55 protein-coding genes and 3 tRNA genes (1 of these 58 cut by a window edge) are annotated in these 56812 nt (G+C 67.9%); 41 read left to right on the top strand and 17 right to left on the bottom strand.

The genetic code is table 11. From position 1 onward, the window contains the following. A protein-coding gene (locus Q0653_RS12790) for a TrkA family potassium uptake protein (protein WP_298742228.1) crosses the window boundary here: on the bottom strand, positions 1-583 show its 5' portion. It extends 89 nt beyond the left edge of the window; the window shows 583 of its 672 coding nt (coding positions 1-583); its start codon is at positions 581-583; its stop codon lies beyond the left edge, outside the window. Beyond that, on the bottom strand, positions 576-2018 hold the full coding sequence (locus tag Q0653_RS12785) for a potassium transporter TrkG (protein WP_298742229.1): 1443 nt from the start codon (positions 2016-2018) through the stop codon (positions 576-578). Before Q0653_RS12785 ends, Q0653_RS12790 begins: the two co-directional genes overlap by 8 nt. A gap of 67 nt (positions 2019-2085) precedes the next feature. Here Q0653_RS12785 and Q0653_RS12780 point away from each other — a divergent pair, with 67 nt between their 5' ends. The 5 genes from Q0653_RS12780 (at position 2086) to Q0653_RS12760 (ending at position 3640) form a co-directional block, all read left to right on the top strand. After that, complete coding sequence (locus tag Q0653_RS12780) at positions 2086-2493, top strand: metalloregulator ArsR/SmtB family transcription factor (RefSeq protein WP_298944946.1); 408 nt, start codon at positions 2086-2088, stop codon at positions 2491-2493. 94 nt (positions 2494-2587) lie between these two features. Next, entirely contained in the window at positions 2588-2779 is a 192-nt protein-coding gene (locus Q0653_RS12775; RefSeq protein ID WP_298944944.1) for a helix-turn-helix domain-containing protein, read from the top strand. Between the two features lie 83 nt (positions 2780-2862). Next, entirely contained in the window at positions 2863-2961 is a 99-nt protein-coding gene (locus Q0653_RS12770; RefSeq protein WP_003792170.1) for an AURKAIP1/COX24 domain-containing protein, read from the top strand. Between the two features lie 95 nt (positions 2962-3056). Beyond that, positions 3057-3341: a glutaredoxin family protein gene (locus Q0653_RS12765; protein WP_298944942.1), complete on the top strand. Its 285-nt coding sequence runs from the start codon at positions 3057-3059 to the stop codon at positions 3339-3341. Beyond that, positions 3338-3640, top strand: coding sequence for a Dabb family protein (locus Q0653_RS12760; protein ID WP_298944940.1), 303 nt, complete (start codon positions 3338-3340; stop codon positions 3638-3640). Before Q0653_RS12765 ends, Q0653_RS12760 begins: the two co-directional genes overlap by 4 nt. Before the next feature lie 151 nt (positions 3641-3791). Here the strand turns inward: Q0653_RS12760 and Q0653_RS12755 are convergent, their stop codons facing one another. The 5 genes from Q0653_RS12755 to aspS all read right to left on the bottom strand — a co-directional run bounded on the left by Q0653_RS12755 (position 3792) and on the right by aspS (position 9228). After that, positions 3792-4895 (bottom strand): ABC transporter ATP-binding protein, encoded by a 1104-nt coding sequence (locus Q0653_RS12755; protein WP_298944938.1) that lies wholly within the window; start codon positions 4893-4895, stop codon positions 3792-3794. Further along, positions 4892-5698, bottom strand: a complete 807-nt coding sequence (locus tag Q0653_RS12750) for an ABC transporter permease subunit (RefSeq protein ID WP_298944936.1) — start codon at positions 5696-5698, stop codon at positions 4892-4894. The genes Q0653_RS12755 and Q0653_RS12750 overlap by 4 nt, the downstream gene beginning before the upstream one ends. Beyond that, entirely contained in the window at positions 5695-6570 is an 876-nt protein-coding gene (locus Q0653_RS12745; RefSeq protein WP_298742305.1) for an ABC transporter permease, read from the bottom strand. Before Q0653_RS12745 ends, Q0653_RS12750 begins: the two co-directional genes overlap by 4 nt. A gap of 32 nt (positions 6571-6602) precedes the next feature. Next, entirely contained in the window at positions 6603-7736 is a 1134-nt protein-coding gene (locus Q0653_RS12740; RefSeq protein WP_298944934.1) for an extracellular solute-binding protein, read from the bottom strand. A gap of 151 nt (positions 7737-7887) precedes the next feature. Continuing rightward, positions 7888-9228, bottom strand: a complete 1341-nt coding sequence (gene aspS / locus Q0653_RS12735) for an aspartate--tRNA(Asn) ligase (RefSeq protein ID WP_298944933.1) — start codon at positions 9226-9228, stop codon at positions 7888-7890. Between the two features lie 69 nt (positions 9229-9297). Between aspS and Q0653_RS12730 the strand changes: the two genes are divergently transcribed. The 6 genes from Q0653_RS12730 to ccsB are packed head-to-tail and all read left to right on the top strand — an operon-like array spanning position 9298 to position 14746. Beyond that, complete coding sequence (locus Q0653_RS12730) at positions 9298-9951, top strand: DedA family protein (protein ID WP_298944930.1); 654 nt, start codon at positions 9298-9300, stop codon at positions 9949-9951. A gap of 46 nt (positions 9952-9997) precedes the next feature. After that, complete coding sequence (locus Q0653_RS12725) at positions 9998-10627, top strand: histidine phosphatase family protein (protein WP_298742238.1); 630 nt, start codon at positions 9998-10000, stop codon at positions 10625-10627. Then, positions 10624-11211 carry a TlpA disulfide reductase family protein gene (locus Q0653_RS12720; protein ID WP_298742239.1) on the top strand — a complete coding sequence of 196 codons (588 nt, stop codon included), beginning with the start codon at positions 10624-10626 and terminating at the stop codon, positions 11209-11211. Before Q0653_RS12725 ends, Q0653_RS12720 begins: the two co-directional genes overlap by 4 nt. Next, a complete protein-coding gene (locus Q0653_RS12715; protein ID WP_298944927.1) occupies positions 11208-12008 on the top strand; it encodes a cytochrome c biogenesis protein CcdA in 801 nt (266 codons plus the stop codon). Before Q0653_RS12720 ends, Q0653_RS12715 begins: the two co-directional genes overlap by 4 nt. Then, positions 11989-13692: a cytochrome c biogenesis protein ResB gene (locus tag Q0653_RS12710; RefSeq protein WP_298944925.1), complete on the top strand. Its 1704-nt coding sequence runs from the start codon at positions 11989-11991 to the stop codon at positions 13690-13692. The genes Q0653_RS12715 and Q0653_RS12710 overlap by 20 nt, the downstream gene beginning before the upstream one ends. A gap of 10 nt (positions 13693-13702) precedes the next feature. Beyond that, complete coding sequence (gene ccsB, locus Q0653_RS12705; RefSeq protein WP_298944923.1) at positions 13703-14746, top strand: c-type cytochrome biogenesis protein CcsB; 1044 nt, start codon at positions 13703-13705, stop codon at positions 14744-14746. Between the two features lie 255 nt (positions 14747-15001). Here ccsB and Q0653_RS12700 read toward each other — a convergent pair whose 3' ends face one another. Both Q0653_RS12700 and Q0653_RS12695 read right to left on the bottom strand, forming a co-directional pair. Further along, entirely contained in the window at positions 15002-16978 is a 1977-nt protein-coding gene (locus Q0653_RS12700; protein WP_298944921.1) for a YhgE/Pip family protein, read from the bottom strand. Then, positions 16975-19866 (bottom strand): MMPL family transporter, encoded by a 2892-nt coding sequence (locus Q0653_RS12695; protein ID WP_298944919.1) that lies wholly within the window; start codon positions 19864-19866, stop codon positions 16975-16977. The genes Q0653_RS12700 and Q0653_RS12695 overlap by 4 nt, the downstream gene beginning before the upstream one ends. Positions 19867-20001: 135 nt before the next feature. Between Q0653_RS12695 and Q0653_RS12690 the strand changes: the two genes are divergently transcribed. Further along, positions 20002-20631 carry a TetR/AcrR family transcriptional regulator gene (locus Q0653_RS12690; RefSeq protein ID WP_298944917.1) on the top strand — a complete coding sequence of 210 codons (630 nt, stop codon included), beginning with the start codon at positions 20002-20004 and terminating at the stop codon, positions 20629-20631. Between the two features lie 43 nt (positions 20632-20674). Here Q0653_RS12690 and Q0653_RS12685 read toward each other — a convergent pair whose 3' ends face one another. Beyond that, entirely contained in the window at positions 20675-21661 is a 987-nt protein-coding gene (locus Q0653_RS12685; RefSeq protein WP_298944915.1) for an o-succinylbenzoate synthase, read from the bottom strand. Between the two features lie 87 nt (positions 21662-21748). Between Q0653_RS12685 and metH the strand changes: the two genes are divergently transcribed. After that, the gene (gene metH / locus Q0653_RS12680) at positions 21749-25441 is read left to right on the top strand and encodes a methionine synthase (RefSeq protein WP_298944912.1); all 3693 of its coding nucleotides are present in this window, start codon (positions 21749-21751) and stop codon (positions 25439-25441) included. A 4-nt stretch (positions 25442-25445) separates the two neighbouring features. Here the strand turns inward: metH and Q0653_RS12675 are convergent, their stop codons facing one another. The 3 genes from Q0653_RS12675 to Q0653_RS12665 are packed head-to-tail and all read right to left on the bottom strand — an operon-like array spanning position 25446 to position 29292. After that, positions 25446-25835 (bottom strand): glucose-6-phosphate dehydrogenase, encoded by a 390-nt coding sequence (locus tag Q0653_RS12675; RefSeq protein ID WP_298742248.1) that lies wholly within the window; start codon positions 25833-25835, stop codon positions 25446-25448. After that, entirely contained in the window at positions 25832-28726 is a 2895-nt protein-coding gene (locus Q0653_RS12670; RefSeq protein WP_298944909.1) for an ATP-binding cassette domain-containing protein, read from the bottom strand. Before Q0653_RS12670 ends, Q0653_RS12675 begins: the two co-directional genes overlap by 4 nt. A 5-nt stretch (positions 28727-28731) precedes the next feature. After that, positions 28732-29292, bottom strand: coding sequence for a hypothetical protein (locus tag Q0653_RS12665; RefSeq protein ID WP_298944907.1), 561 nt, complete (start codon positions 29290-29292; stop codon positions 28732-28734). Between the two features lie 66 nt (positions 29293-29358). On the opposite strand from Q0653_RS12665, the gene Q0653_RS12660 reads away from it, so the two are divergent. From Q0653_RS12660 to Q0653_RS12650, 3 genes are all read left to right on the top strand, one after another. Beyond that, on the top strand, positions 29359-30258 hold the full coding sequence (locus Q0653_RS12660) for a 1,4-dihydroxy-2-naphthoyl-CoA synthase (RefSeq protein WP_298742251.1): 900 nt from the start codon (positions 29359-29361) through the stop codon (positions 30256-30258). Between the two features lie 31 nt (positions 30259-30289). Further along, a complete protein-coding gene (locus Q0653_RS12655; protein WP_298944905.1) occupies positions 30290-31414 on the top strand; it encodes an AMP-binding protein in 1125 nt (374 codons plus the stop codon). A 96-nt stretch (positions 31415-31510) separates the two neighbouring features. Beyond that, entirely contained in the window at positions 31511-32482 is a 972-nt protein-coding gene (locus Q0653_RS12650; RefSeq protein ID WP_298944903.1) for a 1,4-dihydroxy-2-naphthoate polyprenyltransferase, read from the top strand. A 9-nt stretch (positions 32483-32491) separates the two neighbouring features. Here the strand turns inward: Q0653_RS12650 and Q0653_RS12645 are convergent, their stop codons facing one another. Continuing rightward, positions 32492-32755, bottom strand: coding sequence for a DUF4229 domain-containing protein (locus Q0653_RS12645; RefSeq protein WP_298742254.1), 264 nt, complete (start codon positions 32753-32755; stop codon positions 32492-32494). Between the two features lie 61 nt (positions 32756-32816). Here Q0653_RS12645 and Q0653_RS12640 point away from each other — a divergent pair, with 61 nt between their 5' ends. The 3 genes from Q0653_RS12640 to Q0653_RS12630 are packed head-to-tail and all read left to right on the top strand — an operon-like array spanning position 32817 to position 35869. Then, positions 32817-33185, top strand: coding sequence for a PLDc N-terminal domain-containing protein (locus Q0653_RS12640; protein ID WP_298944901.1), 369 nt, complete (start codon positions 32817-32819; stop codon positions 33183-33185). Between the two features lies 1 nt (position 33186). Beyond that, entirely contained in the window at positions 33187-34980 is a 1794-nt protein-coding gene (menD, locus tag Q0653_RS12635) for a 2-succinyl-5-enolpyruvyl-6-hydroxy-3-cyclohexene-1-carboxylic-acid synthase (protein WP_298944899.1), read from the top strand. A gap of 25 nt (positions 34981-35005) precedes the next feature. Continuing rightward, positions 35006-35869 carry a polyphosphate kinase 2 family protein gene (locus Q0653_RS12630; RefSeq protein ID WP_298944897.1) on the top strand — a complete coding sequence of 288 codons (864 nt, stop codon included), beginning with the start codon at positions 35006-35008 and terminating at the stop codon, positions 35867-35869. Here Q0653_RS12630 and Q0653_RS12625 read toward each other — a convergent pair whose 3' ends face one another. Continuing rightward, positions 35870-37132 (bottom strand): isochorismate synthase, encoded by a 1263-nt coding sequence (locus Q0653_RS12625; RefSeq protein WP_298944895.1) that lies wholly within the window; start codon positions 37130-37132, stop codon positions 35870-35872. A 154-nt stretch (positions 37133-37286) separates the two neighbouring features. On the opposite strand from Q0653_RS12625, the gene Q0653_RS12620 reads away from it, so the two are divergent. Genes Q0653_RS12620 through Q0653_RS12590 form a run of 7 tightly spaced genes read left to right on the top strand, consistent with a single transcriptional unit; the run spans position 37287 to position 42803 of the window. Further along, on the top strand, positions 37287-37829 hold the full coding sequence (locus Q0653_RS12620) for a DUF402 domain-containing protein (RefSeq protein WP_298742259.1): 543 nt from the start codon (positions 37287-37289) through the stop codon (positions 37827-37829). Then, positions 37822-38532 (top strand): demethylmenaquinone methyltransferase, encoded by a 711-nt coding sequence (locus Q0653_RS12615; RefSeq protein ID WP_298944893.1) that lies wholly within the window; start codon positions 37822-37824, stop codon positions 38530-38532. Before Q0653_RS12620 ends, Q0653_RS12615 begins: the two co-directional genes overlap by 8 nt. A 23-nt stretch (positions 38533-38555) precedes the next feature. After that, positions 38556-39617 (top strand): polyprenyl synthetase family protein, encoded by a 1062-nt coding sequence (locus tag Q0653_RS12610; RefSeq protein ID WP_298742261.1) that lies wholly within the window; start codon positions 38556-38558, stop codon positions 39615-39617. A 24-nt stretch (positions 39618-39641) separates the two neighbouring features. Beyond that, on the top strand, positions 39642-41015 hold the full coding sequence (locus Q0653_RS12605; RefSeq protein ID WP_298944890.1) for an FAD-dependent oxidoreductase: 1374 nt from the start codon (positions 39642-39644) through the stop codon (positions 41013-41015). Positions 41016-41054: 39 nt separating this feature from the next. After that, positions 41055-42023, top strand: coding sequence for an alpha/beta hydrolase (locus Q0653_RS12600; RefSeq protein ID WP_298742263.1), 969 nt, complete (start codon positions 41055-41057; stop codon positions 42021-42023). Continuing rightward, positions 42013-42348, top strand: a complete 336-nt coding sequence (locus Q0653_RS12595) for a hypothetical protein (protein WP_298944888.1) — start codon at positions 42013-42015, stop codon at positions 42346-42348. The genes Q0653_RS12600 and Q0653_RS12595 overlap by 11 nt, the downstream gene beginning before the upstream one ends. Beyond that, the gene (locus tag Q0653_RS12590) at positions 42345-42803 is read left to right on the top strand and encodes a DUF1295 domain-containing protein (protein ID WP_298944885.1); all 459 of its coding nucleotides are present in this window, start codon (positions 42345-42347) and stop codon (positions 42801-42803) included. The genes Q0653_RS12595 and Q0653_RS12590 overlap by 4 nt, the downstream gene beginning before the upstream one ends. Positions 42804-42807: 4 nt before the next feature. Here Q0653_RS12590 and Q0653_RS12585 read toward each other — a convergent pair whose 3' ends face one another. Then, on the bottom strand, positions 42808-44136 hold the full coding sequence (locus tag Q0653_RS12585) for an FAD-dependent oxidoreductase (RefSeq protein ID WP_298944884.1): 1329 nt from the start codon (positions 44134-44136) through the stop codon (positions 42808-42810). An 87-nt stretch (positions 44137-44223) separates the two neighbouring features. On the opposite strand from Q0653_RS12585, the gene Q0653_RS12580 reads away from it, so the two are divergent. Further along, entirely contained in the window at positions 44224-44574 is a 351-nt protein-coding gene (locus Q0653_RS12580; protein WP_298944882.1) for a metalloregulator ArsR/SmtB family transcription factor, read from the top strand. A 69-nt stretch (positions 44575-44643) separates the two neighbouring features. Here the strand turns inward: Q0653_RS12580 and Q0653_RS12575 are convergent, their stop codons facing one another. Continuing rightward, positions 44644-45132 carry a YajQ family cyclic di-GMP-binding protein gene (locus Q0653_RS12575; RefSeq protein WP_298742268.1) on the bottom strand — a complete coding sequence of 163 codons (489 nt, stop codon included), beginning with the start codon at positions 45130-45132 and terminating at the stop codon, positions 44644-44646. Between the two features lie 116 nt (positions 45133-45248). On the opposite strand from Q0653_RS12575, the gene Q0653_RS12570 reads away from it, so the two are divergent. The 14 genes from Q0653_RS12570 (at position 45249) to Q0653_RS12505 (ending at position 56353) form a co-directional block, all read left to right on the top strand. Next, positions 45249-45734 (top strand): FBP domain-containing protein, encoded by a 486-nt coding sequence (locus Q0653_RS12570; RefSeq protein ID WP_298944880.1) that lies wholly within the window; start codon positions 45249-45251, stop codon positions 45732-45734. An 88-nt stretch (positions 45735-45822) separates the two neighbouring features. Continuing rightward, positions 45823-45904: transfer RNA gene (locus Q0653_RS12565), tRNA-Tyr, on the top strand. A gap of 100 nt (positions 45905-46004) precedes the next feature. Beyond that, positions 46005-46859 (top strand): hypothetical protein, encoded by an 855-nt coding sequence (locus tag Q0653_RS12560; RefSeq protein WP_298742270.1) that lies wholly within the window; start codon positions 46005-46007, stop codon positions 46857-46859. A 188-nt stretch (positions 46860-47047) separates the two neighbouring features. After that, entirely contained in the window at positions 47048-47830 is a 783-nt protein-coding gene (locus tag Q0653_RS12555; RefSeq protein ID WP_298944878.1) for an inositol monophosphatase family protein, read from the top strand. Between the two features lie 137 nt (positions 47831-47967). After that, positions 47968-49068, top strand: a complete 1101-nt coding sequence (locus tag Q0653_RS12550) for a M23 family metallopeptidase (RefSeq protein ID WP_298944876.1) — start codon at positions 47968-47970, stop codon at positions 49066-49068. A gap of 62 nt (positions 49069-49130) precedes the next feature. After that, a tRNA-Thr gene (locus tag Q0653_RS12545) sits at positions 49131-49202 on the top strand. Positions 49203-49237: 35 nt separating this feature from the next. Continuing rightward, positions 49238-49311, top strand: a tRNA-Met gene (locus tag Q0653_RS12540). 137 nt (positions 49312-49448) lie between these two features. Further along, positions 49449-49685 carry a hypothetical protein gene (locus tag Q0653_RS12535; RefSeq protein WP_298944874.1) on the top strand — a complete coding sequence of 79 codons (237 nt, stop codon included), beginning with the start codon at positions 49449-49451 and terminating at the stop codon, positions 49683-49685. Positions 49686-49762: 77 nt separating this feature from the next. Continuing rightward, complete coding sequence (locus tag Q0653_RS12530) at positions 49763-51490, top strand: ABC transporter ATP-binding protein (protein WP_298944872.1); 1728 nt, start codon at positions 49763-49765, stop codon at positions 51488-51490. Beyond that, positions 51487-53541: an ABC transporter ATP-binding protein gene (locus tag Q0653_RS12525; protein WP_298944870.1), complete on the top strand. Its 2055-nt coding sequence runs from the start codon at positions 51487-51489 to the stop codon at positions 53539-53541. Before Q0653_RS12530 ends, Q0653_RS12525 begins: the two co-directional genes overlap by 4 nt. Then, on the top strand, positions 53538-54323 hold the full coding sequence (locus tag Q0653_RS12520; RefSeq protein ID WP_298745356.1) for a sulfite exporter TauE/SafE family protein: 786 nt from the start codon (positions 53538-53540) through the stop codon (positions 54321-54323). Before Q0653_RS12525 ends, Q0653_RS12520 begins: the two co-directional genes overlap by 4 nt. A 22-nt stretch (positions 54324-54345) precedes the next feature. Further along, entirely contained in the window at positions 54346-54795 is a 450-nt protein-coding gene (locus Q0653_RS12515; protein WP_298745358.1) for a MaoC family dehydratase N-terminal domain-containing protein, read from the top strand. After that, positions 54792-55199 (top strand): MaoC/PaaZ C-terminal domain-containing protein, encoded by a 408-nt coding sequence (locus Q0653_RS12510; protein WP_298745360.1) that lies wholly within the window; start codon positions 54792-54794, stop codon positions 55197-55199. Before Q0653_RS12515 ends, Q0653_RS12510 begins: the two co-directional genes overlap by 4 nt. A gap of 5 nt (positions 55200-55204) precedes the next feature. Beyond that, the gene (locus Q0653_RS12505; RefSeq protein WP_298745361.1) at positions 55205-56353 is read left to right on the top strand and encodes a UDP-N-acetylmuramate dehydrogenase; all 1149 of its coding nucleotides are present in this window, start codon (positions 55205-55207) and stop codon (positions 56351-56353) included. The last annotated feature ends 459 nt before the right edge of the window (positions 56354-56812 follow it).

Raw genomic sequence — 56812 nt, 5'->3', positions numbered from 1 at the left:
CCGCGTAGCGGAACGGCTTGCCTGGGCTTTTCACACCGACGACGGTCACGTGGTACTTCGAGCGCACGCCCGATTCGTTGAGCCCGACTCCGCGGATGAACTTCGGGGGGTACATCTTCGCGAGCACGAAGTCGTCATCGAAGCGGATGAAGTCCAGCATCCGCCCGCTGACGAGGTGTGCGACGCGCTCGCCGGCTTCGCGCTCGGGATAGATGACGTGGTTGGCGCCCACCCGCGCGAGGATCTTGCCGTGCGACTGTGAGACCGCCTTCGCCCAGATCTGCGGAACCTTGAGGTCGACGAGGTTCGCCGTGATCAGCACGGATGCCTCGATCGACGACCCGACGGCGACGACCGCCACCTGAAAATCTTGCGCGCCGATCTGCTTGAGCGCGTCGATGTTCTTCGCATCGGCCTGCACGGTGTGCGTGACGCGCTCCGACCACTTCTGCACGAGGTCGAGGCTCTCATCGATCGCGAGCACCTCCCGCTCGAGGCGGTCGAGTTCGCCCGCGCAGGCAGCACCGAACCGACCGAGGCCGATCACGAGGACGGGGGCGTCGCTTCGCAGTTGCTCAACCAACGATGGGCCTTTCCACGGGCAGCGAATAGTGCTGCGAACGGGATGTCGCAGCCACGGCCGCGGCGAGAGTCACTGTACCAACGCGACCCATGAAGATGGTGGCCGCCAAGACGTAGACGGCCGCATCGGGGAGCTCTGCGGTGAGCCCTGTCGACAATCCGACCGTGCCGAAACCGGAGATCACATCGAAGAGCACTTCGGCGATGTCGGCTTGGGTGATCTGGGCGATCGTGATGGTCGAGATCGCGACGATCGTCGATCCCCACGCAACGACCGACAGAGCCACACGCTGCACGTCGCTGGGGATGCGTCGACCGAACGCCTCGACGCTCTGTCGCCCTCTCGCCTCGGAGAAAACGGCGAGGGCGAGCACGGCGAGGGTCGTGACCTTGATGCCGCCGGCGGTGGATGCCGATCCGCCACCGACGAACATGAGCATCGAACCGACAACGAGCGAGGAGCCGTGCAACTCACCGACGTCGACGACGGCGAACCCGCCGGAGCGGGTCATCGCCGAGAGGAAGAATGCCTGGAAGGTCGTGTCCCAGGCCTCCATGGAACCGAAGGTCTTCGGGTTGTTGTACTCGAGGAGCAGGAACACCGCAGCGCCCGCGACGAAGAGGGTCGTGGTGGTGATCAGCGTCAGCTTGGCGTGGAGTGACCAACGCCGCACGTGGAAGTGGTGCTTCCAGAGTGTGTAGATCACCGGGAAGCCGATCGACCCGAGGAAGACGCCGGCCATCAGCACGGTCAGGAAGAAGTAGTTGTCGGCGAATGCGGCCACGCCGCCGACGTTGGGGGTGAATCCGGTGTTCGTGAACGACATCGCCGAGTAGTACAACGATTCCCAGACGGCGGTGAGCGGCTCGACGCCGCTGGCGAGCATGGCCGGGAACAGCAGCACAGCCAGCACGGCTTCGATCACGAGGGTCGACAGGGCGACGGTCGCCAGCAACTGGCCGACCTCGCCGAGGCGGACGGTCTGTCCCTCGTTGACGGGGCCGCCGTGCGCGCGCATCGGGTTACTGTCGCCCGCGGCGATGAGCTTGGCGCGCAACCCGAGACGCTTGGAGATCACGAGGCCCAGGATGGATGCCAGAGTCAGCACGCCCATGGCGCCGACGTTCACGCCCAGATAGATCACGGCGTTGCCGAAGGGCGACCACGAGGTCGCCATGTCGACGGTGCTGAGTCCAGTGACGCAGATCGTGGAGACGGCCGTGAAGAGTGCGTCGGCGAACGGCACCGGGCTTCCGCTCGCCGAGGCGATCGGCAGGGACAGCAATGCCGTGAAGATCAGGATCAAGCTGGAGAAGACGAGAATCGCGAATCGCGACGGCGATGCGGTGGCGAGTTCGCGTGCTTCGCGCCCCAGCCGACGCAGACCCACGGCTACGGCGTGACGGGTACGCACACTGACGGTGTCGCCCGTCATCTCACGCCCCTTTCAATCAGAACCGTTGTCATGGTACTCCGGGCGTCGCGCGGACTAACCTAATGTCATGGCGGACATCTTCGACGTGATCGCCGACGGTACCCGTCGGGACATTCTGCAACTTCTGCGCGAGCGAGGCAGCGGTGGCATGCGCGGGACGAGCGTGTCGCACATCGTCTCCGAGCTCGGCGTCAGCCAGCCCACTGTCTCGAAGCACCTGAAGGTCTTACGCGAAGCTGAACTCGTCTCGGTGCGCGAAGAGGGCCAGCACCGGTACTACAGCCTGTCGGTCGCGCCCCTGGATGAGGTCGACGATTGGCTCGTGCCCTTCTTCGACGACGCGTCGGGTTTCGACGATGACGGCACCTCGACGTTGCCGGACTCGGCAGCGCACGCGGCCGAACTCGTGGGCCGGGCCGCGGCATCCGCCAAGCACGCCTGGGACAGCGCGCTGAAGAAGCTTCCGGGTCGCTGAGCGCAGAAATCACATGCGTCTCATAGGTTTACACGCGTAGCACCGGCACCCTAGGCTGTGACCAGCATTTTTCTTTCACACCTGGGGGTCGTCGATGTCGGATCTGTCTGACGTGCGTTTTCTGACGGTCGCCGAAGTGGCGGAACTGATGCGCGTGTCGAAGATGACCGTGTACCGCCTCGTCCATGCCGGCGAGCTCCCCGCGGTGCGCTTCGGGCGCAGCTATCGAGTGCCCGAAACGGCGGTCACCGCCGCTCTGCAACGTCCTATCGCCGACGTCGGCTAGACTGTTCCGAGGGCAATTTTCGAATCGCCCGATCCCGGACGCGAACGATCCGCGTCCAGATCCCTGACATAGTGAGGTTTTCCGTGGGTTCTGTCATCAAGAAGCGCCGCAAGCGCATGGCGAAGAAGAAGCACCGCAAACTGCTTCGCAAGACTCGCCACCAGCGCCGCAACAAGAAGTAAACGCGGCACGCACACCGAACGCCCCCAGACCGGCTTCTCGCCCGTCGAAGGGCGTTTCGTGTCTCTGCGTGCGCCCGGCTGGCAGGATGGATGCTGTGGCCACCCTCACGATCATCACCAAGCCCGATTGTCACTTGTGCGATGTCGCACGCGAGATCGTCGAGCTGGTTGTCGCCGACCTGCCGGACGATGCCGTCGAGATCGAGGAGCTTTCGATCCTCGACGACAACGCCCTGTACGAGCAGTGGTGGGAAAAGATCCCGGTCGTGCTGATCGATGACCGCCTGCACGCGCACTGGCGGCTCTCGGCCGATCGCCTCCGCACTGCACTGACCGCCGCGACCGCCGTGACCGCCGTGACCGAAGAGGAGATCGCATGAGCATCAGACACATCGTGACCTGGGGGATGGCTGCCGCCGATGCCCCCACCCGTGCCGCGCACGCCGCGGAAGTCGCCGCGAGGCTGCAGGCGCTCGACGGGGTCGTCGAGTCGATCCGCTCACTCTCGGTCGGCGTCAACGTGCTCGACATCGCCGGCAACGCCGACGTGGCCCTCGTCGCCGACTTCGACGACGCCGCAGGGCTTGAGGCCTACCAAACCCACCCGGCGCACCAGGCCGTCGTGGGCTACATCCGCAGTGTCACCGGCATCCGCTCGGCTGTGGATGTCGAGATCTGAGCCCCCCGCCCCGCGAGAAACCACATTCAGCGTGAGAAACACGCGCTGCCGTGGTTTCTCACGCAGAAGTGGTTTCTCGCGGCAGGACAGGGCAGGGCAGGACAGCGCGCGGCAGGGCAGGGCGCGGCAGGCAGGGCAAGGCGCGGCAGGGTTAGGGGACCGGGCGCACGACGGCCGGAACGGGCGAGACCGCGAGGTGGACCACATCGTCGTAAGAGACGCGTTCCTGCGGGCCGTGCTGGACGCTGACGAGGCTCCCGTCGGACGTGCGGACGAGCGTGCGGCGGAAGCTCCCGAGGAACGTGCTCTCCTGCACGACAGCGGGAACGCCGCCATCCGCGGCACCGACGAGCCGGACGTTCTCCGGTCGCAGCAGCACCTGCACGGGCCCGTGCGCCGGCTCGCCGAGCACGGGGACGCTCGTGTCCCAGATCCGGACGGTCGCTCCCTCGGCGATGCCCGGCACGACGCTGGAGAGGCCGATGAAGGCCGCGACGGTGGCACTTTCCGGTCGCAGATACAGTTCCTCCGGCGCGCCGATCTGTTCGATGCGGCCCGCGTCGAGCACCGCGATCCGGTCAGAGACGGCGAGAGCCTCTTCCTGATCGTGCGTGACGAAAATCGTCGTGATTCCGAGGCGTAGCTGGATGCGGCGGATCTCATCGCGCAATTGCACGCGCACTTTGGCGTCGAGCGCCGACAGAGGTTCGTCGAGCAGCAGCACGCGCGGCTCGGTCACGAGTGCGCGGGCCAGCGCGACCCGCTGCTGCTGACCGCCGGAGAGCTGATGCGGGTAGCGGTCGGCGAGGTGACCGAGTCCGACGAGATCGAGCGCATCCGCTGCGCGCTTCGCGGCGGCTTTCGCGGCGATGCGCCGACGACGTAGGCCGAACGCCACGTTGTCGAGGACCCGCAAATGCGGAAACAGCGAGTAGGACTGGAAGACCATGCCGATGTCGCGGTGATTCGTGGGGATGCGTGAGACGTCGGCGCCGCCGAATGACACGGCGCCGTCGGAAGCCGACTCGAGTCCCGCGATGATGCGCAAGAGCGTCGTCTTGCCGCATCCGGAGGGTCCGAGCAGCGACACGAACTCGCCGGGGGCGATGTCCAGGTCGATGCCGTGGAGCACGCGGGTCGCGCCGAAGTCCTTCGTGATCCCCGTCAGGCGCACGCTCGTGCCTTCGCCGGCATCGTGCAGCAATATGTTGTCGGACGTGCGGGGCAGTGCCCGCGGCTCGGTCTCGGCGGTCATGAGCGGGTCCTTCCGGTGCGCGGGCGGCCCGCGACGGCGATCGTGATGAGGAGGAGGAAGACCAACGTCAGCGCCAGCAGCGTGAAGATCGCGGGCGCGTACGCGTCGCTCTTGCCGACGACGACCATGGCGGTCTGGAACACCTGGCGGTTCAGGAGTGACGCGATCGTGAACTCGCCGAGCACTACGGCGACCGAGATGAGGGCTGCCGCAAGCAGGCCCGGCCGCAGATTCGGGGCGAGGACTCGGACGATCACGGTCGGCCAGTTCGCTCCCAGGGAGCGGGCCGCTTCGGCGAGCGTGCGCATGTCGACGGCGTCGATGGATGCTTGGATCGCCCGATACGCGAACGGCAGCACCGTGATGCCGTAGGCGAACGCGAGGGTCCACGCCCCCGTGCCGAGGTTTCGGCCGATCTGCAGGTAGATCGGCGCGAGCCCGACGACCAGCACGATCGCCGGGATCGTGATCGGCAGGAGCACGATGAACTCGAACGCCGCGCGAAGCCGGGGGAACCGCAGATTCACGAGGATCATCGTCGGCGCAAGCACCAGCAAGACGATCAGGACGGTCACGACAGCCAGGGTCAGGGAGTTACCGAGGCCGACCCAGATCGGGCCATACAGGCGCGCTCCCGCGGGGGAGAGCGCCGTGATCCACCGGTCGAGCGTGAGCGTGCCGTCGTCGGCGCGCAGCGTGTAGAGCAGCGTCGAGACCAGGGGAATCGCGAACAGGGCGCCGACAATGATCCCGATCGTCAGGCGGGTGAAGCGCGAGGGGGCGATGCCGCGGTCGGTGCTCATGCGCGCCACCTCGCGGCGCGGCGCTGAACGAGCGAATAGGCCCACATGACGACTCCGACCACGACGATCATGCCGGCCGCGAGGGCGCCGGCGAGGTTTTCGCGACCCAGCACCGTCTCGCTCGTGAGAGCCGTGCGGATCTGCAGCGGAACGATCTGCGACCCCTGGCTGGCCAGCGCTGCCGCCGTCGCGTACGACGAGAACGCGTTCGCGAACAGCAGCAGGGTGCTGGCGAGGAAAGCGGGGGCGAGCACCGGGAGCCCGATGCGCAGCCAGAAGCTTGCCCGCGTGCCGCCGAGCGTCAGGTTCGCTTCGGCCCACTGCGGCTTCAGCGCAGAGAGCGCCGGCATGAAGGTGATGACCATGAGCGGCACCTGGAAGTAGATGTAGGGGAGGATGAGCCCGGGGATCTCGTACACCCATGGGCCGTCGGCGAAGATGTCGATGCCGAAGGTGTCTTTCAGCAAGAGCGTCATGACGCCGCGCAGTCCGATCGTCGCGACGAAGGCGAACGCGAGCATGACGCCGCCGAATTGGGCGAGCACGCCCGCGGCGGCATCGACCGCGGTGCGCACCGGGCCGCCCTCGGGAAGGCCGAGGAGGGCGTAGCAGACCAGGGCGCCCACGATCGCGCCGACCACGGCGGTCAGCAGGGAGAGCCAGATCGAGTTGAGAAACGTCCGCGCGATGACGGGATCACCCAGGGCGGCGAGATTGTCGAGCGTGAACGCGCCGTCGCTGTCGAAAAGCCCGCTGCCGATCGCGAGCACGGTCGGCAGTCCCAGGAAGAGCAGCACGTAGGCCGCGAACGGGACGAGGCCGAGCGCCGGCAGGATGCCGCGAACGCCGACCCGCCGGGCCGGAGCACGCAGCTCCGACCCGGCGGGAATGGGGGACGGCGAGGTCACTGGACCGCCGCGGCCCACTTCTCGCCCAGCAGCGTTCCGGCTGCCGCGCTCTGCTCCTCGGACGGGACGACCGTCGTCTCGGGAACAGCCGGCAGGGCGTCGGCCAGCGCCTGGTCGATCGTGCCGGCATCGGTCATCGCCTGCATGCGCGCCGGACGTGCGCCACCCTTCAGCCAGAGGTTCTGCACCTCGTCGCTGTAGAGGAACTCCTGCCACAGGCGGGCGGCCGCCGGGTGCGGGGCTTCCTTGTTGATGGCCTGGTTGTAGTAGCCGGCGTAGCCGGTGCCCGGCAGGACCACGACCTCCCAGTTCGGGTTCGCCTCGACGTGTGCGGCGTTGAGGTAGTCCCAGTCGAAGACGACGGGGGTCTCACCGCTGGAGACCGTCGCGCTCGTGACGTCGACCTTGAGCATGTTGCCCGCGGCGTTCAGCTCCGAGAAGAAGTCGATGCCCGGCGTGAAGTCGTCCAGCGTTCCGTCGGACTGCACCGTGGCAAGGCCGACGGCAGCGAAGGCCGCACCGGCCTGCGTGGGGTCGCCGTTGATCGCCACAGCGGCCTTGTAGTCCGAGCCGAGGAGGTCGTCGAGGCTCGCCGGAGCGGGGTACTTCGACGAGTCGTAACCGATCGACATGTATCCGCCGTAGTCGCCGACGAACAGGCCGGTCGGCTCCTTGAGAGCGTCGGGGATGTCGTCCCACGTCTGCACCTGGTACGGGGCGAACACGTCGGTGTTCTGCAGCGCGACCGTCAGGCCGAGGTCAAAGACGTCGGGCGCCGTGTCGAGGCCCGCGTTCGTCTCGGCGGCCTGGATCTCCTCGGCGGAGGAGATGTCGGGCGACTGCTCCTCGACCGTGATCTCGGGGTAGGTCTCGGTGAACAGATCGATGATCTCGCCGTAGTTCGCCCAGTCGCGGGGGAGCGCGATGACGTTCAGCTTGCCCTCGGCCTTGGCCGCAGCCTCCAGGTCAGCGAAAGAACCGAAGTCGGCGACGCTCGTCGCGGATGCGGCGTCAACGGCACCGGCATCCGACGGGTCGGTCGTCTCACCGGTGCTGCTGCACGCGGCCAGCGAGAGAACGGTGACGGCTGCCAGCGTGAAGACGCCGGCACGTCGAAGAGTACGGGACATGAGTTCCTCTCAAAATGCGAAGGCCGCCACGGTTCGGGCTGCGGGGCCTGGGATGTGAGGAACGTATGAGCCGAAACTGACCGGCAAGGTCACTGTCGGTGAACGGCAGGTGTGCGCACGGTAGCGCGCACGATCCGAACGGGCGGAGGCGTTAGGGAGCGAGGCGCGTCGGGCCGCGGAAGAGGTAGGTGACTTCGCGGATCGAGTCCTGTCCGAGCATCAGCATGAGCACACGGGCCAGGCCCATGCCGAAGCCCCCGTGCGGGGGCACGCCGTAGCGGAAGAAGTCGAGGTAGTGCTCGAGGCCCTCGAGCGAGAGACCCTTCTCCGTCGCCTGCGCCTCCAGCACGTCGATACGGTGTTCGCGTTGCGCGCCCGTCGTGATCTCGACGCCCTTGAACAGCAGATCGTAGCTGTTGGTGAGCCCGGTCTCGGCGTTGCGCATGTGGTAGAACGGCCGGATCTCGGGGTGGTAGTCCGTGATGAACACGAACTGGTGACCATAGGTCTCCGCCGCGTGAGCAGAGATCTGACGCTCTCCCTCGGGGTCGAGGTCACCGTCGGTGCGGGGGATGTCGTAGCCGCGTGCCTTGACGATCTCGCGGGCTTCAGCCAGAGGAATGCGCGGGAAGGGGATGGTGGGGACGACGACGTCGATGTCGAAGAGTTCCTTGATCTCGGCGCCGTGTTTGTCAGCGACCGCCTGGATCGCGGTCGCCAGGAGTTCCTCCTGCATGCGGGCGACATCTTCGTACGAGTCGATCCACGAGATCTCGGCATCCACCGACGTGAACTCCGTCGCGTGACGACTCGTGAAGCTCGGGTCGGCGCGGAAGACATCACCGATCTCGAAGATCTTGCCGAAACCGGCCGCCTGCGCCATCTGCTTGTAGTGCTGCGGGCTCTGCGCGAGGTACGCGGTCTGCTCGCCGAAGTACTCGAGTGCGAACAGTTCGGCGTTGCCCTCGGCCGGCGTCGACATGAGCTTCGGCGTGTGGAGCTCGACGTAGTCGTTCTCGACCCAGTAGGAACGCATCGCGTGTTCGAAGGTCGTCGAGACGCGGAAGATCAGCGCGTTGCGGCGCTGGCGCAGATCGATGAAGCGCCAGTCCATCCGCTTGTCGAGACCGCTGTCGGCCGCGATCGGAGTTTCGGGGAGGGCGGATGCGGCGATCTCGAGGCTCGCGAGTTTGATCTCCACACCCCCGAGCTTGACGCGCTCATCGTGCTTGAGCTCGCCGGTCGCGGTAAGGAACGTGCCGGTGCTGAGCTCGGAGATCAGTGCCGTCAGCGCGAGCGCGTCGGCATCCTGCTCGCCGCCCTCGGGGTCGGGGCGCGTCGCGGGGTTCACCAGTTGCACGGCGCCGGTCTCATCACGGAGGATGACGAACTGCACCTTCTTCTGGTCACGGACGGTTTCGACCCATCCGGAGATCGAGACGGGGCCGTCTTCGCGGGACTGCAACTGGTCTACCAACACGCGTTCACTCACGAGAGACCACTCTACGTCGGCGGGCGATCATTCAGGTTTCGGCAACCTTGAGCACCTAGCGTCGAAGGCATGGCGACACCGGATGGTTCTTGGCTCACTGCGCTCGTCGACGGTGTCGTCGGGCTCATGGACATCATCGGCGCCCCGGGCGCGGGCCTCGCGATCGCCCTCGAGAACCTGTTCCCACCGCTTCCCAGCGAGGTCATCCTGCCGATGGCGGGTCTTGCCGCCGCGCGAGGGTCGTTCACGCTCGTCGAAGCGCTGTTGTGGACCACGGCCGGATCCGTCATCGGCGCCTTTCTGCTCTACGGGCTCGGGGCCTGGCTCGGGCTTGGTCGGCTGCGCGCCCTGGTGGAGCGAACGCCGCTCCTGCACGTCGACGACGTCGACCGCACGGTCGCGTGGTTCGCGAAGCACGGCGGCAAGGCGGTCTTCTTCGGCCGGATGCTGCCGATCTTCCGGAGCCTCATCTCCATTCCGGCCGGCGTGACCCGCATGCCGCTCCTGCGATTCGGGCTCCTGACGCTCGCCGGTTCCCTCATCTGGAACGGGGTCTTCGTCCTCTCCGGATACTTCCTGGGGGAGCAGTGGCACATCGTCGAGGAGTACGCCGGCATCCTGCAGTACGCCGTCATCGCCGTTGCCGCGGGCGCGCTGATCTGGTTCACGGTCGCGCGCGTGCGTCAGCTGCGCGGGCGGAGCCGGTCCGCGGATCTGGCGTAGGGCGCTCTCAGCCCGTCCACAGACCGGCCGCACGTAGACTTGCGGGGTGACCGCCGACCGCCTCCATCTCGTGCGCCACGGGGAGGTCTTCAACCCCGATCGCGTGCTCTACGGGCGCTTGCCGGCGTTCCGGCTGAGCGAGGCAGGCCGCCGCATGGCGCGAGCCGCGGCCGATCACCTGCAGAAAAACGAGCGTCCGGTCGCGGCGCTGTATGCCTCGCCGTTGCAGCGCACGCAGGAATCCGCCGAGCCGTTCCGCGAGGTCTTCGGTCTCACGCCGGTGCTCGATGAGCGTGTCATCGAGCCGACCAACGTCTTCGAGGGCACGCAGATGAAGCGTGCGGTCCTCAACCCGCTCAATTGGCGTCACCTTGTCCGGCCGTCGGTGCCGAGCTGGGGAGAACCGTACCTCCAGATCGTCGATCGGATGGATGCCGCCATGCGCGACGCGTGGTCGTCCACGGCATCCGGAGACGTCGTCATCGTGTCGCACCAGTTGCCGATCTGGATCACCCACCTTTCCGTCGCGGGGGAGTCGCTGCGGCACGACCCGCGCAACCGCCGCTGCGCGCTCTCGTCTGTGACGAGCTTCGAGCGCGACGGAGAGCGTTGGCGCGAGGTCGCTTACGCCGAGCCAGCCGCCGTCGCCGGCGCGATTGACGTGGGGGCGGTATGAAAAGGCGTTGGGGAGCGAGCCTGATCCTGGTCGCCGCGCTCGCGTTGTCCGCGTGCACGAGCGCGAACGACGGCTTGATCGATTCGTACGAGCAGGGCGGCGACACGGGCTTCATCTCCGGTGACGGCAGCGTGCAGGAGATTGCCATCGACGAGCGAGGCGACGCGGTCGAGTTCACCGGGACCGAGGTCGATGGGTCGACCGTCACGAGTGCCGATTTCGTCGGCGACGTGCTCGTCCTGAACTTCTGGTACGCGGGGTGCGGCCCGTGCCGCGCCGAAGCCCCGACCCTCGAGGCCACCGCGCAGAAGACGGGAGCGCCCTTCCTGGGCGTCAACATCTACGACGGCCCGGAGCAGGCGACCGCGTTCGAGGAGACCTACGGCATCTCGTATCCTTCGCTGCTGGCGAAAGAGGATGCCGCCCTCAAGCTGGCGTTCGCCTCGTGGACACCGCTCCAAGCTGTGCCGATCACCCTCGTGCTCGACGCGGAGGGTCGCGTCGCCGCGCGCTTCATCGGCCAGGTATCGAGCGAATCGATTCTGACGACGATCGTCACCGACGTCCGCGCGGAACAATCGTGAACCAGGTCGTCGTCGACGGAGCACTGTGGCTCGCGATCCTGATCGCCATGCTGGCAGGCCTCATCTCCTTCGCGTCGCCCTGCGTGCTCCCGCTCGTGCCGGGATACCTCGGTTTCTTGGGCGGCGCCGCCGGCACCGATCCCCGCAGAATGTCGACATCTCCGCAGGAATCCGGTGATTCGGTGCGGATTTCGCGGCAATCTGCGGCGATCGTGACAGGGCGCGGGCGCCTCGTCGGCGGGGTGGCCCTGTTCATTGCCGGGTTCACGGTCGTCTTCGTGGCGATGGGCGTGCTGGCCGGAACCGCCGGCCGCTTCTTCCTGCAGTACGGCGACGTTCTCACACGGGTGCTCGGCGTTGTGGTGATCATCATGGGCCTCGTCTTCCTCGGTGTCTTCGGATTCGCGCAGCGCACGTTCAAGCCCCAGGTGCGGAGCAGTCTCGGTCTTGTCGGAGCGCCACTCCTCGGCATCGCGATGGGCATCGGCTGGGCGCCGTGCATTGGCCCCACCTACACCGCGATCCTCTCCGTCTCCTTCGCGCAGGGTGACCCCTGGCGGGCTGTGGTGCTGGCGATCGCCTACTCGCTGGGCCTCGGCATCCCCTTCGTCCTGCTCGCGATCGGCTTCGGCTGGGCCACCCGATCCGTGGCATTCCTGCGCCGGCATATTCGCCTCGTGAACGTCGTCGGGGGGCTCCTGCTGATCGCGCTCGGCGTGCTGATGGTGACCGGCGTCTGGACCTCGGTCATGTCGCAGCTGACGGGGGTGATCGGCAGTGTCAACCTCCCCCTCTGACGCACCCGACGGGTCCGAACCGCTCCGCCCCTCCGACCACGCAGATTCCCAGCCGGCATCCGGTGACGGCATCGCCCAGCCGAAGCTCGGTTTCGTCGGCTGGATGCGGTGGGGCTGGCGGCAGCTGACGAGCATGCGCACGGCGCTCGTCCTCTTGCTGTTGTTGGCGATCGCCGCGATTCCCGGCTCGATCGTTCCGCAGCGCACGGCAGACCCGAACGGTGTGGTCCAGTACAAGACGGCCAACCCCGACCTGTACCCGATCCTCGACACGCTGCAACTGTTCGATGTGTTCTCGTCAGCGTGGTTCTCTTCGATCTACATCCTGCTGTTCATCTCGCTGATCGGCTGCGTCATTCCGCGGACGAAGCACCACTGGAAGGCGCTGCGCGCGCGACCGCCGCGGACGCCCGCGCGCTTGTCGCGCCTCGACGATCACGTCGAGATCGTGCGAGAACTTCCCGCTGCGGCGGATGCCGGCGCCTCCGCCGTGCAGGCCATCGATCTCGCCCAGGCGCAGCTGCGCGCGGCGGGCTACCGCGTAGAGCGCTACGACAGTCGCGGTGTCGCCTCGGTCTCGGCCGAGCGTGGCTACGCACGGGAAACCGGAAACCTCGTCTTCCACGGCGCTCTGGTGGGGGTGCTCCTGGCCGTCGGGATCGGCGGTGGGCTCACCTACACCGGCCAGACCGTCATCGTCGAGGGTGACAACTTCGTCAACTCTCTGGGCCTTGGCTACACCTCGTTCAATCCGGGCCGCTTCGTCGACACGAATTCGCTCTCGCCGTACGCGATCACCCTCGACAGATTCGAGGTCAGCTATGTCCCCGTCGGCGAACCCGGGCAGGGACAGGCCGGTGATTTCGCCGCGAACGTGACGGTCACCGAGCCCGGACAGAGCCCTCAGGAGGGCGTCGTGCGGGTCAATCACCCACTCGACGTCACCGGCGACCGCGTGTACCTGATGGGGAACGGGTACGCGCCGACGATCACGGTCCGCAACGCCGACGGTGAGGTCGTCTTCCGCGAAGACGTCGAGTTCCTCCCGCAGGACTCCAACATGACCTCGCAGGGCGTCATCAAGATCCCCGACGGCATGGCCGAGCAGCTCGGACTCATCGGCTTCTTCTATCCGACGGCCGCGACGCTGCATTCCGGCGCCTTCACGTCTGCGTATCCGTCGCTGGCCAATCCGCTCCTGACTCTGTGGGTGTACTCGGGTGATCTCGGCATCGATGACGGCACGGCGCGCAACGTCTACGCGCTCGACCCGAGCGACATGACGCAGCTGGCCGGTGGCGACAGTGACACCGAAGCCCTGCAGCTCGAGCCCGGCCAGACCGTCGACCTCCCGGAGGGCATGGGCACGATCACTTTCGAAGACGCCACCGCGAACGGCGCCGTCGAACAGGTCAAGCGCTACGTGTCGCTGTCGGTGCACCGTGATGTCGGCGCCCCGTTCGTGCTGGCCTTCGCCGTCCTGGCCCTCCTCGGACTCCTCGCGGCGCTCTTCATCCCGCGGCGCCGGATGTGGGTGAAGGCGACACCCGGTGACAGCACGCTGACGCTCGAGTACGCGGGGCTCGCCCGTGGTGAAGACCCCGTGATCGCTGCTGCCGTCGCCGACCTCGTGCGCACGCACACCGCCTCGCTCCCCGCCGACAGCCCGGAGCCCCGCCCGTAGAATGGACGCCATGCCTGAGACCGGATTGCAGCTCGACGATATCTCCGTGCTCCTGGTGTGGACCGCGGTCGGCATCTACACCCTGGCCTTCATCGCGTACGCGATCGACCTGGCGCGTCGCTCCGACCTCGCGGTGAGGGCGAAGGATGCCGCACCCGCTCGCGTGCTGGTCGCTGCCGGTGGCGGGGACAGCATCGACGAACTCCGCGCGCAGGAAGCCCGGGCGCAGTCCGACCTCGAGGCGCCGCTGAGTGCCCGCCGCCGCTACCTGTGGGCACGGATCGGCACCTCGATGACCGTTCTCGGGTTCCTTTTCCACGTCGCGGCCGACATCACCCGTGGTTTCGCCGCCGGCCGCGTGCCCTGGTCGAACATGTACGAGTTCGCCCTCACCGGCACCATGCTCATCGTCGCGGTGTACCTGGTCGTCCTTCTTCGTTACGACCTCCGCTTCCTCGGGACGTTCATCACGGGCCTCGTGGTTGTCCTGCTGGGAGCGACGGCGATCTGGTTCTACACCGTCGTGGTGCCGTTGGCCGATCCCCTGAAGAGCGTCTGGCTCGTCATCCACGTCTTCGTCGCGTCGCTCGCCACGGCACTGTTCGCCCTCGCGTTCGCCCTCTCGGTCTTGCAGCTCATGCAGGCGCGGCGCGAAGCAGCCGCCGCAGCAGTCGCCGATACCGAGTCCCCGGCATCCCGCCCCGTGCGCAGCGGCCCGCGGTTCCTTCGCACGCTGCCCTCGGCAGACGTGCTGGAGTCGCTCGCCTACCGCTTCGCGATCATCGGCTTCATCTTCTGGACCTTCACGCTGATCGCGGGCTCGATCTGGGCCAACGACGCGTGGGGACGCTACTGGGCCTTCGACACGAAGGAAGTGTGGACCTTCGTGATCTGGGTGCTCTACGCGGGGTACATCCACGCACGCGCGACGCGCGGCTGGCGCGGCACGCGCTCGGCGTGGTTGTCGATCATCGGGTTCTCAGCCGTCATGTTCAATTTCACGATCGTGAACATGTTCTTCAAGGGCCTGCACGTCTACAGCGGCCTGAGCTGAGCACTCGCCCCTCGCGCGCCGATGGAGGGGTCGCGATCTGTGGGAAGGCGCATCCAATCCCCGCAGAATGCGCCACCTCGGTCAGCACCCAGCTCGGGGAGGGGGCGCAATCTGCGGGGATGCGCCTGTTGAACCCGCAGATTGAGCCACCTCGGTCAGCACCCAGCTCGGGGAGGGGGCACAATCTGCGGGTACGCGCGTACTGAACCCGCAGATTGAGTCGCCCACTCCTGGGTGCAGGCCCCAGGCCGGGCGTCAGGCGAGGGCGGGGGATGCCGTCAGCAGCACGCGCGTGCTGATCGTCCGCCTCCGGGCGACCGCGAGCACCGTGATGACGAACGCGAGGGCCGCCCAGATGATCATGCCCGCGAGGCCCGCTCCGATGCCGCCAGCATCGGTCAGGGCGCCGAGCAGCGCCTGATAGGCCGGCGTCGTCGGCATGAGCCCCGCGACCGAGGTCAGCACTCCCGGCACGGTCGAGACGATCCCGGTCGCGACGGCGAGCACCCCGATGAGCGCGGAAATCCAGCGCCCTGCACCACCGAACACGCCCACGAGCGCCTGGTTGACCGCGGCGAACGCGACACCGGCGACCATGGCGAGGCCCGCGAAGGCGAACCAGGTCGACCATTCGTAGGATGCGGCGACCTGCACGATGCCGGCGAGGAGAAGGCCTTGGCCCGCACCGATCGCGGCCGCGGGAAGCAAGCTCCGCAGAGCCAGCATGACCGAGGGGCGGCGCGAGCTGAGCGCGTGCCGTGGCACCGCCTGCAGTGCCACGAACGATGCGAGTCCGCCGAACCACAACGCCAGCATGGCGAGCAGCGGGATCGCGGAGGCTCCGAAGAGGTTCGATCCGATACCGGCTGCCGTCACGGGATCGGCGACGACCGAGGCCAGGTCGGTGGCCTGCTGGTCGGTGTACGACGGAAGCGCGGAGGCTGCCTCGGTCAAACCGTCGGCGAGAGTGGACGTGCCCGTCGCGACCTGGCTCACGCCGTCGGCGAGCTGTGAGGCGCCGGAAGCTAGCTGGTCGGCTCCGTCGGCGAGCTGGTTCGCGCCGGTCCCAAGTGCCGATGCGCCGCCGGCCGATTGGTCGATACCGTCGGCGATCGTGCCGAGGCCGGACTGCAGTGCCGACGCGCCAGAGGCAAGCTGGTCGACGCCCTGCGCGGTGGCGCCGAGACCCTGCTGCACGCCGCCCGCGTAGCCGGCCGCGTAGCCGGCTCCTGTCGCCGCGCTCTGCACGTCGCCGGCCAGCTGACCGAGCGCCGTGCAGACGGCGATCTGCTCCGGAGTCGTCGGCGCCGTGCAGCTGTTCTGTGCGAGAAGCGTCTGGTAGGTCGTCGCGAGTGCGACGGTGGCCGCCGCGGCCTCGTTCGCGTAGCGGACGTTCGTCGCGGCGGTCCCGCCGAGAGTGCCATCGGCGGTGGACGTGAGCTGGCCCGACACCTGGCCGAGTCCGTCGGTGAGCGATCCCGCGCCGTTTGCCGACTGGCGGGTGCCATCGGCGAGCTGCGTGAGCCCGTTCGACAGCTCGCCTGCACCGGTGCCGAGCTGTGCGGCGCCGTCGGAGAGCGCCGTCGCGCCCGCGGGGAGTTCGGCGGCGCCCGTTGCCGCCTGCGTCGCTCCGTCGGCGAGCTGGTGAGCGCCCGTCGCGGCCTCCCCGAGCTGGTCTCCCAGCGTCGTGAAACCGAGGAACACATTCTCCAGGTACACGCTCGACAACTGCTGGCCCATGACGGATGCTGCCGCCTGCGCGACCTGCGCGGTGATGGCGTCGTCGACGATCAGGCTGTCGGGAGCGGTCGAGACCGAAATGGTCGCCCTCTCGGGGGTGCCGCCCGAACCGTCCGACGCTCCCGCGGTCGAGGTCGCGGCGGCGGAGAAGTTCGCCGGAATCGTGATGATCGCGTCGTACGTGCCCTCGGCGAGGCCGGTACGGGCGTCTTCCGTGTTCGAGATCGTCCACGTGAGGTTGCTGGCAAGCTCGTCGGATCCTTCGACCAGCCCGGCGGTCAATTGGCGGCCGAGCGGGACCATCTGACCGTCGAGCGTGACGGGCTCGTCGTTGTTGACGATTGCGGCACGCATGTCGGCGAGACGCTCCGTCGGGTTGTACAGCGCCGAGACGAGGATGCCGCCGATCACGACCGGGAGCAGCAGCACGCCGATCAGGGTCAGCCATGTCACGGGCTTGCGGGAACGGGCACGTTCGATGGGGAGAGTCATGAGGAGATCACCTGCGTGTCGGTCGAAGTCGAGGAGGACTGCGCGGTCAGAGCGAGCGAGGTCACATCGGGCCGGTGGGCTTCGGCGAGGAGGTCGAGCGCCGGCCCGTCGCGCCGCGCGGAAGCAACCAGGGTGAGCGGGTGCCCGTCGCCGCGGCGCCGCTGGAGCGAGGCTTCGGCGGCATCGCGGAGGATGGCGGCGGCTTGGTCGCGATCGGGACCCGTGAGGGTGTCGAGCCCGTCGATGACGACCAGGCTCGTGCCGCCGGCGACCGCTCGGCGGAGCTCCGCGAGCGGGTCGGCGACGCCGTCAAGAAGGGCCACGCCGACGTGCGCGCGGACCCAGGCACCCCGGCCGGGCAAAAGGTGACCGGCGACGCGCAGGCGTCCGTCCGAGGGTTCGATCCGTCCGGCGACAGCCAACACGAATGCGCGTCCGACCCGGGCGTCGGGCGAGGTGGCCAGCAGAGTCCCGCCCTGATCGAGCCGCACATCGGCGCGATCGAAGAGGGTGACTTCGCCGGTCTCGCGTCCGCCGTCGGCGCGCACGGCGAGCGCGTCGGCGGCCAGCGCGCCGGTGTAGCCGGGCTCCGGCCAGTCCGTCAGCGCCATCTCGCGTTCGACGGCCTCGCCTTCGATGTCGAAGTGGGGGAGGATCCGGTCGAGCCATGCCGGCATCCACCACGCCTTGTCGCCGAGCAACGCCATCACAGCGGGCACCAGCGTCATGCGCACGAGGAACGCGTCGACGGCGATGCCGACGGCGAGCCCCAGCGCGATCGGTTTGATCGACGTATCACCCTCGGGGACGAACGCCGCGAAGACAGCGAACATGATGACGGCGGCCGCCGTCACGACCCGGGCGGATGCCGTGAACCCGCTTCGCACGGCCGCGATGGCCATGGCGCGCGCGTCGAACGGCTGACCGGAGGCGATGGCAGCACGGCGGGCGTGGACGAAGTCCTCCCGCATCCGCGATACGAGGAACACCTCGTAGTCCATCGCCAGACCGAACAGCACGCCCATCAGGATGATCGGCATGAAGCTGATGACCGGACCCGTGCGCGTCACGTGCAGCGCGTCGGCGAGCCATCCCCACTCGAAGACGGCGGCGACGACGCCGAAGGCGGCGAGGATCGACAAGAGGTAGCCGACGGTGGCCTTCAGTGGCACCCAGATCGAGCGGAAGACGATCATCAGGAGGATGAACGACAGACCCACCACGAACAGACCGAACGGGAGGAGCGCGGCGCCCAGGCGATCGGAGATGTCGATCGCGATCGCCGTGAACCCGGTGACCTTGAGATCGACGCCGTAGGTGTCGAGCCATTCATCGTGATGCGAGCGGAGTTCGCGGACGAGGTCGGCGGTGGCCGGGTCGTCGGGCGCGGTCTCGGGGACGACCTGAATGAGCCCCGTGTCGGCGGTCGGATTCGGCGTCGCGAGAGCCACCTCCTTCACGCCGGGGATCTTTTCGACCTCGGCCTTGAGCTTGGCCATGAGTCCCAGGGGATCAGTCGAAGTAACGATCGTGCCGGTGAGGATGAGGGGACCGTTCGAGCCGGGTCCGAAGTGTTCGGCGGTCAGATCGTAGGCCTGTCGCGCTTCGCTCGAGGCCGGTTGCATGCCCGCATTGGGTAGCGCCAGCTGCAGGCTGGCCGCCGGGATCGCCACGACACCGAGGGTCGCCACGACGGCGAGCGTCGTGACGATCGGATGCCGGGTGACGAGCATGACCCAGCGGTTGGTCTTCTTGGTCGCGGCCAGGGCCACCTCGGAGATGTCCTCCGCGTCGGACGTTTCCGGTGCGCGGCGGCGTCCGATCCGTGCGCCGCGCGAGAGGCCGTGGCCCCATCCGGCGACCCGTTCGCCGACGAACCCGAGGAAGGCGGGGGTGAGCGTGACGGCGACGAGGACCGCCACGGCGACGGCGGCAGCCGCGGCGATGCCCATCGTCGTGAGGAACGGGATGCCGGCAAAGCCCAGCCCGATCAGCGCGATGAGCACCGTGACACCGGCGAACACGACGGCCGAGCCGGCGGTCCCGGTGGCCCGCGATGCGGACTCTTCGGCATCCATCCCGGCACGCACGTGATCTTGATGTCGGGCGACGATGAAGAGGGCATAGTCGATGCCGACCGCGAGCCCCAGCATGATGGCGAGCATCGGCGTGGTCGAGGAGACAGTGGCGAACGCCGTCGAGGCGTAGATCAGCGCGATGGCGAGGGCGACACCGATCAGCGCGCTCGCGAGCGGGAAGAAGGCGACGGCGAACGAGCGGAACGTGACGATCAGGACGAAGAGTGCGACCAGCACTCCGACGACCTCGACGATCGACAGGGCGGGCAGGGACGTCGAGAAGAGGTCGCCGCCGACCACGACCTGCGAGCCCGCCGGCAGGGCTGCGCCCAGCGTCGATGACACATCCTGCAGTGCGGTCTTCGTCGCGTCGGGGACGTCGGTGACGGTTCCCTCGAACTGCAATCTGATCAACGCGGCGCTCTCATCGTCGCTGACCGACCCGGTGACGATCTCGTCGAACGGATCGGTGACCGCGAGCACGCCGTCGAGGTCCTCGAGCTCGTCGATTGTCGAGGCGATCTCGTCGCGGTACGGGGCCTCGTCGACGCGATCGCCCTCAGCCGCGACGACGACGTACTGGGCGCTCGTGCCGCTCGCTTGCGGGAAGGTGCGCGCGAGGAGCTCGATGCCTTCCTGGCCTTCAGTCCCGGGGATCGAGAAGGAGTTGTCGAAGCCCTTGATGGCGCCCGTGCCGATGCCGAGACCGACCGAGCCTCCCACGATCCCGAGCAGAAGGAGCCAGGCGACGAGGACACGCCACGGGTGGCGGTACGACCAGCGACCGAGGGACGAGAGAAGTGTGGACACGAGCGCTCCGGTTCAGAGGGGAGAAGATGAGCGGGTTTCGATACAACGCTGTATCCAATACATAGATGTATCCTAAGGGTGTTCGTCCCCGCAAGTCTGGGGGCGAGGTGTGAAACTGACCGCGAGAGGAGCCGCATGACCGACGTCACCGCACGGCCCGGATCGCGCCGTCGCGAGCAGACCCGGGCGCGGCTTCTGGATGCCGCGCACGAGGTGTTCGGCGAGGTCGGGATGGATGCGGCATCCGTCGAGATGATCTGCGATCGTGCCGGCTTCACCCGCGGGGCCTTCTACTCGAACTTCGAGTCGAAGGATGAACTGTTCCTCGCACTCATCACCCAACTGGCCGAGGAAAAGCTCGACGAGGTGGCTGGGCGTGTCCGGGACCTCGCGCCGGATGCGCTGTCGGACATGTCGGCACTCGTGCACCAGGTCGTCGGTGCGTCCCTCGGCGACCGCATGGAGCCGCAGCTGATCAGCGAGATCCGGACGCAGGCGATGCGGGACCCTCGGCTGGCCGAGGCCTACCTCACCTGGCAGAACGTCCTGCGGGATCGCGTCGAGGTCATCATCCAGCAGGTCGTCCGCACATACGGCTTGCGGTTGCGGTTGCCGATCGATGAAGCGGCGCAGCTTCTTCTCGATGTCTCCGACGACACGTGTGCGCGCGCCACGCTCGAGGGGCGCCCGACCGCCGAGATCACGGCGTTGCTCAACGCGCGCATCGAACGCCTGGTGACCGTCCTGGTCGAGCCGGTCGGCTGAGCCCGCTGATCGAGTGCCGCCGCGAAGCGGCGGTGTATCGAGATCAGCCCGTCTCGAGCACGGCGTGGCAGCGGTCCATCCGTGCAAGCCACCATTCGCGCCGTTCGGGTGCCGCGGCGTGCCGTTCGAGCAGCTCTCGATCGGGGACCACGCGGCCCACGGGCAGCGTCCCCGACTCCGGCCGCAGCGGCCGCGACGTGACATCGGCGGCCAGGAGCGACGCGGTCCCGAGCCCGCAGTCGTAGTCCAGGTGGGGGAGCGCCGCAGCCAGAGCAAGGCCCATCGAGAGGCCGATGCTCGTTTCCAGCGCACTGGAGACGACGGCAGGAAGCCCGGCATCGCCGACGATCTTCAGCGCTCGGTGCACCCCACCGAGCGGCTGGGCCTTCACGACCAGGAGGTCGGCTGCTCCGGTGCGGGCGACCGCGAGCGGGTCGGCCGCTTTGCGGATGCTCTCGTCGGCGGCGATCGGGATGTCCCAGTCGGCGAGCCGCTCGCGGAGCTGGACGAGCTCGTCGACGCTCGCGCACGGCTGCTCGAGGTACTCGAGGTCGAACGCGGCGAGCTCGTGCACAGCGTGCTCGGCCTCGTCGACGTTCCACGCGCCGTTGGCGTCGAGGCGGATTCGTCCTTCGGGGCCCATTGCCGCGCGCACCGCCCGCACGCGGGCGATGTCGTCCGCGAGAGTCTGGCCGCGTTCGGCGACCTTGACCTTCGCCGTGCGGCATCCGTCGAAACGTGCCAGCACGCTGACGACGTCACTGGCGGCGACCGCCGGGACCGTGGCGTTGACCGCGATCCGCTCGCGCAGGGGCGCGGGTTGGATCTGCCAACCGAAATCAATCGCGGCGGCCAGCCACACGGCCGCCTCGGCGTCGTCGTATTCAAGGAAGGGCGAGAATTCGGTCCAGCCCGTGGGCCCCTCGAGAAGCACCACCTCGCGGGTGTCGATCCCTCGGAAACGGGTGACGAGGGGCAGGGAGATGACGTGCGCGACGGTGCGCAGCTCGGACAGGTGGGGGGTGCTCACGGCTCCATCTTGCCCCCGTAGGCGTCATCGGTGTGCCGAAAGCAGCGCCGGCGCAGCCCGCGGAACCCGCCGTGCGAGAATCGGGCGGTGACTGCGCCCCGCACCGAACCCCGTTTCGCCCTCGACATCGACGGTGTGCCGCGCCCCGCGCGGTCCGAGGCGCTTCTCGACGCTCTCGCCACGCGCGTCGTCATCGCCGACGGCGCGATGGGAACGATGCTGCAGCGCTACGAACCGACCCTCGAGGACTATCAGCAGCGGGAAGGCTGCAATGAGATCCTCAACATCTCGCGGCCCGACATGATCGCGGCGATTCACGATGACTACCTCGCGGTCGGAATCGATGCGATCGAGACCAACACCTTCGGGGCGAACTGGTCGAATCTGTCCGACTATGACATCGACGACCGTATCCACGAACTCGCCGCAGCGGGCGCCCGCATCGCGCGGGAGCGCGCCGAAGCGGCCGAGGTCCGCGACGGCCGGATGCGCTGGGTGCTCGGGTCGATGGGGCCGGGGACGAAGCTCCCGAGCCTCGGACACACCACCTACGCACACCTCAAAGAGACCTTCGCACTCCAGGCCGAGGGGCTGATCGACGGCGGGGCCGATGCGCTCCTCGTCGAGACGTCGCAGGACCTGCTGCAGACGAAGGCGGCCATCGCCGGGTGCAAGCTGGCGATCGTGGGTCGCGGCATCCGCGTGCCGATCTTCGTGGAGGTGACCGTCGAGACGACCGGCACGATGCTGATGGGGTCGGAAATCGGCGCCGCGCTCACCGCCCTCGCTCCGCTCGGCGTCGACGCCATCGGGTTGAACTGTGCGACCGGTCCCGCCGAGATGAGCGAGCATCTCCGGCATCTGTCGAAGCACTCGCCGGTTGCGATCGCGTGCATGCCCAACGCGGGGCTGCCGGTGCTCGGCGCGAACGGCGCGCATTACCCGCTGACCCCGGCCGAGCTTGCGACCGCGCACGAGCAGTTCGTCCGGGAGTTCGGCGTGGGGCTCGTCGGTGGATGCTGCGGCACGACCCCCGAGCACCTGGCCGCGGTCGTCGAGCGACTCCACCCCGTCGACACCGCCGAGACGGGAGATTCCCGCCGAGACGGAACGTCACACACGGGGTCTCGCCGTGAATCTCCCGTCTCGCGAGGGAGGGCGGTCGTCGAGTCAGACCCGGGCGTCGCGTCGCTGTATCAGCACGTGCCGTTCCAGCAGGATGCGTCGTACCTCGCGATCGGCGAGCGCACCAACGCGAACGGTTCCAAAGCGTTCCGCGACGCGATGCTCGAGGGGCGCTGGGACGACTGCGTCGAGATCGCCAAGGGGCAGACGCGCGTCGGCGCGCACCTCCTCGACGTCTGCATCGACTACGTCGGGCGGGACGGCGTCGCCGACATCCGCGAGGTCGTCTCGCGGTTCGCGTCGGCATCCACTCTGCCGCTCGTGATCGATTCGACCGAGCCCGCTGTCATCCAGGCCGGGCTCGAGCTGATCGGCGGACGCCCCGTCGTCAACTCCGTCAACTACGAGGACGGCGACGGCCCGACGAGTCGCTTCGGCCGCATCATGCCGCTCGTCAAGGAGCACGGCACGGCCGTCATCGCCCTGACGATCGACGAGCAAGGTCAGGCCCGGACGGCGGGCGACAAGCTGCGCATCGCCTCGCGCCTGATCGACGAACTCGTGGATGCCTGGGGCATGCGCGTCGAGGACATCATCGTCGACTGCCTGACCTTCCCGATCGCGACCGGGCAGGAAGAAACGCGACGCGACGGCATCGAGACGATCGAGGCGATCCGCGGGCTCGTCGCGAAATACCCGGGAATCAATACGACGCTCGGCGTGTCGAACGTGTCGTTCGGCCTCAACCCCGCTGCGCGCTCGGTGCTGAACTCGGTGTTCCTGCACGAGGCGACTCAGGCGGGCCTCACGAGCGGAATCATCGACGCCGCCAAGATCGTGCCGCTCGCTTCGATCCCCGACGACCGGCGCAAAGTCGCTCTCGACCTCGTTTGGGATCGCCGTGAGTTCGACGCCGAGGGGAACCTCACCTACGACCCGCTCGCCACGATGCTCGACCTGTTCGCCGGCGTCGATACGGCGTCGCTCCGCGATCAGCGTGCCGCCGAGCTCGCCGCACTGCCGGTCGGTGAGCGGCTCGAACGGCGCATCATCGACGGTGAGCTCAAAGGGCTGGAGGGCGACCTCGATCTTTCTCGGGCCGGCGGTCTGAGCGCGCTGCAGATCATCAACGACCACCTCCTGGAGGGGATGAAGGTCGTCGGCGAACGGTTCGGCTCGGGGCAGATGCAACTGCCGTTCGTGCTGCAGTCGGCCGAGGTCATGAAGACCGCGGTCGCGCTCCTCGAGCCGCACATGGAGAAGACGGATGCCGCGGGCAAGGGCACGATCGTCCTCGCCACCGTCCGCGGTGATGTCCACGACATCGGCAAGAACCTCGTCGACATCATCCTCACGAACAATGGCTACACCGTCATCAACCTCGGCATCAAGCAGCCGATCGCCGACATCATCGCCGCTGCCGAAGAACACGACGCCGACGTCATCGGCATGAGCGGGCTGCTGGTGAAATCGACCGTCGTGATGAAGGAGAACCTCCAGGAGCTCACGACGCGAGGGCTCGGTACCCGGTGGCCGGTGATCCTGGGCGGCGCCGCGCTGACGCGCGCGTACGTCGAGGACGACCTCGCCGGCATTTTCGACGGCGAGGTGCGCTACGCGAAGGACGCGTTCGAAGGGCTCGCGCTCATGGAGCCGCTCGTGCGCATCGCCCGCGGTGAGTCGCCGGACGCCGTGGGGTTGCCCGCGCTGAAGAAGCGCATCCACGCGGCGGGGTCGCGCCTGACACTCACCGAGCCCGAGGCGATGCCGGAACGCTCGGATGTCGCACGCGACAACCCTGTGCCCGCCCCGCCGTTCTGGGGGACGCGGATCGTCCGGGGCATCCGGCTGGCCGATTACGCGGCGTTCCTCGATGAGCGCGCGACATTCATGGGGCAGTGGGGGCTCAAGCCCGGTCGGGGCGACGTGACGTACGAGGATCTCGTCGAGACCGAGGGGCGTCCTCGACTGCGGTACTGGCTCGACCGGATCCTTGCCGAGGGGATGCTGGACGCGTCCGTTGCCTACGGCTTCTTCCCGGTCGTCTCCGAGGGGGACGATGTCGTCGTGCTGCATCACGGCGATGACCCGACCGGGGTGCTCGGCACGCCGGGGCTGATCGCCCCCGACGGAGGCTCGGAGGGGACCCTCGGGAGCGACCGCCTTCGGTTCCACTTCCCCCGCCAGCGCAGGGACCGCCACCTGAATCTGGCGGACTTCGTGAAGTCCCGCTCGTCGGGTCAGGTCGATGTCATGCCCGTGCAGTTGGTCACGGCGGGAGCCGCGATCGACGCGGTGACCGCGAAGCTGTTTTCCGAGAACCGGTACCGCGACTATTACGAGCTCAACGGGCTCGTGATGCAGCTGACCGAGGCGCTCGCCGAGTTCTGGCACGCCCGCATCCGGTCAGAACTCGGATTCGCCGCCGAAGACCCGACCGACACCGCGGGGCTGTTCAAGCTCGAGTATCGCGGTGCACGATTCTCGCTCGGCTACCCGGCGTGCCCCGACATGGAGGACCGGCGCAAGGTCGTCGAACTGCTGCGGCCCGAACGCATGGGAGTGGAGCTCAGCGAGGAACTGCAACTGCATCCGGAGCAGTCGACGGACGCGTTCGTCTTCCACCACCCCGAGGCGAAGTACTTCTCGGTGTGAGCCCTCAGGCGACCTGCTGGCCGCACATGCCGCAGACCCCGGTCGCCGGGACCTCCACGAAGCAGTCCGGGCACAGCGCCGCGACCCGGTCGGGGATTGTCGGTGCGGCCGCGCGGCGCGGCGTCGACACCCGCTCGCGGCGCACCTTCGCGGGGGCAGCGGGTGGTGCGAGCTTCGCCTTGGGGCGGTGGTCGGCGCAGTAGAAGCGCACGAAGCCGGCGGGATTGTTCGGATGCCGGTGCTTCATCGCCCAGAGCGCTTCGCGCGGGAAGGGGTCACTGTCGGGGCCGCACGTGACGCAGCGCGTGGGTTCACCGGGGACGGCCTCGGCGGCATCCACGGGAATGTCGAAGGGGAGGCCGTCGCGCCAGTCGGACGAGTTCGTGATCTTCATGGCGGTCCTTCCGCGGCATCCGTTCGGGTGGACGACGCGTGTTCCAGTGTTTCACGGATGCCGGGCGCCGAGGTGGCGCTGGGTGCTCGACGAGCAGCCGGCGCGACCGGCTTCGCGCGTCGGAGCGATCGGAGCAGCGCGCTCCCGACGGTGACGAGCCCCACGACAGTGGTGATGGCGCGGAGCGTGTCCCAACTCGCCGTCGAGGTCAAGAGCGAATAGACGAGGAAGTTCGCGAGGTTCTCGCCGAGCGGGCCACCGGCGACATACGAGATCGAGGTGCCGCCACCGACAGCGAACGGCCAGAACCAGAGGTTCATGATGAGCCCGAACAGGTACGACGAGAGGATTCCGTAGATGCTCAGCATCGCGATCTCGGGGATGCCGCGGACGCGTCCGGGGAGAAGACCCGCACCGGCGCCGACCCAGCCGCACGCGAACATCTGGAAGGGCAGCCACGGACCGATGCCACCCCAGAGGAGCGCCGACAGCGCGATCGACGCGGCGCCGAGGAGCAACCCGAACCGCGGTCCGAACGCGCGACCGGCGAGGATCAGCAGCACGAAGAGGGCCTCGACTCCGCCGACACCGGTGCTCGCGATGCGGATAGCCGCGCCGATCGCGGCCAGCACCGCGAGGAGAGCGAGCGTGTGCGCGGAGCGGATGGACGCGTCGAGCGCCGCGAAGATCAAGATCACCGCGAGCGGCGCGACGGCGATCGCGATGTAGGGCACGGCGGCTTGGCCCTGCGCCGGCACGGCGCTCGCGACGAGGGGCCAGACGAACGCGGCTACGGCGACGAGGTTCGCCGCGATGAGCGCTGGCACCCGCCAGCGGCCGCGGCGACGCGCGCCTGTTCCGATTTCGCCCATGAGGCCGGGCTTCGCGACCGGGGGAACCGCGGGGGGAAGGGGGTGGGGGCGCTCCTCGATCCGGGTCTCGGGCGCGCGATCGAATTCGACCACCGACGGGCCGAGGGGGGTGAGGATGCCGGCATCCATCGTCAGCGTGCGCGACGCGACGGATGCGGCGAACGCGGTGTCGTGGGTTGCGATCAGCACGGCGGCGCCCGCCGCAGCGTGCGCGACGAGCGCGCGGGCGACGAGCTCGCGCGCGTGCGCGTCGAGGCCTCGGGTCGGCTCATCGATCAGCAGGACGCGCGGCGCAGACGCCGTCTGGAGCGTGATCGCGAGCGCTCGCCGCTGTCCGGCCGAGAGATCGCGTGGATGCTGTGCGCACAGCGCGGCGAAGTCGGCTCCGGCGGGGTCGAGCCGCAACAGCGCCGCGAACCGTGCGGCGGTGGAGGTCTGCGCGTACCGGTCGGCGCGGCGGCACTCGGCGGCGACGGTGGCACGGACGAAAAGGTCATCGGACGCATCCGGAACGAGGGCGATCGCGCGGGGCGCGGGCGGAGCACCGTCGATGCGCGCGTCGTGATCCCCGCCGGGGAGCGCAAGCGCCTGGAGCAAGGTCGACTTGCCCGCGCCGTTGGGTCCCGTCAGCGCGACGATCTCCCCGGGACGCAGGTCGACGTCGGCGCCGTCCACCGCGATCCGCTCACCGTGGTGCACGGTGATCCCCCGCGCGGATAGTGTTGCACCCCGATCTGCGCCCTGGCCCATATTCAGGACATCCGCGGGCATGAAGGCACTTTCCCGTCCAAAATCGGGCATCCTGATCCGTTCGGACTGAGGAGGGTCCGCGGGGGAGACGGTGCCATCCGCCACCCGGAGTGATCGGTCGGCGACGGCCGCGAACTCCGCCACTCGGTGTTCGGCGACCACAACGCACATCCCGGCATCGTGGGCGAGGGCACCCAGGAGCGCGACGATGCGTGCCCGCGCGGCCTGATCGAGGTCCGCCAGCGGCTCGTCGACCAGCAGCAGGATCGGCTGCTCCACAATCGCGGCCGCGATCGCAACGAGCGTCGCCTCCCCGGCCGACAGGCCACGCAGCGGCCGGTCGCGCAGACCGGTGATCCCCACGCGCGCGGCGATCTCGCGCACCCGAGCATCGCGGATCACGCGCGCGACGCCGCGCAGCTCGAGCGCGAGGCCGATTTCTTCCGTGACGCTCTCCGTTGCGAACGCCTCGCGCGGATGCTGGAGCACGACTCCGACGGTGCGGGCAGTGTCGCGCGGCGGCGTCGCGGCACGGTCTGCTCCGACGACCCGCACGTCGCCCGTGACGGTTCCGCCGTCGACATGGGAGAGCAATCCGCTCAGCGCGCGCAGGAACGTCGTCTTCCCGGAGCCCGTCGGTCCGGACAGGACCGTGAGAGTGCCGGGTGCCAGGCTGAGCGATGCGACCCGAAGAGGATCGTCGTGGCCCAGGGCTGCGCCGGAGATCTCCACGGGATGCGCGCAGTCACCGCTCATGCCGCGCCCGGCATATCCCCGGATCTCCAGCGCCGCGGCGACCGCCGTCGCCCGCTCGAGCGTGCGTTCGAGCACGGGTGCGAGCAGGCGGATGCCGGCACGCTCGCCACGCAGTCGCTGCGCGTACCGAACGGCACGCACAGCATCCGCGAGGGCGGGAAGAGTCGCCCACGCGATCGCGAGGGCGCGCCCGATCCCCTGGAACGGCCCGCGGCGTGCGGCGCGGGCGAAGACGCGCGAGAGATCGAACACCGCGTTCACGAGACCGAACGCCAGGAACATCAGTGCGATCGGAAGCGCGCTGACCACGGCAGCCCACACCCCGTCGGCGGTCACCGGGCCGAACATCACGACGTGCGCGAGCGGCGGCGGCAGGCGGAGCGCGGGCAACGACACCAGCACGATGCCGTCGCCGTCGGCCCCGTGGAACAGGACGCGATATACGACCCGGACCGCGATGAAGCCGACCGCCAGAGCGGCGGCCGCCTTCAGCGGTCCAGGCCGGAGCTTCATGCGGATCAGGCGTCGGGTGACGCAGGTGCTCCGTCGAGAGTGAAGAGGAGCTCGATGCTGTCGCCGGGCGCGAGCTGCAGTGTCGACACGCCTTCCTGCGCGTAGTCCCAGGTGCCGCCCGCAGGCTTCTGCCACAGCGACCAATATGCGAACGCGGCGGGCATCGACTCGCACGCCTCGACATAAGCCGGGTCTTCGGTCGAGCCGACCGGCTCGGACGCGGAGGGCAGTCCATCGACGCGGCAGATGACCTGGTCGCCGTACTCGGTCGTTCCCTCCAGCTCGACACCGAGGGTCTGGAAAGCATCTGCCGCAGCGAGCGGCTCGTCGGTGAAGATGCACGACGCCTGGTCGAGATCCTCGCCACCGGCAAGGTTGCCCGCGTTGATGAAGACGCTGACCCCCTTGACGCTGGCGCAGCCGCCGTCCGCGACGGCACGGGAGGACGGTGCGGGAGTGGCGGAGACCGATCCCTGCGGCTCGGGTTGCGAGGTGGCGCAGGCAGAGAGGCCGAGTGCAAGCGCACCGGCGGCGAGGAAGGTCAGAATGCGGGGAGTCGAAGTCACGGTTCCAGGGTAGGGCCCGCCCGGAGGCGCCCGCGGCTGTATGACGGGCGCGCGTAGGCTGGCATCGTGAGTGTCTCCGAGCTGTTCGACCCGTCCGAGTGGGTGCTGGCGCCGGGAGCGGCCGCCTACACCGATATCACCGCACACACCTCGACCGATGGCCGCATCGCGCGCATCGCGTTCGATCGGCCGGAGGTGCGCAACGCCTTCCGTCCGCACACCGTCGACGAGCTGTACCGTGCTTTGGACATCGCCCGGCAGGATCCCCAGATCGGCGTCGTCCTCCTCACGGGCAACGGCCCGAGCGCGAAGGACGGCGGATGGGCGTTCTGCTCCGGAGGCGACCAACGCATCCGCGGGCGTGACGGATACACCTACGCGAGCGACGAGGCCACCGCGCCCGATCCCGCGCGCGCCGGGCGCCTGCACATCCTCGAGGTGCAGCGCCTGATCCGCTTCATGCCGAAGGTCGTCATCGCCGTGATTCCCGGATGGGCGGCCGGGGGCGGGCACTCGCTGCACATCGTGTGCGATCTGTCGATCGCGTCCGAGCGTGCGAAGTTCAAGCAGACCGATGCCGATGTCGGGTCCTTCGATGCCGGATACGGCTCGGCGTATATGGCACGCCAGGTCGGGCAGAAGGTGGCGCGGGAAGTGTTCTTCCTCGCGGAGGAGTATTCGGCGCGGCGCGCGTATGAGATGGGCGCGGTCAATCGGGTCGTGGTGCACGAGAACCTGGAGCGCGAGGCCCTCGCGATGGCCCGCACGATCCTGGGGAAATCGCCGACCGCGATCCGCATGCTGAAGTTCGCGTTCAACGCGATCGATGACGGCATGGTCGGTCAGCAGGTGTTCGCCGGGGAGGCGACCCGGTTGGCGTACGGCACCGATGAGGCCGTCGAGGGGCGCGATGCGTTCCTCGAGAAGCGCGACCCGGACTGGTCGCCCTACCCCTACCAGTTCTGACCGTGCGGACGACACCGAAACGGGCGATGCGATGAGGCTCGAGCCGGTCGAGTCTCACGACCCCCGCGCGGTGCTGCGGGGGCTGCGTGCCGCCGTGCTCGGAGCGGGCCCGGCGATCGCGCTCGGCGGCGCCGGGATCGCCGCGCCCGCGCCCGAAGTTCCGGCGGGCACCGCTCTGGTGGTCACCACCTCCGGGTCGACCGGCTATCCCAAGTCGGTCGTGCTCAGCCGCGCGGCGCTGACCTCCGGCGCGCTCGCGACGGCCGCCCGCATCGGCGAGGGCGCATGGCTTCTCGCGTTGCCTGCGGGGTACATCGCCGGGGCGCAAGTGCTCGTGCGCGCTCTGGTTTCCGGGCGCGAGCCCGCGATCCTGTCCGGCACGTTCTCTCCGTCCGCGTTCGCTGCGGCCGCCGCGGGGATGGCGTCTTCGGCGGGGGGCACCCGCATCCCGGCCTACACATCGCTCGTCCCGGCGCAGGTGGCCACCCTGCTCGACTCGCCCGAAGGCGCGCGCGCACTCGCCTCGTTCGAGGCCGTGCTCGTCGGCGGGCAGGCTCTCGCCCCCGCGCTCGCCGACCGTGCGGCCGCGGCGGGCGCGCGCCTCGTCCGCACGTACGGGTCGAGCGAGACCGCCGGCGGGTGTGTCTACGACGGTGTTCCGCTCGACGGTGTGGGCGTGCGTGTCGCCGGCGGCGAAGTGCAGATATCCGGCCCTATCCTCGCCGACGGATACCTCGGTGATCCCGACCGCACCGCGGCGGCGTTCCTCCACGAGGGCGGTACGCGCTGGTATCGCACGGGGGATGCCGGCGCCTTCGACGGCGCCCTGCGTGTGACCGGCCGGGTCGACAACGTCATCGTCTCCGGTGGCATCAATGTCTCGCTCGACCGTGTGGAGGCGGTTGTCCGCACCCTCCCGGGTCTGCTTGCTGCCGTCGTCGTGCCGGTTCCCGATGCCAGGTGGGGCGAGGCGAGCGTCGTCGTCGTCGACAGCGACGCCGAACTCAAGGCCATCCGTGCCGCGGTCGCGGCCGCGCTCGGTGCCGCCGCCCGGCCGCGGGAGGTTCTCCGGGTCGATCGGATCCCGCTCCTCCCCAGCGGCAAGCCCGACCGCGTCACGCTCCGAGCCCTGGCGAATGGTGGTCCAGTCGCATGACGCAGGCGTCGGTGGCGCCTACACCTGCCGCATCAGGCAACACGGGCCCCATCCGCCATACGACCGCGCATCGAAACGCGGCATAAGATTCCCCTCGTGGCAGGCAGCACCCGAAAAAAGAAGCACACCGCCCCGCGGAAGCCGCACGGCAATCCGCAGAAGGCGCACGTCTCTCGCGACCCCGCGCACATCGAGCCCCCGACGCTCGGCGACTGGATCGGCGCCGCGCGCCTGCGTACTCTGCCGCTCGCGGTGACCCCGATCCTCATCGGCACGGGGGCGGCGCTCGTCGTCGACCGCGCGTTCCACTGGGTCATCGCCCTGGCTTGTCTTCTCGTCGCCGTCGCACTGCAAATCGGTGTCAATTACGCCAACGACTACAGCGACGGCATCCGCGGCACCGACGATCATCGCGTCGGTCCGGCGCGACTGACCGCATCGCGAAAAGTGACACCGCGCACGGTTCTGATCGTCGCGTTCGCCTTCTTCGCGATCGCCGCGCTCGCCGGTCTCGCGATCGTCGTGCGCACCGGCCACTGGTGGATGCTGCTGATCGGCGCCGCCTGCATCGTTGCGGCGTGGTTCTACACCGGCGGCAAACGACCCTACGGCTATGCGGGCTTCGGGGAACTGTTCGTCTTCGTCTTCTTCGGCCTCGTCGCCACGATCGGAACGGCCTTCGTGCAGTCCGGCACCGTCAACCAGGAGGCGTGGTTCGGCGGCGTCGCCGCCGGGTTCCTCGCGTGCGGAGTGCTGCTGGCCAACAACCTGCGCGACATCGACCAGGACCGCGTCGCGGGGAAGCGCACTCTGACGGTGCGCATCGGCGCGCGCGCGACCCAGGTGCTGTACACGGTCCTCGTGCTGGGCGCGTTCGCGATCGTGGTCTTCCTGGCCCAGGTCTACCCACTGGCGTGGTTGGGGCTGCTGGCGCTGATCCCCGCGGCCGCGGCGATCCTGATCGTCTGGACCTATCGGCAGCCGCGCGAGTTGGTGGTCGCGCTCGCGCTGACGTCGCTTACGTCGCTCGCGCTCGGTGCTGCGCTGCTCTGGGCCTTCATCGGCTGAAGCAGGCGCTCACTCGGACGTCGTCGCGGCGTCCTCGGCCTCTTCGTCGGTGATCCGCTGGCGGCGCGCTCGTCGCGAGGCCATCTCGGAGGTCATCTCCGCCAGCGGCCTGCGGAGGAACAGCATCGACAGGCTCAGTCCGATCAGAGCGGCGAAGATCGCCGACAGCCAGTAGTACTCGCGCATCACGGGGATGAGCATCATCAGACCGAACGGCACGAGGAACGCGAGAAGTCGGAGGACTCCGAACACCACAGCCGAACGTGCACGCATGGCTCCAGCTTACGTCGGCCCCCGCGCGCCGCATGCCCGGTACCCCGCCTAGAATGGTCGTGTGGTCCGGGTTCTCTTGCCGCTGGCGCTGCTGCTGATCGCATTCTGGGTCTACAGCATCGTCGACTGTGCCCTGCAACCGCCGACCCGGCACCGTGGCGTCAGTAAGCCGGTGTGGCTGCTCATCGTCGTTCTCCTGCCGGTCGTCGGTGGCATCCTCTGGCTCGTCGTCGGACGCAGCCGTCCGCGTCAACAGCCCGCCTTCCGCGCTCCCGACGACAACCCCGAGTTCCTCGGCCGGATCGGCTCCATCAGCGATCAGGACGAACGCATCCGGCGACTGGAAGAAGAACTCGCCGCGCTCGACTCGGAAGACGAAGACCCGACGCACCTTCCGGACGGCGACGACCGACCCGACGCCCGCGCCTGACATGCCGGTGACGCGCGTACCGGCCACGGATGCCGCGGCGGCCCTCCTCGGTCGCCTCGTCGAACGCGGCGTCGAGCACATCGTGCTCAGCCCCGGATCTCGCTCCCAGGCGCTCGCGATCGTCGCAGCCGAGCTCGAAGCGCGCGGCATGATCCACCTGCACGTGCGCATCGACGAGCGCGTCGCCGGGTTCACAGCGCTCGGCATCGGCCGCGAGACCGGCATGCCCGCTGCGGTGATCTGCACCTCCGGCACCGCCGCCGCCAATCTCCTTCCGGCGGCGCTTGAGGCGCACCACGCCGGCATCCCGCTTGTGCTGCTCACCGCCGACCGCCCGCCCGAGCTGCGCGGCGTCGGCGCGAACCAGACGACGCGGCAGCCGGGGATGTTCTCACCGAGCGTGCGCCTGGAAGCCGACCTCCCCGTGCCGGAGGAGATCGACGAGGACGGCACCGGCGAGCAGACGGCGATGTTGCGCACGATCGCTGATGATGCCGTCGTCGCGACTCTCGGCGCGGGCACCCGACAAGCCGGTCCTGTGCACCTGAACCTCCCGTATCGCGATCCGCTCTCCGGTGCGTTGCCGCACTGGCTCGGGATGCCGGTGCCCCCGGCCGAGTCGTCGCTCGACGCGCTCGATGTCATCGCCGACGACCCTGCCGAGCCCGAGCCGTCCGGCGCGCTCTACCAGGGCGGCGGGGGGATCGGTGAAGCGGACCAGCCCGCCGAGCCCGAGCATGATCCGCTCGTCTTGCCGCGTGGCCCGCGCACGATCGTCGTCGCGGGGGCTGATGCGGGTCCCGGTGCCGCGGACCTCGCCCACACGGGCGGATGGCCGCTCGTCGCCGAGATCGTCAGCGGGGCCCGGTATGGGCGGCAGCTCGTGCACGGCTACCGTGCGCTGCTGGCCGATCCCGAGCTCGGCGGTCGCATCGAACGCGTCGTCGTCTTCGGGCACCCGACGCTGAGCCGCGAAGTGACCGCCGTGCTCGCCCGACCCGAGGTGGAGGTGCTGGCCGTTCGAGGACCCGGCGAGCCGCTGAACCTCAACGGAGCGACGACGGCGGTCGATGCGGTGGTGGCGGCTATCGGCGATCTCGATCGCGAATGGTTCGGCGCGTGGATGCGGGCCTCGCGCGCCGCCGCGGTCGATCTCACGCCACCCGCGCCCGACGCCGACGCGCTGGCCTCGTCCATCCCCAGCGAGCGGCTGGGAGCTATTGCCGCCGAGCTCAGCGCGCTTCGGGCACCGCTCGATCGCGCGACTCTGGTCGACGCGGTGTGGCGGGCGACGTGGCCGCACGACCGATTGCTGTTCGCGTCGTCGCGTCTCGTCCGCGTTGCCGATCAGGTGCTCGGTGGAAAGAAGGTCCCCGTCCACGCCAACCGCGGCCTCGCCGGGATCGACGGCACGATTGCCACCGGAACCGGAATCGCTCTTGCCAGCCAAGCGGCTGGGGCTCCGGGAGTCACCCGCATCCTGCTGGGAGATCTCGCTTTCCTGCACGATGTCGGTGCGCTTCTCCTCCCCGTCGGCGAGACCGCGCCGCGCCTGCAGGTCGTCGTCGGCAACGACGGAGGTGGCACCATCTTCGACGGACTCGAAGTCGCCGCAGTCGTCGGGGCAGCAGCGATGGACCGTGTGCTCTACACGCCTCAGGGTGTCGGCCTCGAGCCGCTCGCGTCGGCGTACGGGTGGGAATACCTCCGGGTGGACACCCGCTCGGCGCTCGATCAGGCGCTGACCGCACCCGTCAGCGGCCGTCAGCTGATCGAAGTCGCCCTGGATCGCTGAGCCCGGTATCCCCCATGATGGCTCTATGACCGCTAAGAGCCAGCAGAACTGGACCGGGGATCCGGCCGACCTCCTCCGTGCGGGCGAGGGTTTCCATCTCGCCGACGTCGATCCGGACAGCACGCCGGGGTACACGGGAGGGAAGAAGGCGGGGCAAGCCGACCTCGACGCGGGCGCAGGTCAGCTCGATGACCTGCAGGAGCGACTGTTCGCGCAGAGCCGGCTGCACGAGGATTCCCCGGCGGTGCTGCTCGTGCTGCAGGCGATGGACTCGGCGGGCAAGGGGGGGATCGTGCGGCACGTCGTGGGCTCCGTCGATCCGCAGGGCGTCTCGCTCGTCGCCTTCAAGAAGCCGACGCCCGAAGAGCTCGCGCACGACTTTCTCTGGCGCATCGAAAAGCACGTGCCGGCGGCGGGATTCATCGGTGTCTTCGACCGTTCGCACTACGAGGATGTGCTGATCGGCAAAGTGCGCGCGCTCGCCGACGACACCGAGATCGAGCGTCGCTATGACGCGATCGTCGACTTCGAGAAACGGGTGACCGATGCCGGGGTCCGCATCGTCAAGGTGATGCTCCACATCTCTCCGGAAGAGCAGAAGGCCCGGCTCATGGAGCGGCTCGATCGGGCCGACAAACACTGGAAATACAATCCCGGTGATGTCGACGAGCGTGCGCTGTGGCCGGCCTACATGGACGCCTATCAGGCGGTGTTGGAGCGCACCTCCACGCCGAACGCGCCGTGGCATGTCATTCCGGCGAACGCGAAGTGGTACGCGCGGCTGGCGGTCCAGGCGCTGCTGCTTGACGCTCTGGAGGACATCGATCCGCAGTGGCCGCTCGCCGATTTCGACGTCGAGGCGGAAAAGGCGCGGCTCGCCGCGACCTGATCAGGCCAGCGCGTCCACAATGGGTCGGAACTTCACGCGGGTTTCGAGCATCTCGGCTTCGGGGTCGCTGCCGGCCACGATCCCCGCACCGGCGTGCGCCGTGAAGGGGATGCCGTCATCATCTGCGGAGGACAGATCGAACTGCGCGCCGCGCAGCGCGATCGCCCATTCGCCATCGCCGCGCGCGTCGACCCATCCGACCGGACCGGCGTAGCGGCCGCGGTCGAAGGGCTCGATGCGGCGGATCGCCGCGAGCGCCGCGGCGGTCGGGGTGCCCGCAACAGCCGCGGTCGGGTGGAGAACACCCAAGAGGTCGAGCGCGGAGGTGTCGTCGGCGGTGGCCGCTTCGACGTCCGTCGCGAGATGCCAGACGTTCGGGAGCGGCAGCGTGAAGGGCTGCTCGGCAGCGGCGAGCGCCGTGGTGTGCGGGGTGAGCGCGTCGATCAGGCTGCGTACGGCGTAGCCGTGTTCGGCGAGATCCTTTGCACTCGTCGCGAGCCCCAGCGCTGCGTCGCGATCGTCGTCGGGGTTCGCGCCGCGAGCCACGGTACCCGCGAGGACGCGGGCGGTGACCTGCCCGCCCATGACGGCGATCAGTGTTTCCGGACTCGCGCCGATCAGGCCGTCGACGGCGTAGACCCAGGTGTCGGGATAGGAGGACGCCAGCGAGCGCACGAGGCGCCGAAGATCTGCACCCGCGGGAACCGTGCCCACGAGGTCGCGAGCCAGGACCACCTTGCTCACCTCGCCGGCGGCGATCGCGGCGAGGCCGTGTCGGACGGCATCCTGGTAGCCCTCGGGGGTCAGGGCGCCCGGGCCGACGGCCGCCGACCAGTGCGGTCCGAACCCGATCGGGCGCGGCTCGACCGGATCGGGGCCTCCCTCTTCCGGAAGGATCCAGGTCGCCCAGGTGCGCCCGTCGCGGTGTCCGATCGCCAGCTGCGGCACGGTGAGTACTGCTGTGGCGGCGGAGTGTTGGTCGAAGGGGAGGGCGCCGAAGGCGACGAGACCCGTTCCGGGCGCGTTCACGTGATCGTCGATCTCCGCGGCAGCGACGACGTCGCGCCACCGCGCAGCGAGTCCTTCGACCTCCGCGCCCTGCGCCGTGAGGGTCAGGGCCGTGCCGACGCCGACAAGCCAGGCGCCGCGCCGGGTCCAGACGAGGGGATCGGCCGGATCGGCATATTCGAGCAGGTCTGCCGCGTCCGCGATCTTACGGGTCACCGCGCGCAGCCGGACGGGGCTGGGGGTGGTCTCACTCACACCTGCCAGCCTAATCCGCCGTCGTCACGCCTGCCGCCCGGTCCGTATTCAGTCTCCGTGGGCGCCGAATTCGGCGATGGCCGCGGAAACCTGCGGGCCCCGCGGACCCCAGGCGACGGGGAGACTGAATACGGGACGGCGTAGGCTCGCCATCGTGACCGCACGCCCCGCTCCCGGTACCCGTATGACCTTCCGCTGGCGCAAATGGGACGGTGCGCCGCACTGGGAGCACGAGAGTGTCTTCCTCGGGAGTGACGACTACGGCGACTGGGTCGGCCAGCGCGATGGCTGGCGCAGCGCCCGGCCCGGCGTCGAAGCGCCGTCGCACGGTGCCAGCATCACGCTGATTCCGGCGTCAGGCGACTACGCCGCCACGATCAACGACTCCCACCCGCGCATTCGCGTGTACATCGACATCGCCTGGGATGTTCGCTGGGATGCCGGTGAGCCAGTCGGCATCGACATGGATTTGGACGTCGTCCGCGCGCTCGACGGGCGCGGTGTCTTCATCGACGACCGCGATGAGTGGGACGAGCACCGCGTGCGCTATGGGTACCCGGCCGATATCGTGCAGCGCCTCGAGACCGTCGCCCTCGACCTCGAGGCTCGGGTGATCGCCGGAGCCGCACCGTTCGATGACCAGACGGCCGCGCACTGGTTCGGCGTGCTGCGCGATCTAGGATCGAATGATGACTGAGCACCGCGCCGATCTCGGCAAGGACCCCGCCCGCGTCAGCGGCATGTTCGACGAAGTCGCGCCCGCCTACGACCGCACCAACACCGTGCTGAGTCTCGGCAATGATCGCCTCTGGCGTCGCGCGAACACGCGTGCCGTCGCTCCTCGGCCGGGGCAGCGGGTCCTCGATCTGGCCGCCGGCACGGGTGCGAGCTCCGTGAGTCTCGCCCGGAGTGGAGCGGAGGTCGTCGCCGCCGACTTCTCGCCCGGCATGATCGCCGAAGGGCGCCGGCGACACGGTGACATCGCCAACCTGTCGTTCGCTGAGGCGGATGCCACGGCACTGCCGTTCGCCGACGACGAATTCGACGCCGTGACGATCTCGTTCGGCCTGCGCAACGTCAACGACCCGAGGAAGGCGCTCGCCGAGATGCTGCGGGTGACCGCACCGGGCGGACGGATCGTCGTGTGCGAGTTCTCGCATCCGCCATCCGCTGCTTTTGCTGCGCTCTACGGGTTCTACAACAACCGCGTTCTTCCGCTCGTCGCGAAGGCCGTGAGCTCCAACGCCGACGCGTACGACTATCTCAACGAGTCGATCCGCGACTGGCCCGACCAGGCGACCCTCGCCTCGTGGCTGAGGGATGCCGGGTGGACCGATGTTGCGCACCGCAATCTCACGTTCGGGATCGTCGCGCTTCACCGCGCGCGGAAGCCCGCGTGACCAGTCGCAGGTAGGCTGTGAGGGTGACTCCGAGCTCCTCCGCTCCCGGCTCGCGCCTGTCGGCTCAACTGGGCCTGACCGAGCGCGTGCTCGCCGGTCCGCGCATGCGGAAGCTCCTGGCGATCGTCGAGGACGGCCTCGACCGTGTCGAGGACACGCTCGCCCGTGAACTCAAGGTAAGCGACGCGCTCGCCGATGCGACGACCCGCTATCTCTACGAGGCGGGCGGCAAACGTGTGCGGCCCATGCTGACGCTGCTGACCGCCCAGCTCGGCACGGGCACGACCGAGAACGTCATCGCCGGCGCGACGGCGCTGGAGATGACCCACCTCGGCTCGCTGTACCACGACGACGTCATGGACGGCGCGGACGTCCGTCGCGGCGTGCCCAGCGCCCACGCCGTCTGGGGCAACAACGTCGCGATCCTCACCGGCGACCTGTTGTTCTCGCGCGCGAGCCAGCTGATGGCGCAGATCGGCGAGCGGGCCATCCGCCTCCAGGCCGATACGTTCGAGCGCTTGGTGCTGGGGCAGATGCACGAGACGGTCGGCGCCCAGGCCGGCGATGATCCGGTCGATTTCTACCTGCAGGTGCTCGCCGACAAGACGGGGTCGCTCATTGCGGCCTCCGCCCAGGCGGGGGTCATCTTCTCGGATGCCCCCGAGGAATATCGCCTCCCCGTGCTCGAATACGGCGAGAAGGTCGGCGTGGCGTTCCAGCTTCTGGACGACGTGATCGATCTGTCCGCTGATGCCGCCGAGACCGGCAAGGTGCCCGGCACCGACCTGCGGGCGGGCGTGCCCACGATGCCGTACCTCCTGCTCGGCCGCGCGGGAGATCCCGCATCGCGGGCGCTGAAGGCGACGATCGATGACGGCGTCGCGCGGATCGCGGATGGCGCGGACCCCCGCATCCTCGACGAGGCGATCACTCAGCTCCGCGATCATGCCGTGACTGCCGCGACGCGTCAGCAGGCGTACGACTGGTCGGATGCTGCCATTGCCGCCCTTGCTCCGCTTCCGGACGGTGCCGTCACCGACGCACTCGTCCGCCTCGCCCACGTCATCGTCGACCGCTCGAGCTGATTCCCCAACGCAAAGGAACACCACATGACCAAGCTCCGGCTGGCCATCGTCGGCGCCGGTCCGGCCGGCATCTACGCGGCGGATATTCTGCTGAAGGCTGAGCGCAAGTTCGATGTCGCGATCGACCTGTTCGATCAGCTTCCCGCGCCCTATGGGCTCGTCCGCTACGGCGTGGCGCCCGACCACCCGCGCATCAAGGGCATCATCAACGCTCTCCGCGACGTCCTCGACCGTGGGGATATCCGGATTTTCGGCAATGTGCGCTTCGGTGAGGACATCACGCTCGATGACGTGAAACGTCACTACAACGCGGTCATCTTCGCGACCGGTGCCATCAAAGACGCCGATCTCGATATTCCGGGTATTGGCGCAGTGGGCTCATACGGCGCGGCCGACTTCGTCAGCTGGTACGACGGGCACCCCGATTTCCCGCGCGAGTGGCCGCTCGATGCCACGTCTGTCGCGGTGATCGGCAACGGCAACGTCGCTCTCGACGTCGCCCGCGTGCTGGCCAAGCACGCCGAAGACCTTCTCGTCACGGAGATTCCGGACAACGTCCACGCCGGACTCGAGGCTTCGCAGATCACCGATGTGCACGTGTTCGGCCGCCGGGGCCCCGCACAGGTGAAGTTCACTCCGCTCGAGCTACGCGAACTCGGCGAGCTCCGCGATGTCGACATGGTCGTCTACGACGAGGACTTCGACTACGACGAGGCATCGAAGGCCGCGATCGCCTCGAACAAGCAGGTCATGGTGATGGACCGCGTGCTGCAGTCGTGGCGCCAGCGTCCGAGCGTGAACAACGCCGGGGGAGAGGCCCGTCGGCGACTTCACCTGCATTTCTATGCCAAGCCGATCGAGGTGAAGGCCGACGAGAACGGTCGCGTCGCGGCGCTCGTGTACGAGCGCACGCAACCGGACGATGAAGGCGGCGTCGTGGGAACGGGGGAGTTCCGCGAGGTCCCCATTCAGCAGCTCTACCGTGCGGTCGGATACTTCGGGTCGCCGCTGCCCGGTGTGCCGTTCGACAAGAAGCACGGCGTCATCCCGAACCACGAGGGCCAGGCGATCCGCAAGGACTCGAACGAACGGGTGCCCGGCGTCTACGCCACCGGCTGGATCAAGCGTGGGCCGGTCGGACTCATCGGCCACACGAAGTCCGATGCGATGGAGACGATCAGTCACCTGATCAACGACCAGGGTTCCTGGTGGACACCCGAAGATCCGTCGCCTGAGGCGATCGTCGCCCTTCTCACAGAGCGCGGCGTCGCGTGGACTGATCTTGAGGGGTGGCATCGCCTCGACCAGCATGAGATCGCGCTCGGAGAACCGCACGGGCGCGCGCGTGTCAAGGTCGTCGATCGTGACGAAATGGTGCGGGTCTCGCGCGGCGAGTAGCCGCATCCGGCCGGGCGCGCGGCGCCGTAGGCTGAGCGCATGGCATCCGAGTGGGCACCCGACATTCTGGGTCGTCCGTTCCAACAGCTGACGCTGGAGGTGGGGGAGGATGCCGGGGTTCCCATCGTCGCGACCCTTGTCCGGTCGCATCCTGCGGCGTGGGTAGGGCTCACCGGCGCCCTCAGTGACGTGGATGTGCTCTATGTTCACGGCTGGTCGGACTACTTCTTCCAGACGGAGCTTGCCCACTTCTGGAACGACCTCGGCGCGCGTTTCTATGCGCTCGACCTCCGGGGTTATGGGCGGAGCCTGCGCCCGACGCGACCGCCCGGATATGTCTCGTCTCTCGATGAGTACGACGGCGACATCGCGGCGGCGCTGGAGGCGATGGCATCGGGGCGGAGACGCATCGTGCTGCTGGGACATTCCACGGGTGGATTGACGCTGTCACTGTGGGCGGCGCGTCACCCGGGTGTCGTGTCGGCCGTCGTGTTGAACAGTCCGTGGCTCGAGTTGCAGACGGGAGCCTTGGCCCGGCAGGCGCTCGCCCCGATCGTCCAGGCGCGCGCCCGCTTCGATCCGCTCGGCGCTCATCCGGCCGTCGACTTCGGGTTCTACACCCGCGCGCAGCGCGAGCTCGGATCGCTCCCCGAGGCGCCCGACGGCTGGCGACCCGAGCGGGGGTTCCCGACGCATCCGGGATGGTTGGCGGCGATCATCGCCGGGCATGCCCGCGTCGCATCGGGGCTCGATATCGACTGCCCGGTGCTGGTACTGCTGTCGTCACGGGGGTCGAACCCCCTCGCCTGGTCGCCCGAGGCGGTCTCGTCCGACAATGTGCTCGTCGTCGACGACATCGCCAGAGCGGCGACGAAGCTCGGCGCCGATGTCACGCTCGCGCGCGTCGAAGGCGCCATTCACGACATTTTCCTGTCCGCTCCCGAGCCCCGAGCGAGCGCGTACCGCGCGCTCCGCAGATGGCTGACCGGAGGTGCTCTTGCCCGGTGACGTCCCCGACTCCGAAGAATATGAAGAGTCCGAAATCGAGCAGGCAACAGCCTGGCTGGAGAAGCTGACGCGCGATCCGCTCGCCGACGCGGTCCGCGGTGTGGCGACGATCGTCACGATCGTGGATCCGTCCGGCCGAGGTCGCTACCGCGAGTATCGGGTCGGCCTCTCCGTCGAAGGCCCGGGCATCCCGCCGACTGCCCTCGAGCAATTGCTGGTCTTCGACAGCCGGATGCCGCCGCAACCCGGCATGCGCCTTCCTGCGCGCGTCTCGGTGAGCGACCCGCAGGCCGTCGAGGTCGTCTGGGACGCGCTGGCCCGTTGATCGCGCCGGCATCGTGGGTGGGGATCACGGCCGAAGCGCGCCCCGCGGCAGACGTCTGGATGCTGATCGGCGCGATCGTCTGGCTCCTCGGGATCGTGCTGGAGATCGTCGCCGACGCGCAGAAGAACGCATTCCGTCGGGACCCGGCGCAGAAGGGCCGCTTCATCCAGAGCGGCGTCTGGGCGTGGTCCCGGCATCCGAACTACTTCGGCGAGATCCTCGTCTGGATCGGCGTCGCGTTCGTTGCTCTCCCGGCAGCGACCGGGTGGCAGTGGGTCACCCTGCTCTCGCCGATCTTCGTGATCCTGCTGCTCACGCGAGTCAGCGGCATCCCGTTGCTGGAGAAGCGCGCTGACGCCCGATGGGGCGAGGACCCGGACTATCAGGCGTACAAGGCACGCACGCCGGTGCTGGTGCCGAGCGTACGCACGTCGAAGCTCGCGTCCGCGCGCTGACCACTCACGAACAGCATCCGCCTCCGCCGCCGACATCGGTGGAGCAGACGCCCGTCGCGGGGAGAACCAACTCGACCATCTCGGCGGAGGTCATGTCGCCGGCGAGCCACGCGGCAACTGATCGCACTTGCTCGTAGCCGGTGGCGAGAAGGAACGTAGGCGCCCGCCCGTATGACTTCATCCCGACGATGAAGAATCCGTTCTCCGGGTGGGTGAGCTCGCGGAACCCGTGGGGTTCGACGGTGCCGCAGGAGTGCACGTTGGGATCGATGAGCGGCGCAAGGCGCTTCGGAGCCTCGACGATCTCGTCCAGTTCGATGCGGATCTCGCGCAGGATGCTGAGGTCCGGTCGGAAACCGGTCGCATTCACGACGATGTCGGTCGCGTGCGTGACGACCTCACCGTGGCGGTGGCCGACGAGCTCGACGCCGCGCTCCGAACGTCGCGCGCGGATGATTTCGAAGCCGTCGACGAGAGCGATGTCGCCCCGCTCGACGGCGCGATCGACGCGGCTCCCCAGGTGCGCGCGACCGATGAGTCCGTCGTCAGGGGAGGCCGACACGCGGACGGCGCTGGCGTTGCGGATGAGCCACGTGACGGTCGTCCCCGCTTCTTCGCGTGCCAGTTTCACGAGGGCCAGCAGCGTGTTGGCAGCAGAGTGCCCCGCGCCGACGACGGTGACGTGTCGGCCCGCGAAAAGGGTGCGGTCGCGGCCGAGGACATCGGGTAGCGCGAGTGTGACACGATCGGCGATGTCGGACAGTCCGAGGAGCTCCAGCCCGCTCGAGGCGAGCGAGTTCGGTGTGCGGTAGGTCCCGGACGCATCGATGACCGCCCGCGCGAGTACGTCTTCCTCGCCGCCGCCGCCGCCGCCGTCGCTCGTGCGCACGCGCAACGCGAACGGTGTGGCCGAACGCGCGCGGGTACGTGTGCGGTCCATGCCGTCGCGACTCACGCCGGTCACGGTGACTCCGGTGCGCACCCGCGACGCGATCTGATCGAGCTGGGCCAGTGGCGCGACGTACTTCTCGACGAACTCGGTGCCGCTGGGCGCCCGCTCGGGATCGGGGAGCTCCCAGCCCGTGGCTTCGAGAAGGCGGAGGGATGCCGGATCGACCAGATGCTTCCAGGGGGAGAAGAGCCGGGTGTGCCCCCACGCGCGTACGCTCGCTGCGACCGTGTCGCCGGCCTCGAAGACGACGAAATCAATGCCGCGCTCGACCAGGTTCGCGGCCGCCGCGAGACCGATGGGACCCGCGCCGATGATGGCGACCGGCAACGTCGTCATTCGGTCGTTCGCGGCAACGCGAGGAGTGAGATCGAGCAGCGTCATGTCGGGTCCTCCAGAAGATGTCGACCGTGTGCGAGATTCATGATCTCCTGTCTATCGATGACTGTCAATATCGACTAGCATCGATGGATGGCCCCTGTTCTTGCTGTCACCGATGTCCGCGCGGCGGAATGTTGCGCGCCGCTCGTCCGGGAACCGATCGCGGCGGCCGAAGCGGAATCGATGGCGCTCACGATGAAGGCGTTGGCCGATCCCGCACGCCTGCGGTTGCTGTCGATCGTGGCGGCATCCGAAAACCAGGAAGCCTGCGTTTGTGACTTGATCGAACCGGTGGGTCTGAGTCAGCCCACGGTGTCGCACCATCTGAAGGTGCTGACTGCCGCCGGTTTCTTGACGCGGAGCAAGCGTGCGACCTGGGCGTACTACGCGCTGGTACCCGGATCGCTCGATCGCGTCGCGACCTTCTTCGGTGGCAGTTGACGGTCGCCGTGGCGGATTCTGCGGATTCGTTGCGGGGTGAGAGAGGAAAACCCAGGTCAGCCCGTCATTCTAACGGTAGTTGACGAACTGCAGATCGAGATCGAGGTCGGCCGCCTTGAGGAGGCGCTGAACCTCCTGCAAGTCGTCGCGCGACTTGGACTGCACGCGGAGCTCGTCACCCTGGATTTGCGACTTCACCGACTTGGGACCCTCGTCGCGCAGGATCTTGCTGATTTTCTTCGCGTTCTCCGACGAGATCCCCTCTTTGAGAGTCGACGTGATCCGGTACTCCTTCGACCCGACCACCGGGTCGCCGGTCTCGAGGCTCTTCAGCGAGATGCCGCGCTTGATGAGCTTCGACTGGAAGACGTCAAGGACAGCCTTCGCGCGCTCTTCGCTGTTGGCCTTGATGACGATCGCATCACCACTCCAGGCGATATCGGCGTCGGTGCCCTTGAAGTCGTAACGCTGCTCGACCTCTTTGCGGGCTTGGTTGAGCGCGTTGTCGGCCTCCTGACGGTCGATCTTGGAGACGATGTCGAAAGAAGAGTCAGCCATGCGCCCAATTTACTCGACGGGCGCGGCGAAGTGCGCGGCGTCTGGCGATCAAGAGGGTGCGGGGTTCGCCGTATTGATGAGCGTATCGAGGAACCGTGGCTTCATAGACTGGCGGGATGCAGCCGCTCACCGAAGACCAGGTGCGCTCGACGCTCGTGAACGCGACCGGCGACGAGCGGGCACACCTCGCCGTGCCCATGTCCTTTGTGCTGGCCGACTGGGACCACCTCGATTTCCTGGCGTGGCAGGATCCCGCCGCTCACGGGCGCGGCTACATCGTGATCGAACAGGACGGTGCGGCGATCGGGATCGTCGTGCGAGCCGCGAGCGGCGCGCGTTCGCACTCGGCGATGTGCAACATCTGCCACACGGTGCAACCGGGAAACCAGGTCGCGCTGTTCACGGCTCGACGGGCGGGGGATGCCGGGAGTCACGGCGACAGCGTCGGCACCTATATGTGTGCCGATCTGGGCTGTCATGAGAACGTTCGACTGGCGGCACCGCTCGCACCCAGCGAGATCCGTGCAAGCGTCGACCGCCGAATCGACGGAACGCGACGGCGCGTGGAGAGCTTCGTGGGACGCGTCATCTCGGCCGTGTAGCGACGCCGGTTTTTCGGACGGGGCGCGGACGGGTAAGATAATTGATCGCGCCTCCGATCGACTGGAAAAGCCGGGCGGGTGCGCACCTGGCGAGTTACCCAAGCGGCCAAAGGGATCTGATTGTAACTCAGCTGTCATCGACTTCGGGGGTTCGAATCCCTCACTCGCCACTCACCGAACGAAGCGCGCCCACGTGGGGCGCTTCCTCGTTTCCACCGGTCGTGCATGCCAGGATGGGGGCCACAGGCCACACCCGAGGAGGATCCCACGATGACCGAGCAGATCACGTCGCCGCCGACCAACAGGATCATGCGTGCGGCGCTCTGGGTGGCCATCGGAGCCCTCATCGCGGCTGCCATCGTCTGTGTCATCTGGGTGCTCGTCGGTGATGCGAACGGGATGGTCGGAAAGGCGTTTCTGACGATCCTGTTGCTGGCGGGCTTCGCCGGCGTCGCGATCGCCGAGGCGAACATGGCTCCGCGCCGACCGGACTGGCTGACCCTCGCGAGCATGATCACGTGGGTCGCGATCCTCCTGATCGGCGCCGTCCTGATCTGGATGCCCGACCCCTCCGACTACTACTACGGGTTCGGTGGCGACCGCTTCTTTCGCTTCATCCTGATCGCCCTGATCTTGCAGGGCGCGCTTCTGCACGTGCGGCTCTACCTGAAGGCACACCAGCGCTACGAAACGACGTTCACGACGATCGTCACCTACGTCACGATCGGGCTGGTCGTGATCCTCGCCGTCATGCTGGTCCTGCCGCTCCTGCTTTCTCAGGACGTGAACTTCCGTGCGATTTACTGGCGGGTCGTCGTCGCGCTCGCGATCCTCGCCGCGGTCGGAACTGCGCTCGTACCCCTCGTCAACGCCTTGTTCGCGCCCAAGAAGCCGCGCCCGGAGGCTCCGGTGGCCTACGCTGCCCCGTCAGCGATCGCTCAGTGGCCGACCTACGCCGACGGCGTGACCCCGTTGCCGGTCCTGCCGGACGGAGTGACCCCCGACTGGAACGCCTACTACACCGGACAGCCCACCTACGCGGCGCCCGACAAGTCCACTGACGCTCCGCGTTCGGGATACGAGGGTTTCCCGCCCCCGCCTCCCCTCCCACCGCAGCGCGGCTGATCCGGCACAACGGGCATCATCTGTCGCCACCCTCCCGCCGTGGCGACAGATTGTGCCCGCAACGCCGCCGGCCGACGCCTCAGCCGAGGAGCTCGAGCGCCGCCATGGCGGCGTTGTGGCCGCCGCCGACGATCACGGCGTCGTAGATCTCGCTCATGAGCCCACGGTAGTGCGCGTAGCGTGGAGGGATGCAGGAGCTTCTGACGTTGGCCGAAGAGATCGCGCGCGAAGCCGGAGAGCTGGCTCGCCGGCGCCGCGCAGACGGGGTGACGATCGCGGCATCCAAATCGTCGCTCGCCGACATCGTCACCGAAGCCGATCGCGAGGTCGAAGCCCTCATCCGAGAGCGACTCATCCGGGCGCGCCCGAAGGACGGCTTCTTCGGCGAAGAGTCCGGCGCCGAGCGGGGAACCTCCGGGGTCACGTGGATCGTCGATCCGATCGACGGCACCGTCAACTACTCCTACGGTATTCCGCACTACGCGGTCAGTATCGCCGCGGTCACCGGCGAACCGACGCCCGATGCATGGATGCCGGAGGTCGGTGTCGTCCACAATCCTGCGACGGGGGAGACCTTCACCGGCGCGCGCGGGGAGGGCGCGTGGCTCGGAAGCACGCGGTTGCATGTCTCGACGCCGTCGCCCGCCGGCGCGCTGCTCGCTACCGGGTTCGGATACGACCCGGCCCAGCACGAGGGTGACCTGACACGCGTGCGCGCAGTCATGCCGTTCGCACGTGACTTGCGCCGCGCCGGCGCCGCGTCGCTCGACCTCGCCTACGTCGCCGCGGGGCGGCTTGACGGATACTTCGAGAAGAACCTGCACCCCTGGGACCACGCAGCGGGTGGGCTGCTCGTGACTGAGGCTGACGGCGTGCTCGGTGGCGAGCCGGCCGGGCGTCCCGGGCGCGAGATGGTCATCGCCGCCGGGCGGGAGACGTTCGAGCGGATACACGCGGCGATATACTGCTGACCGTTCATCGCATTCTCAGATTGCCTCCTGTAGTGTTTACCCGATCGTTACCTTTGCCGCCCGAACGGTAGACGGTGACCTGAAGCCCCCGAGTTCTTCCCCGCTCCCTGCGAAGCGGCCTGACGAGAGCCTGCGATTTGACGCTCGACACCCCCTTGGCTGACGCCGCGCTCACGCGCCGCGACGGCCATCGACCCCCCGCGCTCACCGCGCCGGCGACGTCGGGTGTCATGACGCGTGCGGAGTATCGCCGGCTCGCCGCCGCCGCAGAGGTGGCTGCGGAGACCACCCCCGCCGCCGATCTCCCCGCGGGGTCGGTGTTCACGCCCGAGCCCGAGTGTGTGGTCGACGAATTCGAGTTCGCCGCGCGACTCTTCGCATTCACCGGGGAGACGGTCCAGGCGCCTCGTGTGGATGAGGACCGAATTCCTGCACCTGTCGCTGCATCCGACGTCCACCGTGCGCGGCGCGGCTCGCGCCACCGCGCCGGGGTGATTGCGAAGCGACTCGCCGCGACATCCTTCTCTCTCGGGGTGATGACCGTGGTCGGGCTCCTCGCTGTCGGCACCACAATGCCCGCAGCAGCGGTTGCCTCTGCGAGTGGCCCCGCCGCCGACATCACCGTCGCCGCTTCGTCGAGCTCGATCGCACCAGACGAGATCCAGGCGTTCGTCGCCTCGTCGGATGCCGGTGCCACGGACCTGGACCGTACCGAGACCTACGACGTCGCCTCCATGGTCGACGTCGCGGCCGACTCGGGCGTCACCCTTTTCGCCGGGACGTGGGTCAACAACTCCGAGGCGTCCATTCAGTGGCCGTTCCCCGTGGGTGTGCCCGTCTCCGCGTCCTACGGCTCGACGACCTACCTGTCGCAGTTTGCGTCACCGCACCGCGGCGTCGACCTGACGCCGGGGACCGGCGCCGAAGTCCACGCGGTCGCGGCGGGCACGGTGCGCATCGCCACCGAAGCCGGCGGCGACTACGGCGTTACGGTGCTGATCGACCACATCATCGACGGTCAACTCGTCTCGACCCGCTATGGGCACATGCAATACGGTTCGCTGAGCGTCGCTCAAGGTGACACCGTTGCAGCCGGCGACGTGATCGGCAAGGTCGGCGAGACCGGCAAGGCGACCGGGCCGCACCTGCACCTCGAGGTCTTGCTCGGCGGCTCGACGCACGTCGACCCCATGCCGTGGCTGTACGAGCACACGGTCGGCACGCACACGGTCGGCTGAACGGTTTTTTCGGACGCTCCGGCTCTGATAAGATCTTCTAGTTGCCCGCGCGCGGGCAGTACGCCCCGATAGCTCAGTGGTAGAGCACTTCCATGGTAAGGAAGGGGTCGACAGTTCAATCCTGTCTCGGGGCTCGCAGCATCCACATCTCGCCGTGTGGGTGCGGCGTGGCAGGGTAGCTCAGCTGGTCAGAGCGCACGACTCATAATCGTGAGGTCGCGGGTTCAAGCCCCGCTCCTGCTACAACGTGAATCCTCGGCATCCGCCGGGGATTTTTTCATGCGCTGAGACACCAGTGCTTGCCGATGTCGGCGGCGACTGGTAGATCTGTGAGTGGGGACGGAACCTGGGGGGTTCCGCATCATCGGCTTGGGGGCCAGATGAACGATGTCACGCTTGTGCCGGCGCTGTACCGATGCCCGGACCACGATCAGCAGGAAACAGTCACCGAGCGGGTGCGAGATCTGGTGCAGACGGAACGGGCGATCCGGGCGGACCTTCCGTCCGCGCCTTTCCGGGTGACCGTGACCTGTCCCGGGCATCCCGCCGATCCGACGACCGCCCACCGGCGCTCATACGACGGCACCTGGACCGCGGAGGTGCCTGCCCGGGTGTGACACCTCCCGATCGCACCCGTGTCGGCGGCGAGAGTTAGCATGGACCGTCCCTCCCTTCGCAGCTACGGAGTACGCGCATGCTCGGAAAGCTCCTCGTCCGCTACCTGGGCGCGTACAAGTGGTGGTTGCTCGGGGTGCTGGTCTTCCAGTTCATCTCAGCGATGGCCTCGCTGTACCTGCCTCGACTGAACGCCGACATCATCGACAAGGGTGTGGCCGCGGGGGACACCGCCTTCATCTGGTCGACCGGCATGTTCATGCTGACGATTTCCCTCGGCCAGATCACCGCCGCGATCATCGCGACGTACTTCGCGGCCCGCGCAGCGATGAGCGCTGGTCGCGACATCCGTCTGGACGTGTACCAAAAGGTGAGCGCCTTCTCAGAGCGCGAGGTCTCCACCTTCGGACCCGGCTCGCTCATCACCCGCAACACGAACGACGTGCAGCAGGTACAGATGCTCGCGATGATGGGTGCCACGATGCTCGTCACCGCGCCGATGCTCGCCATCGGCGGCATCATCATGGCGCTTCAGCAGGACGTCGGTCTCAGTTGGCTCATCGGTGTGTCGGTGCCGGTCCTGCTCGTGCTCGTCGCCCTCATCATCAGCCGAATGGTGCCGCTGTTTCGCAGTTTTCAGACGAAACTCGACGCCATCAACCGCATCCTGCGCGAACAACTCACCGGCGTCCGCGTCGTGCGCGCCTTCGTGCGCGAAGACATCGAGGAGCAACGCTTCGCCGGGGCCAATCACGACATCATGGTCGTCGGCCGCAAGGTCGGTTCGTTGTTCGTGTTGATGTTCCCGCTGGCGATGTTGGTGCTCAACGTCACCGTCGTCGGCGTCATCTGGTTCGGCGGCATCCAGGTCAACGAAGGCTCGATCGAGATCGGCACGCTCTTCGCATTCATGCAGTACATCGGGCAGATTCTGATGGGCGTCCTGATGGCGACCTTCATGACCATCATGATTCCGCGCGCCGCCGTGTCGGCTGAGCGGATCGGAGAGGTGCTGGAGAGCGAATCGACGTTGACCAGGTCCGAGAACGCGACGAGCGAGTTCCCGACGCCCGGCACGGTGTCCTTCCGCGACGTCGAGTTCACGTATCCGGGTGCCGAATCGCCCGTGTTGCAGGGCATCAGCTTCGAGGCGCGGCGCGGTGAGACCGTCGCGATCGTCGGGTCGACCGGGGCCGGAAAAACAACGCTCGTCTCCCTCATCCCGCGCCTCTTCGATGTCACCGGTGGGGCAGTGCAGGTCGGCGGCGTGGATGTGCGCGAGGCGGATCTCGACCACTTGTGGACGGGCATCGGTCTTGTTCCCCAGCGCCCGTTCCTGTTCACCGGAACGGTCGCCTCGAACCTGCGCTTCGGTCGGGAAGAGGCCACCGACGACGAGCTCTGGGCTGCGCTGGCGATCGCCCAGGGGAGCGACTTCGTCAGGGAGATGGAGGGTCAGCTCGAGGCGCGGATCTCGCAGGGCGGCACGAACGTCTCGGGCGGTCAACGTCAGCGGCTGGCGATCGCCCGTGCGATCGTGCATCAACCCGACATCCTGGTCTTCGACGACTCGTTCTCGGCACTCGACCTCACGACCGATGCCCGCCTGCGGCAAGCGCTCTGGCGCGAGCTGCCCGAGGTCACCAAGATCATCGTGGCGCAGCGTGTGTCCACCGTCACCGAAGCAGACCGGATCGTCGTCCTCGAGGACGGTCAGATGGTCGGTCTCGGCACGCACGCAGAGCTGCTGCAGACAAGCGAGACCTATCGAGAGATCGTTCAGTCGCAGCTGGGGGTGGAAGCATGAGCACGCCTGAGGTCCTCACCGATGAAGAGCGACTCGAGATCGAACTCGCCGAGCAGGCTCGTCAGAATTCCGGCGATTGGGACAGTGTCGCACCCGGCAAGGCGGCGAACTTCGGCAAGAGTTTCGGACGGCTCGTCGGGCTGCTCAAACCGCACGCGTTCGCCTTCACCCTGGTGTCGATCTTCGGCGCGATCGGAGTCGTGCTCGCTGTCATCGCGCCAAAGGTTCTCGGCAATGCGACGAACATCATCTTCGAAGGTGTCACCTCGCTCGGACTGGTCGGCCAATTCCCGGCCGGCACCTCGCGGAGCGATGTCGTCAGCGCGCTGAACAGCGCCGGACAAACCGACATGGCGAACATGATCGGCGCAATGGATGACTTCGTCGTCGGGGCAGGGGTGAACTTCGACGCGCTCAGGGGCGTCATCATCGCCGTCCTCGCCATCTACATCGCGTCTGCCCTGTTGAACTGGCTTCAGGGCTACGTGATCAACGTGATCATGGTGCGCACCATGTACCGCCTCCGGGAGGCCGTCGAGGTCAAGATCAACCGGCTGCCGCTGTCGTACTTCGACAAGGTCCAGCGCGGCGAGCTCATCTCGCGCGTCACGAACGACATCGACAACATCACCCAAACGATGCAGCAGTCATTGTCGACGGTCGTCACTTCCGTACTCACCGTGGTCGGTGTGCTGTTCATGATGTTCACCATCTCGTGGCAGCTCGCGCTCGTCGCGCTCGTCTCGCTGCCGCTCATGGCGGTGATCTTCGGGATCATCGGTCCGAAGTCGCAGAAGGCGTTCGGCATCCAATGGCGCAAGGTCGGCCGCCTCAACGCGCGGGTCGAGGAGTCGTTCTCGGGTCATGCGCTCGTCAAGGTCTACGGGCGCGAGAAGGATTCCCTGGAGAAGTTCCAGGAAGAGAACGAAGAGCTCTACCAGGCAGCGTTCAAGGCACAATTCCTCTCCGGCATGATCATGCCGGGCATGACGTTCATCGGAAACCTCACGTACGTCGGCATCGCCGTCCTTGGCGGTCTGATGGTTGCCAGCGGAAACCTCCGACTCGGCGACGTTCAGGCGTTCATCCAGTACTCGCAGCAGTTCACACAGCCCCTGTCGGAGCTCGGCGGCATGGCGGCGGTCATCCAGTCGGGCACGGCGTCGGCCGAGCGCGTCTTCGAGCTCCTCGATGCGGACGAGCAAGAGCCGGATGCCGAGGACGCGCCGGAGGCGGTCGACGGGAGGGGAGTGATCGAGTTCCAGAACGTCGCGTTCGCCTACTCGCCGGATCGGCCATTGATCAGCGACCTGTCCTTCCGGGTCGAGCCTGGTCAGACCGTCGCGATCGTCGGCCCGACGGGTGCCGGCAAGACGACGATGGTCAACCTGATCATGCGGTTCTATGAACTCGACGGCGGACGCATTCTGCTTGACGGTCAGAACATCGCCGATCTCACGCGCGACGACGTACGCTCGCGTACCGGGATGGTGTTGCAGGATCCCTGGCTGTTCGCCGGAACGATCCGCGAGAACATCCGCTACGGCCGCGAGTCCGCCACCGACGACGAGATCGTCGCGGCGGCGACGGCGACCCGCGTCGACAAATTCGTCCATTCTTTGCCCGAGGGCTACGACACCGTCCTTGACGAGGATGCCTCGAACGTTTCGGCCGGTGAGAAGCAGCTCATCACGATCGCCCGTGCGTTCGTTGCCCGACCCTCGGTGCTGATCCTCGACGAGGCGACGTCGTCCGTCGACACCCGCACGGAGTTGCTGCTGCAGCACGCGATGGCGGCGCTCCGCGAAGGACGCACGTCGTTCGTCATCGCGCACCGCCTGTCGACCATTCGTGACGCAGATCTCATCCTCGTGATGGAGCATGGTGACATTGTCGAGAAGGGGTCGCACGACGAGCTCATCGCGGCGGAAGGGGCCTACTGGCGCCTCTACCAGTCGCAATTCGAGCACGCATCCACCGAGGTCAGCCCGCCGCAAGACGATCACTCTCCGGAAGAGTCGGGCGTGGCTGCGGCGGAGGAGACCGCGTGAGCGGGCGCCGCTCGCCACGCTTCATCCTTTCGTGCGTGGGGATTGGCCTTGCTGCAGGGTTGTTGTCTGGCCTGTTCGGCGTCGGTGGCGGCACGGTCATCGTGCCGATGCTCGTCCTGCTGCTTGCGTTCGATCAGCGCCGCGCAGCCGGCACCTCGCTCGCCGCCATCATCCCGACCGCGGCGGTCGGCGTGATCTCCTACGCGGTGCACGACTCCGTCGCCTGGATCCCGGCGCTCATCCTCGCCCTCGGCGCCGTCGTCGGCGCCCAGGGGGGGACGTGGCTTCTCGCGCGCGTGCCGCAGAACGCCCTTCGCTGGGGCTTCGTCGGATTCCTCGTGGTCGTGATCGTGATGCTCTTCATCGTCGTCCCGTCGCGTGACGCCGAACTGCTGCTGACGTGGGGGAGCGCGCTGGGACTGCTCGCTCTGGGGGTCATCACCGGAGTCTTGGCCGGTCTGTTGGGCGTCGGCGGCGGTGTCGTGGTCGTCCCCGCGCTGATGTTCCTCTTCGGCACGAGCGACCTGATCGCCAAGGGCACCTCGCTGCTGATGATGATCCCGACCGCGATCTCCGGGACGATCGGCAACATCCGACGTCACAACGTCGACCTGCTCTCCGCGGCGCTCGTCGGTGTGTCCGCCTGCACGACGACGGCCCTCGGCGCGTGGATCGCCACGCTCCTGAACCCCCTCACGGCCAACATCCTGTTCGCGGCGTTCCTCGCTTTCATCGCGGGGCAGATGGCGCTGCGTGCGATCCGGGCCCAGCGCGGACGCTGAGCAGCCTCGGTAGGATCGAAGCGTGTCCGTGAATACTGAGCTGGTGGGTCGTGCGTTCGCGCCGACCGAGCCCTACCTGGTCGGTCGTGAGAAAGTGCGCGAGTTCTCGCGGGCTGTCTTCGCCGACGATCCGCAACACGTCGACCCGACCGCAGCGCGCGCGATGGGTTACCCCGACGTCGTCGCGCCGCCGACGTTCGCGATGGTGATCCAAGACCTCACGCTGCAGCAACTGCTGGCAGAGCCGGATTCGGGCATCGCGTTGGAGCGCACGGTCCACGCGGAGCAGCGCTTCCGCTACACACGGCCGATCGTCGCCGGGGACGAGCTCGTCGCACAGTTGCAGATCACGAACGTCCGGCCGTTCGGGAAAGGCGCCATGGTCACCAGCGTCTCGGAGATCACGGATGCCGCCGGCGCCCACGTCGTCACCGCCACGTCTATTTTGCTGATCGGGGGCGAAGTCGCATGACCATGCTGACTGTCGGCGACGTGATCGCCGAACGTACCGTCCACCTCACGCGGGAAGCACTCGTGCGTTACGCCGGCGCATCCGGGGACTTCAATCCGATCCACTATCGCGACGACGTCGCCACCGAGGTCGGTCTGCCGGGTGTACTCGCGCACGGCATGCTCACGATGGGCGTGGCTGTCGAGACGCTCGTTCCGTGGCTCGGCGACGCTGGCCGCATCCTCGAGTACGGAGTGAGGTTCACCCGTCCGGTCGTCGTCGATGCCCGAGAGGGTGCCGATCTCACCGTCTCAGCGAAGATCGGTGCGCTCGAAGAAGGCGTCGCGCGGATCGATCTGACGGTGACGTTCGGCGAAACGACCGTTCTCGGCAAGGCGCAGGTGCGTGTGCGCCTGGACGAGTGAGCGTGATGACATCGGTCGCGCGTGAGATCACGCCTCGTCCGCTCTCGGAGCTGACGACTCTCCGCGCGGGTGGTGCACCTGCACGGATGCTGGAGGCCTCGACTCGCGACGAACTCATCGCGGCGATGACTCAGATCTGGGCAGACGGAGAGCCATGGCTGGTCGTCGGCGGCGGATCGAACCTCCTGGTCGGGGACGATGAGTTCGAGGGAACCGTTGTCCTCGTGCGCAATCGCGGCATCGAGAGGGTGCCCGCAGAACGTGACGGTGTGGTGCGACTTCGCATCCAAGCCGGACATGACTGGGACGACCTGGTCACCTACACCGTCGCGGAAGGTCTTCGCGGCATCGAAGCGATGTCCGGCATTCCCGGTACGGCCGGCGCCGCGCCGATCCAGAACATCGGTGCCTACGGCCAAGAGATCATCGAGACGCTGGTCGAGGTCGAGCTGCTCGATGAGGCGACAGGCGAGCTTGAGACCGTCTCGGCGGCTGAGCTCGAACTGGGCTTTCGCACCTCGGTGCTGAAAGCTCACTACGGCGTCGGCGCGCGGCGGAGCGGCGTCATCGTCTCCATCACGCTGGAGCTGACCGATGTGGGCCACGGTGCGATCCCGGTTCGCGGTGCACAATTGCGTCAGGCCCTCGGCTTGACCGCGGATGCCGAGGTTTCCCTCGAGTGGATCCGCGAGACCGTGCGGACAACGCGTGCCCGCAAAGGCATGGTGCTCGACGAGAACGATCCGGACACCTTCAGCGCCGGATCGTTCTTCCAGAATGCGGTGGTGTCGGCCTCCTTCGCCCGCACGTTGCCGGACGCGTGCCCCCGGTGGCCGCTGAGCGTCGAGGTGGACTCGGTACAGGTGATCCCACTCGAGTCGTATGACGGACTCGTCGTGCCGCCGGCTTCCACACAGCCCGACGTCAAGGTCAGTGCCGCGTGGCTCATCGAGAACGCCGGTCTCCGTAAGGGATTCAAACTGCCCCGATCGCGCGCCGCGCTGTCGACCAAGCACGCGCTCGCGCTGACGAACCGGGGCGGCGCGACAGCGGGCGAACTGGCCGAGCTCGCCCGCTACATCCAGCAGCGCGTGCAATCCGAATACGGCCTGCTGCTGCAGCCCGAGCCCGTCCTCATCGGCGTCGATCTCTAGCGGCGTCGCGCGGGCAGAGACGTGACACGCCCGGGCGGCCCACCGGATTTGGCAGGCACGTGGGCGCCGCGTAATGTTCTTGTTGTTCGCCCCAAAGGGGAGAGCGGAGAGGCTAAGAGCCCCGCAACCCTCAAGCAGTGAACAGGCCCCACCAACTATCAAATCCTCACCTGAGGGTGTGCTAGGGTAGGGAGTCCGGTTCGAGAGAGCCAGGTCAGGGACCACTGGTCGACGAAAGTCGAACGAAGCGCCGATCTGCCGACATCGAACGGACAAAAGAGAAGTTGCCCTGCGGGCGAGGCTGAGAGGCTGAGCAGTGGGAGTATCCGATCCTTGAGAACTCAACAGCGTGCACTTGTCAAATGCCAAATAACCTCAACTCCATTTCGGTGGGGTGAGATTCCTTTGGATCAAGTCCAGTCCTTCTTCCGGAGGGGCTGGCGTTATGGATTGTCAGTG

This window comes from uncultured Microbacterium sp., assembly GCF_947488465.1.
Lineage (GTDB): Bacteria > Actinomycetota > Actinomycetes > Actinomycetales > Microbacteriaceae > Microbacterium.
This window is presented reverse-complemented; position numbering and strand designations above follow the sequence as displayed.

What these genes read in the sequence shown, in the direction of transcription:
- Q0653_RS12575 (WP_298742268.1), bottom strand. Translation starts at nt 45,132, where the DNA reads ATGGCTGACTCTTCTTTCGACATCGTCTCCAAGATCGACCGTCAGGAG.
- ccsB (WP_298944923.1), top strand. Translation starts at nt 13,703, where the DNA reads ATGCCTGAGACCGGATTGCAGCTCGACGATATCTCCGTGCTCCTGGTG.
- Q0653_RS12535 (WP_298944874.1), top strand. Translation starts at nt 49,449, where the DNA reads ATGAACGATGTCACGCTTGTGCCGGCGCTGTACCGATGCCCGGACCAC.
- Q0653_RS12605 (WP_298944890.1), top strand. Translation starts at nt 39,642, where the DNA reads ATGACCAAGCTCCGGCTGGCCATCGTCGGCGCCGGTCCGGCCGGCATC.
- Q0653_RS12780 (WP_298944946.1), top strand. Translation starts at nt 2,086, where the DNA reads ATGGCGGACATCTTCGACGTGATCGCCGACGGTACCCGTCGGGACATT.
- Q0653_RS12730 (WP_298944930.1), top strand. Translation starts at nt 9,298, where the DNA reads ATGGCGACACCGGATGGTTCTTGGCTCACTGCGCTCGTCGACGGTGTC.
- menD (WP_298944899.1), top strand. Translation starts at nt 33,187, where the DNA reads ATGCCGGTGACGCGCGTACCGGCCACGGATGCCGCGGCGGCCCTCCTC.
- Q0653_RS12690 (WP_298944917.1), top strand. Translation starts at nt 20,002, where the DNA reads ATGACCGACGTCACCGCACGGCCCGGATCGCGCCGTCGCGAGCAGACC.
- Q0653_RS12600 (WP_298742263.1), top strand. Translation starts at nt 41,055, where the DNA reads ATGGCATCCGAGTGGGCACCCGACATTCTGGGTCGTCCGTTCCAACAG.
- Q0653_RS12585 (WP_298944884.1), bottom strand. Translation starts at nt 44,136, where the DNA reads ATGACGCTGCTCGATCTCACTCCTCGCGTTGCCGCGAACGACCGAATG.
- Q0653_RS12530 (WP_298944872.1), top strand. Translation starts at nt 49,763, where the DNA reads ATGCTCGGAAAGCTCCTCGTCCGCTACCTGGGCGCGTACAAGTGGTGG.
- Q0653_RS12655 (WP_298944905.1), top strand. Translation starts at nt 30,290, where the DNA reads ATGAGGCTCGAGCCGGTCGAGTCTCACGACCCCCGCGCGGTGCTGCGG.
- Q0653_RS12510 (WP_298745360.1), top strand. Translation starts at nt 54,792, where the DNA reads ATGACCATGCTGACTGTCGGCGACGTGATCGCCGAACGTACCGTCCAC.
- Q0653_RS12630 (WP_298944897.1), top strand. Translation starts at nt 35,006, where the DNA reads ATGACCGCTAAGAGCCAGCAGAACTGGACCGGGGATCCGGCCGACCTC.
- Q0653_RS12720 (WP_298742239.1), top strand. Translation starts at nt 10,624, where the DNA reads ATGAAAAGGCGTTGGGGAGCGAGCCTGATCCTGGTCGCCGCGCTCGCG.
- Q0653_RS12760 (WP_298944940.1), top strand. Translation starts at nt 3,338, where the DNA reads ATGAGCATCAGACACATCGTGACCTGGGGGATGGCTGCCGCCGATGCC.
- Q0653_RS12570 (WP_298944880.1), top strand. Translation starts at nt 45,249, where the DNA reads ATGCAGCCGCTCACCGAAGACCAGGTGCGCTCGACGCTCGTGAACGCG.
- Q0653_RS12775 (WP_298944944.1), top strand. Translation starts at nt 2,588, where the DNA reads ATGTCGGATCTGTCTGACGTGCGTTTTCTGACGGTCGCCGAAGTGGCG.
- Q0653_RS12560 (WP_298742270.1), top strand. Translation starts at nt 46,005, where the DNA reads ATGACCGAGCAGATCACGTCGCCGCCGACCAACAGGATCATGCGTGCG.
- Q0653_RS12675 (WP_298742248.1), bottom strand. Translation starts at nt 25,835, where the DNA reads ATGAAGATCACGAACTCGTCCGACTGGCGCGACGGCCTCCCCTTCGAC.
- Q0653_RS12785 (WP_298742229.1), bottom strand. Translation starts at nt 2,018, where the DNA reads ATGACGGGCGACACCGTCAGTGTGCGTACCCGTCACGCCGTAGCCGTG.
- Q0653_RS12505 (WP_298745361.1), top strand. Translation starts at nt 55,205, where the DNA reads ATGACATCGGTCGCGCGTGAGATCACGCCTCGTCCGCTCTCGGAGCTG.
- Q0653_RS12670 (WP_298944909.1), bottom strand. Translation starts at nt 28,726, where the DNA reads ATGAAGCTCCGGCCTGGACCGCTGAAGGCGGCCGCCGCTCTGGCGGTC.
- Q0653_RS12555 (WP_298944878.1), top strand. Translation starts at nt 47,048, where the DNA reads ATGCAGGAGCTTCTGACGTTGGCCGAAGAGATCGCGCGCGAAGCCGGA.
- Q0653_RS12755 (WP_298944938.1), bottom strand. Translation starts at nt 4,895, where the DNA reads ATGACCGCCGAGACCGAGCCGCGGGCACTGCCCCGCACGTCCGACAAC.
- Q0653_RS12580 (WP_298944882.1), top strand. Translation starts at nt 44,224, where the DNA reads ATGGCCCCTGTTCTTGCTGTCACCGATGTCCGCGCGGCGGAATGTTGC.
- Q0653_RS12750 (WP_298944936.1), bottom strand. Translation starts at nt 5,698, where the DNA reads ATGAGCACCGACCGCGGCATCGCCCCCTCGCGCTTCACCCGCCTGACG.
- Q0653_RS12700 (WP_298944921.1), bottom strand. Translation starts at nt 16,978, where the DNA reads ATGACTCTCCCCATCGAACGTGCCCGTTCCCGCAAGCCCGTGACATGG.
- Q0653_RS12525 (WP_298944870.1), top strand. Translation starts at nt 51,487, where the DNA reads ATGAGCACGCCTGAGGTCCTCACCGATGAAGAGCGACTCGAGATCGAA.
- Q0653_RS12740 (WP_298944934.1), bottom strand. Translation starts at nt 7,736, where the DNA reads ATGTCCCGTACTCTTCGACGTGCCGGCGTCTTCACGCTGGCAGCCGTC.
- Q0653_RS12615 (WP_298944893.1), top strand. Translation starts at nt 37,822, where the DNA reads ATGACTGAGCACCGCGCCGATCTCGGCAAGGACCCCGCCCGCGTCAGC.
- Q0653_RS12645 (WP_298742254.1), bottom strand. Translation starts at nt 32,755, where the DNA reads ATGCGTGCACGTTCGGCTGTGGTGTTCGGAGTCCTCCGACTTCTCGCG.